The organism is Rubneribacter sp. (assembly GCF_965361815.1).
On sequence record NZ_CBDTNW010000101.1, the window covers coordinates 1 to 45,530 of the forward strand.

Sequence of the window (45,530 nt, forward strand, 5' to 3'; positions counted from 1 at the left end):
GAAAAACAAACGATACGCGGAGGGCGCCGCCGCTGCTAGGCCCCCGTTTTCACTGCCGCGTCAGCCCACACAAACACCCGAAGAGCCCATTTTTGTTTGAAAATGTCCTATGCAAAGGAGGGTCTAGATGCCTAAGTCCGAAATCAAGAAACCCATTAACGGTGAATGGATGAGGAGCGTTATCAATCGCCGCGGCTATTCCCTCTACTCTCTTGGCAGGCTGATCAATCAAGGCGGAATCGGAAAGGACATCAGGACTATTCGACGCGCTGTCTCCGAGAATAAGATCACTCCCCAGCTTCTTGACCTCATCGCCCGCGCAGTCAACGTCCATCCCGACTTCCTTGCCGGCAAGTACTGCTGGACGCTTGAGCTCCCCGTCATGGACTACGAGGGCGTTAGGGACTACTGGCTCGAGAACTACCTGAATCCTGATCACTTTCCCTATATCCTTGCCGAGCAGCAGAAGCTCGGGTCCTATCGACAGCTGCTCAACACGCTGCTCATGCACGGTGTGACCAAGGAAGACTTCCTTGAGAAAAGTCGACCCGATCGCGACAAGATGGCAGACCAGCTGGACCTCGCCGTCACTGGGGTTCTGAAGCAGTGGTTCCCCTCTTGCTACCGAGGCGACGCCGTCGACTACGCCGAAGCGATGGAGTGGCGTGACGAAAGGGATGTCTACGAGGCCATGCTGGAATACCTCGAAGAGAGGGGCATCGTGAAGGTCGATTACCCCGGCGAGAACTAGGCTCCCAACAGGTGCCCCAACCCAAGCGCGGCGTCACATCTCCGACGCCGCGCTTTTTTGTTACCCCGAGTCCCTACTGTGAACTCTTTTGTGAAGTGACGGAAGTCGACGCTTCTCAACATATCAGCAGCTAAACATGACCGTTTGTGACCACGGTCGACACTTCTCCCAGAAGGGCGGGGCGCTCCCGTCCAGGGAGGAGGCGCACATGGAGTCGGTTATCGCGGCGCTCGTGACGGGGGTGCTGACCCTCGCCGGGGTGCTCGTGTCCAACTCGCGCAGCCGCGCGGTCATGGAGGTCAAGATCGACAACCTGACGCGGCAGGTCGAGAAGCACAACCGCATGGTCGAGCGCACTTACGCCCTGGAGCAGGACGTCGCCGTCGTGAAGGCGGAGATCGAGAATCTGCGGAAGGGGCAATGATGGAGACATTCCTGACGTCCAACGAGTGGCCGTGGCGCCTGGCAAGGACCATCGTGCAGGGCGTGCTCGGCGTGGTCGTGGCCAACGTGGACATGCTGGTGGGCTGCGCGGTTCTGGAGCCCGAGTGGCGCGCGGTCGTGGTGGCGCTCGTGATGGCAGTGCTCACGCCCGTCATGGCGGAGCTCGGCGCGGCGCTGCCGTCGGGCGGTGGTTCCGATGAGTGAGTGCGAGTTCGCGAGCGAGGAGGAGCGCTGGGAGGCGCTGCGCGGCGAGGGCGTCGAGGCGGCCGCGCCGGACGGCTGGGAGCCCGACGAGGGCGAGGACGACGGCTTCGAGGAGGTGCCCGATGGCGTATAGCATCCTGTTCAAGCAGTGCGGAAGCGATCATATGACGCGCGGGCGCTCCCGCGCGATCGACCGCATCGTGGTCCACTATACGGGCACCACGGCGAGCGCGCGCAACAACGCGACGTACTTCTCGCGCAACGAGGGCCAGGGGGCGAGCGCCCATTATTTCGTGGATGGCATCTCCCCGGAGATCTATCAGAGCGTCGCCGAGGGTGACACCGCCTGGCACGCGGGCAACTGGGACATGAACTGCCGTGCGATCGGCATCGAGGTGGTCTCAGCCGGCGAGGACTACAGCGGGACGGAGATCACCAAGCTTGCCTGGCTGGTGCAGAAGCTCATGGCAAAGTACGGCATCGGCGCCTCCGGGGTCATCCGCCACTACGACGTGACGGGCAAGCTGTGCCCCGCGCCCTACGTGGCGTCGTCCAAGTGGGCGGCGCTCAGGGCGGCGATCACGGGCGGCTCGGCACCCGGCGGGACGGCGGGCGCCGCCCCCAGCGGGACCGTCTCCGAGCTCGCGCGACGCGTCATCGCCGGCGAGTTCGGCAACGGGGAGGCGCGTCGCGCGGCGCTGGGAAGCCGCTACTCGGAGGTGCAGGCGGAGGTTAACCGCATCCTGGCGGGAGGCTCGAGCGCACCCGCCACCCAGGCCCCTGCCGCCGACGACGTGGACGACCTCGCGCGCCGCGTGATCGCAGGCGAGTTCGGCAACGGCGAGGCGCGGAGGGCCGCGCTGGGCGACCGCTACGCCGAGGTCCAGGCGCGCGTGAACGAGATGCTGGGCGCCGGGTGCTCCGGCGGGACGTCCGGCGGCGCCGACGTCGAGGCGCTGGCGCGGGCCGTCATACGCGGCGAGTACGGAAACGGCGAGGAGCGCAGGCGCCGGCTGGGGTCGCTCTACGACGCCGTGCAGGCCCGCGTGAACGAGATCCTGTCGTGATCTCGCGGGAGGACGCCCGCTGGGGGCTCGCCGTGGCGCTCTCGGTCGTGCTCATCGTCGCCGTGCTGCCGCTCGTGCCGGTCATGTGGCTGGCGGGCAGGCTGGGCGACCGGATCGGGTGAGCCGGGCCCCGCGAGGGCCCCTTCGTCACGGGTTGCAGTTGCCGCAGGGGTCGTAGCCCTGGGCGATGACGTCGTCTCGCGTGTCGGTCACGGTCTGCTTGTTCTTCTCGCTCATGCGGTCCACGGAGCTGCACTCCGGGTAGTGGAACTTCCTCGTGTTGGTGTTGAGGACGTAGGTGCGCTCCTCCGACGGCTGGGCGGGTTCGGGGTCCTGCGGGAGGGCGCTCTCCTCGCGCCAGCTCTCCCCGGTGGCGTAGTCGATGCCGACGCCCGGCTGCACGTTGTAGCAGAAGACGTTGAAGGCGACGCCCATGCCGGCGTCGTCGAGCGAGCGCGCCTCCATGTGGACGCCCCGGCAGACGAGCTCGTCGCCGACGAAGACGGGCTCGACGCGGTAGAGGACGCGCCCTCCCGTGCGGTCCACGTAGTCGGCGACCTCGTTCTCGAAGGGGAGCATGCCCTCCGTGTTCATGTAGCGGGTGCCGGTGACGAGGTTCTCCTCGTTGGCGTTCTCGGCCGTGAGCTGCCAGCCGATGAGGTGGCAGCGGTTGTAGAGGTAGCGTCCGTCAACGAGGTCGTCGTAGCGCACGGTGTGCCAGCCCGTCGGCCTGACCATGCCGATGGACCCGCGCTCCTCGCCCTCGGCGGGCATGGTCGAGGGGCTCACGACGGCGATCGCGGCGCCGCAGCGGCCGAGGTGGTCGAGGGGCGCGTAGGACTCGCTGGCGGCGGGGAGGTCGTCCTCGCCGATGGTGGGGGCGTTGCCGTTGACCGTGGCGTAGGGGCTGCCGTCGTAGGCGGGGAGCTGTGAGGGGTCGAGGGCGGCGGGGGCGGGCTGGACGGTGGGTTCCTCGGGGGCGGGGTCTTCCTCCCCGGCCTGGGGCCCCTCTTCGTCAGCGGCGCCCTCGGGGGCGGCGGCCACGGCCTCCTGGCTCTCCTGCGCGGGCGCCTGGGGGCTCGGGGCGTCGTCGGAGCACGCGGGGAGCGCCGCGAGGGAAATCGCCACGAGGATGGCGAGCGCGAGGGCCCTGGCCCTGCCGATGGCGCTGCGGTCGGGTTTGGCGGCGTCTCTCATCCGGTGCTCCTCTCGTCGCGGCGTGACAAGATTATCCGCCAGATTGGGCCGCCTTGCGAGCGTTCGCGCATGTCGCGCGCTTCACAAAGGGGTACACAAGGGAGAGGCCCGCGCCCCTGAGCGGGGCGAGGGCCTCCCAGGGCTAGCTCCTGCGGCGCGGGCCGTCGGTGAGCGTCGGGAAGTCGCGGTGACGGGGCCCGTCCACGAGCACCTCGTACCACCACTCCCGGCTCCTCGGGCCGTCCGCCGCGAGGTCGTCGATCAAGCGGGTCTGGGTGACCTCGTCGAGCTCCGCGAACTCGTCCCGCATCGCGTTCTCGATGGCGGAGGAGCTCGCGATCATGTCGTGCAGGATCTGCTTCTTCTCCTCGAGGGTGAAGCTCTCGGGCGAGATGTCCATGAGCTCCGCCATGAAGTAGGCGTGGTCCTCGGCTTCCTCGAGTGCCTTCCAGTCGGTTGCCATAGGGGTTCTCCTCTCCCTCTGGAACCGTCTCTCCCGGGGTCTGGGTCGGTACGAATTCCGGTACGAATGAGCCTGATCGGAGCGTTTCGAAGCGTTCTGGAATGTCGCTCCTGATTTTGAAAACAGCTATATCTACCTGCGATAATGTTGTTTTCTGTTGTCAGGCGTTCTAAACCGTTTATACCCCCTCAGTCTCCCACTTGCAGATCGCCTACCTGGTGGCCGAGATGTCCATGCAGGGCGGCATTCACCAGACGGGCAGCCCTGTTTCCGCAACGCTGACGGTTGACAGCATCGGCTTGGGCAGCGATCTGGTGCCTTACGGATATCAGCAGGGCACGTCGATGGCGTCTCCCGCGGTGGCCGGCGCGGCGGCGGTGCTGGCCGGGAAGGGGTTGGCCGACGTTGCGGGCGACGAGGCGAAATCGGCCGAGAAGCTGGCGGCGCTGGTGAAGGGCGCGGCCGTGCGCGACGAGCGCTATGCGGGCCTGTGCTCCACGAGCGGATACGCCACGGTTGACGGCGCGGGCAACCGTGGTCCGGCCATCACGGCGGTGCGCGATGCGGATGGCGCCGTGGAGGTGGAGGGCTACTTCATGCCCGAGGGCGCTACGACGGTGCGCCTAGGCGACGTGGAGGCCGCCGTGATGAGCCGCGACGATATGGATGACGAAAAGGTGCGCCTGACGGTGCGGAAGCCCGAGGGCTTCGCGGGCGGCCAGACGGTCGTGCGCGTGGAGGCGAACGGCAAGCTGGCCAGCCACCGGGCCGACCTGGGCGCGCGTGCGGACGCGACCTATTACGACCAGACGAACCTGCCCGTCCCCGAGGAGCTTGCCGGCTGGGGGTCGTGGCAGCTCGTGGGCTTCAACGGCAGCATTTACTGCCTGCCACGCACGACCAATTTCAACGTGGAGCTTCATGCGTACGACTATATGCTGCGTTACCGCCCCGATGCACAGAAATGGGAGCGGGTGCCGCTGCCGACCGACTTGGCTAAGGAAGCGGGTTTGGAAGGGGACATCGTTGATGTATCGGGCGCGACGGTGGACGGCGCGCTGGTGCTGCAGCTAAGCGATGCTCCGGGTTCCACCACGTTCGTTCGGTATGCGGCAGATGAAACGTGGGAGCCTGCCGGCTACACGTTCTCGTTTGGGAGCGACGCGCCGGCGTACGGAACGCTGGCGAGCGACGGCGAGTTTGCATATGTGTTCGGGGGCTTGGGCCTTACGGACAGCGGGACGGTCGATAACGCCATCGTGTACCGCGTGGATTTCGAGGCGCAGGAGCTTGAGAAATGCGGCGAGCTTTCCATGGGACGCGTTCGACCCCAGGTGTCGTACGGCAACGGCTCGTTCGTGGTTTCGGGCGGCATATCGGTGAGCTACCAGGCGGGCGGCGTTTTGGGCGTCGAGTTGGTGACGCCGCAAAGCGGCGGCTGGGATCCGGTTGCAGAAGAGGAAATTCCTGCCGGGTGGCTTGCGGGCACGTCGGTGGACACGACGGCGCTTGTGACCGAGACGGGGCAGATGGCTTGGACGTCGGGCGCGCTTGCGGACGGCTTCGCGCTCGTGGGCCCCGAAAGCGACAACGGCGCGACCGACACCTACCTGCTGACGGGAGACGGCCTTTCCGCGCCGACGGCGTACGGCAAGCGCGCCTCGTGGCAGACGCTGCTCGCTCCGGCGGCCACGGCCTACCGCGGCCAGCTGTACGTGCTGGCAAGCGTGCAGAACGAGCCGTACCACGCGTTCAGCGCCACGGCGGTGGAGACGGCCGAGCAGCCGGGCGACTACGTGGCGCCCGATCCGGAGCCGGATCCCGATCCCGACCCCAAGCCCACGCCGCTGCCCGACCCTAACCCCGAGCCTACGCCCACGCCTGATGTCGAGCAGGCGAACGCCGACAGTTCGGGCAAGGCGTTGCGCGCGTTGGCGTCCACGGGCGACCCGCTGTTCTCTGCGGTGCCTATTCTGGCGGGCGCGGGTGCGTTGGCGCTTATCGGCATGGTGGTGGCTGCGGTGTGCCGCCGCCGTGCGGGCAGGCGGTAGGAGAGGGATATGCGTTGTGCAAGCGATAAAGCGGAGGTGCATTATGCGGAATGAGCGGCGCTCGCGAAGCCTGGGGCGGTGTACCGGATGCGCGGTTGTGTCGGTGGCGCTTGCGGCGGCGATGGCGGGCGTGCCGTCTGCAGCGCTTGCCGAGGAACCGGCAAGCGCGACACCACAGGTTGCCAGCACGATGGAAGGCGACGACGTGTTCGCTTGGGCATCGGGCGCATCGGCGGCAAACGCGCTTTCGGAGGACGTGCTGCCTACCCAGTTCGACCTGCGGAACAACAGCAAGTTCGGTAACGTGGTCACGCCGGTGAAGTTCCAGAACCCGTGGGGCTCTTGCTGGTCGTTCGGCATCGCCTCTGCCTCGGAGGCGAGCATCATCTCCGAGGCCGCGCAAAAGGGCATCCCCCTGAAAGAGGAGTTCAAGGACATCTCCGAGCGCCATCTGGCTTGGTTCACCTACACACCGCTTCCTGCCGATGACGATTCCGGTCAGGGCGGCGAGGGCGTAGTGAGCCTCAAAGAAGGAGACAACGGCCGTTTGGACAGCGGCGGGTGGATGGTGTACGGAACCTCTTTGTTCTCGTCGGGCATCGGCCCCGTTCCGGAGTCGGCTGCGCCGTACAAAAACGATGAAGGGCTGATCGACAGCGTGACGGACCCCGTCACGGGCAAGGAGTACAACTACCAGTACAGCAAAGATGGCACGTGGGCGGTGGACGAGGGGCTTCGCTTCTGGCAGATGGTGGAGTTCGAGCAGTCCGTGCAGCTCCCCTCTCCGGGCGAGTACAACGCCGCAGAGGATTACGAGGGTGCCAAGCGCGCCAACGACGCCATCAAGGAACAGCTCCACGAGGGCCGCGGTGTGGCCATCGCGTTCTACGCGGATCAGTCGAAGCCCAACCAGATCACCGAGATGGGTTACATGAACCCCGGCAACAATGAGGACGGCTCGTGGGCGCACTACACCTACGATGCTGTGGGAATCAGCCATGCCGTGACCATCGTCGGCTGGGATGACAATTACGCCAAGGAGAACTTCGGCAACCCCGACCCGGAGACAGGCGAGGTCGACCCCAACAAGCAGCCGCCCGCCAACGGTGCGTGGATCGTCAAGAACAGCTGGGGCGCGGGAGACAAGTTCCCCAACGGCTATCCCGGCGGCTGGGGCACCGACGAGGACGGCGACGGCAATGGGGACGGCTACTTCTACCTCTCGTACTGGGACAAGACCATCACCAAGCCCGAGTCGTTCGACTTCGCCGTGGAGTCCACGCAAAGCGAGGGTGACCGCTACTTCGTGCATCAGTACGACTACATGCCTGCGCAGGACGTTGTGAGCAATTCCTCCGCTCTTCCGATGAAGATGGCGAACATCTTCTCTGCCGACGATGCGGAGACGGTGCGTAAGCTCACCTGCGAAACGACGCGCCCCAACACGCAGGTGACTTTCGACGTGTACCTGCTTGAGGAGGGCGCGACCCTGCCCACCGAGGGCGTGAAGCTGGCCACGGTTCAGCAGACGTTCGAGTGGGGCGGCTTTCATGCGGTGGAGCTGGCCGCCGAGCAGGCGTTCACCTTGAATGCAGGCGAGCGCTTCTCGGTGGTGGTGACGCAGCAGTGCCTCGATGACAACGACTACTATGTCAGCTACGATGTCGGTTGGGATCGGGCGTCCCTCGACGCGTTCGAACAGCAGTACCACGAGCAGTATTACGAGACGTACTACCAGACGTATCTTGGGGTGGCCAAAGATGCCCTGTGGCAGGCGACGTACAACAGGCTGATCGAGGAAGGCGCGAGCGAAGAAGAGGCGACCGCCAAGGCGAACGAGTACGTGGAAACCGAGAAAGGCCAGCAGCAGATCGCCGATGCCGCGGCCAAGGCGGCCGAAGAGATGATCCAGCAGAGGGTTCCCTCCTACTACTACGAGGGCGTGGTGAACGAGGGCGAGAGTTTCGTCTACGCGTCCGACGAGAACGGGGAGAACCCCGCATGGCGGGACTTCCACGCGGATTCCGTGGCGAGCGAGGCGCGGGGCAATCAGATTGACAACCTGCCCATCAAAGCGTACGGCTACCCGATTGAAGAGGGCGCCGACAAGCCCGCCACCGAGGAGAGCGTGGCTCAGCTTGGGGTGTACTTGTCTTCCGCGAAAGCTATGCTTGAAAGTGCGGTGGAGAGCGTCGCGGGAGACGGCTCCGACGTTCCCGCCTCGCAGTACTGGGTGCCGAGCGACGTGCGTGCCGAGTTGGTGGCTGCTATCATGGAGGCCGAGGATCTGCTAGCAGGTGGGAATCCCACGCAGGGCGATGTGGATCGCATCAGCCTGGCTCTGAGCATGGCGACGAGGGCGTTCGACGAGGCCAAGCAACCCGGCACGTTGGCCGACGAGTACGCGAGCGCCGAGGCGGTGAAGCAGCTTGAGGACGCCATCAAGGACGCGCGCAACGATTTGGTGCAGACCGTCGTGAGCGCGGACGGCTCCGATGTGGCGAAGGGTACGCCGTGGGTGACGCAGGCCACCCATGACGCGTTCAAAGCGGCCATCGCCTCTGCGGAGGCAGTCTTGGGTGCAGAGCGTCCGCTTGCGAGCGACATTGAGCGCGCTGCTGCGGATCTTGCCGCCGCACAAAAGGCGTTCGACGCCGCGAAGGCCGACGGCTTGAAGGAGACGGGCGGCTCGGGCGGCGGCTCCGAGGAGAAGCCCGACGTTGGATCCGACGCGAAGGGCAACGGCGCCTTGGTGCGGACCGGTGATGACGCGTTGCTCGGCATCGCGGTCGCGTGCGTTGGCGGCCTGTCGGCGCTTGTCGCCGGTGCGTCGCTGGCGATGCGTCGGCGCATCGGCAAGGAGTAGCGCGCGGGCGCAAAGGTAGGTGCAGGTGGCGGCCGGAGGGATGCCTTCCGGCCGCCTGTTTCAGTTCGACGGATCCTTCCGCATTGCGGTGGAGGGAGTTGCGGAAGGAGGCCCGCCATGGGTTTGTTCGGCTCGGGAAAGTCCGACGAGGAGAAGCTGCAGGAACGCGTGGCGAAGGCGCTCGACGAGATGGGCATCACCGTTGAGTCGGCATCCGAGAAAGACGGCGCTTTGCATGTGGGCTGCTTCCAAGGGTCGTCGGGGCTGACCTCGTACAAGAACCTGTCGCTCACCATGGAGGGCGTCATCGGTTTCCTGCAGCAAAACGGGCGCGAGATCGTGGACGTGAAGGTGAACCCCTGCGGGTCGGGCGACACCGTCATGAGCCAGTTGGTGACGGTTCTGTACCGCTAAGGAGGCGTTGCGTCATGCGGCAGGAAGGGGCATCCATGGCGAAGCGGCTGTTCGCGCTGGCGCTCAGCGTGGCTTTAGCGTGCGGGCTTGTGCCTGCGGCGGCGTTCGCGCTGCCCGAGCAGGCGGCAGGTGCGCCGAATGAGGCGGCGGCCTTCGCCGATGGTTCGCTTGTGGAGGGCGGCTCGACGGATGCGGACGAGAGCGACTGGACGGTTGCCGATGTGCAGCCTGGCGCGTTCTCCGTGCCGAGTATCGCCGCCCTGTCGCGCTACAACTACCCGGATGCTGCGGCGGGCGTCCGCGCAGCCTCCGAGGACGAGGGCGACCTGCCCGCGAGTTTCGACCTGCGCGAGACGGGCGATTCCACGCCGGTGAAATACCAGAACCCGTGGGGTTCGTGCTGGGCGTTTGGCACCATGGCCTCGCTTGAGAGCAACGTGCTTGTGCAGGGCGGCCTCGCCGACGGCGCGACCCCCGATTTCTCCGAGCGCCAGCTGGCGTGGTTCGGCCGCACGGCGGTGGGGGCCGAAACGGACGCGGATCAGGCGGGGGAGGGTGCGTTCGCCAAGCGCACGGCGGGCGCGACCTCAACCGACACCCAGCTCACCTTCAACGCCGGCGGCGACTACGGCATTTCCACCGCCGTGCTGTCGGCGTGGTTCGGCGCGGCTGACGAGGCCGACATCCCGTACGCCGACGTGAACGGGGTTTGGGACGAGTACGACACCTCCGGCGACTGGTCGCTTTTCGAAAGCGACCGCACCGTTGCGTCCGTGCACGTGCAGGACGTGATCTCGCTTCCCAGCCCCGCCGTGTTCTCCGATCCGGAGAACCCTTTCACGGACAACTACACCTACGATCCTGACGCCACGGCGGCTATCAAGCGCGCGCTTGTGGACAACGGCGCGGTGTCTGTGAGCTACCATGCCGACCAGTCGCGCCCGATCACCGACCCGGACGATCCCGGCTACGGGGAGAGCGAGTACTTCAATTATCTGGCAAGCGCCCAGTACGTGAACGCCTACATCACCGAGGACGATCAGGCCACGCCCGACGTGGACGAGCGCACGACGGCCAACCACGCTGTCACCATCGTGGGCTGGGACGATACGTTTTCTCGGGATAATTTCACGAAGCAGCCGCCTGATGACGGCGCATGGATCGTCAAGAACAGCTGGAGTGCCGACTGGGGCTTGGACGGCTGCTTCTACCTGTCGTACTACGACATGAGCATATGCGAGCCCACGTCCTTCTTGGTCGATCTGCCCGATGCGGACGGCTCGTTCAGCTACGACTCGAACTACCAGTACGATTACCTGAGCGCTGCGAGCGTGGGCAAGATCGAGCCGGGCGCGTTCGGAAAGGCCGTTGCGGCGGCCAACGTGTTTGAGGCCGAGGGCGACGAGGTGCTAAAGGCCGTGTCCGCGACCACGGCGAACCCCGGCTCCACCGTGCAGGTGGAGGTGTACTTGCTCGACGGCGACGCGACCGGCCCCACCGACGGCACGCTGGCGACAATCCAGACGACAGAGGTGGAGTACGGCGGCTACCACACCATCGCGCTCGATAAGCCGGTGGCCCTGAGCGCGGGGCAGCGGTTCTCCGTAGTGGAGCGCATCGAGGGTTACGAGGGCGCGTACCTGCCGCTTGAGGTGGCAGCCTACGATGCCAACGACCCCGACGAGGCTCAGGGCGGCTACGTGAAGGCGCAGCGGGCCGTGGCGAACGCGGGTGAGAGCTTCTACAGCGTTGATGGGGGCGCCACGTGGGATGACGTGACGGAGCTTTCCGCTGCCGAGGTGCAGGATCGCATTTCGCCTTCGCGGTTCGGCGACTATCCTCAGGTGTACGCGGAAGAGGGCGTGGGCAACGTCATGATCAAGGCGTTCACGACGGATGCGGCAGAGCCGAAGCCCGAACCCGAACCCGGCCCCGACCCCGAGGAACCGGACGACCCGGCCTTGCGCTCGTCGTTCGACCCGCGCGAGGAGGGGCTTGTCACGCCGGTGCGCGATCAGGGCACCACCGACCTGTGCGGGCCGTTCGCCTCGATGGCGTCTTTGGAAACCTCGCTCGTCTACGACAGCGCGGCGTCGGATGAGTTGGTGGAAGCGGGACTCTCGCCCTTCCATGCCGTGTACTTCGCCACGATGGGCGATGAGGAGCGCGAAGCGGCCGGCCTGAATGCGTTTATGCCCGACAACCCCTACGACGGCGGCGTCACGCCGTTTTCGATTGCCGCTAGCCTGGCTGCCGGCAAGGGCGCGGTCGTTGCGCAGGAGGGCGTGACCGACTGGGCGAATCCGCAGATGGACGAGTCGTTGCGCTCTGCGAGCGATGCGCGTCTCACGGATGCCGCGTACCTGAGCGCCGGCGCCGGCGGCTATTGGGAGGCGCTCGAAGGCGACGACCTGCGCGCTGCCGTGAAGCGCACTGTCGTCGAAGAGGCGCCGGTGGTGGCCGAGTTCTGCGCCAACCAGGCGCTCGGCAACTTCTGTGCGGAAACGTCGAGCTACCATACGGCTGCGGGCGTGCCCGGAGCGGTTGCCGATCATTATGTGGCCATCGTGGGCTGGGACGACGCCTATGCGCGCGACAACTTCAACGAAGGGATGCGTCCTGAGCGCGACGGCGCGTGGCTGGTGAAGAACTCCTGGGGCGTCGGGCAAGGCGACGGCGGCTATTTTTGGGTGTCCTACGAGGACGCCACGCTGATCGCCCAGGCGGCGCTGATGGGCGAGGTGGCGCGCGAGGGCGAGCGGCTGTACCAGTACGATGCGGCGGGCTGGTCGGAATCCTTGTCGGTGGGCGGCGGCGTTGCGGGCTGGGCGGCCAACGTGTTTGGAAGCGCGCGCGACGAGACGCTCGACCGCGTGCAATTCTGCACGACGGGCGTCGGCACCGCGTACACCGTGGAGGTGTACCGCGGAGCGACCGACGCCGATCCGCGCGGCGGCGAGCTTGTCTCCAGCCGCTCGGGCGTGCGGGAGCTTCCCGGCTACGTTACCGTGGAGCTTGACGAGCCGGTGGCGCTTTTGGCGGGCGAGACGTTCTCGGTGGTGGTGCGGCTGGAAAACGAGCGCTACGCCTACCCGATTGCCGTGGAGGCGTTCACGCCCGATCCCGAAAGCGCGGCGGCGGGACTTGAGCCCTCGTTCATGGGGCGCGACGAAGACGGCAACCGCGAAGCGAGCTGGGTGTCGGCCGACGGCGTGAACTGGGAGGATCCTGCAGGGTATGGACGCGACCTCGCACAGGGCGAGGCGTCCGGCGGCGCGGCGGCGGGATCCGGCGCGTCCGGCGCGCGCTCGGCGGCGTCCGAGGGCGGTTCTTCGCGCTCGTACGTGACGAACGTGTGCGTGAAGGCGCTCACGATGCCGCGCGATGCGTCCGGCGACACGGACGGCGACGATGGCGCGACGCCTGCGGACAATGCCGCGCCGGCGGCCGATCCGAAGGCGCTTGCGCGCACGGGCGATCCGGCTGCGGCGGCAGGTGCGACGGCGCTTTGCGTGCTGGTCGCGGCAACGTGCGCGATGATCGCCGCCGTAGGCGCGCGCCGGCGCGCCGACGAGGCCGGGCGATAGGAAGGCGACGGCAGAGGAAAGGGCGAACAAGAGGTATGGCTCGAGATTTCAGCAATCCCAAAAAGTTGGGCTTCATGCGTTTTCTGCAGGTGATATTCGCCGTCAACATCCTGTTGACGTTGGTTTTGTCGGTGTTCCTCATAAAGGGGGACTACACGCTTGCCTTCTCCGACGTGCTTGACTACCTCAACCTTGTGTTCGAGGCCATGAGCTTTTGGCTCATCTGGCAGCGCAAGCGGGCGGCGCGCTCGCTCATCATGGCGTTCAGTTTGTTCAACATCGTCATCGGCACGGGCTACAACCTGGGGCAGGGTGCCTTTAGCGTAACCGACCAATTGCTCGATTCGTGGTTCGACATCATTTTGTTCGTGTACTTCCTCACCTCGCGCCGGGTGAAGGCGGTGCTCACCGAGCCGTTCTCGCCCGAGGCCAAGCGCGAGGAGCTTGAGCGCGAGATCAGCTACTTCAAGCCGCGCACCTGGGCGTTTTGGCGCAACCTCATCATGTACTTCTGCGTGTTCAGCGTGGTGGGGCACTGGATGGAGGCCGCGTACTGCACGCTCATCCGATTCGGCATCCTGCCGGGCATCTACGATCCGAACTCGCAGATCTGGTCGGACTGGCTCTACCCCTTTCCCGTGTACGGCGTGGGCGCGGTGGCGTGCGTGCTGCTGTTCTATCCCATCAAGAACTTCCTGGAGAAGCGCATCGGCAGCCGCGTGGTGCCGCTGATCATCAGCTTCGTCATCAACGCGTTCGTGTGCACGCTCATCGAGTTCGTCATGGGGCTTATGCTCAACATGGACTACTCGCTGTGGGATTATCGCAACATGTTCGGCAACTTCATGGGGCAGGTGTGCCTGCAAAACGCCATCGCGTTTGGCATGGTGGCTACGCTTATGACCTGGGTTATCTACCCAGCTTTGGAAGCGGGGTTGGGCAGGCTCTCCAAAGACGTGGTGAACACGGCGTTCGCCGGCGTGGTGGTGGGCTTTGCCATCCTTGTGTTTTTGTACTACATCAACGTGGTGGTGCCGGGGATCGACGTGTCCTCCGATGACGGTTCCGCCACCACCGTCGAGATTGGCGTCGGCGATGCGGAGGGCGATGCGGAGGGCGATGCGGAGGGCGAGCCGTCCGCATCCGAGTCGCCTCACGCGGTGCGGGCGTAGGCGGCCGCCATGCCCCTCATCACGCGCGAAGACGAACTGCACGGTTACGCGCCCGACGCGTTCGCGTTCTGGCGCAACCTCGCCGTGTACTTCTGCGTGTTCAGCGTGCTGGGGCACTGGATGGAGATAGCCTACTGCTCGTTTATGAACCTGTTCGGCATTGTGGACGCCGATTCACTCGTGTGGGACGACCCGATGTACCCCTTCCTCGTGTACGGCGTGGGCACGGTGGTGTGCGCCGTGGCGCTTGTGCCGCTGCGTGAGCGCTTGGTGGCCACACGCCGCACGCTGGCGGGAGCGGGCGTGCAGTTCTTCCTGATTGCCGTGGGGGTGTGCCTGGTCATGGAGCTGGGCATGGGCCTCATGCTCAACCGTCCGGACGCCGCTGGCGAATACCCTCTGTGGGACAACTCCGAACTGCCGCTCAACGTGCTGGGCCAGGCGTGGCTCGTAAACGACGTGGCCCTGGCCGCCGTTGCCATGCTCTACACCTGGGTGGTGTATCCGCTGTGCCAGAAGCTTCTGGCCAAGGTGCCGCTGCGCGTGATGAACGCGCTGGCTGCGGTGGTGGTCGTGGGCTTCGCGGCGCTCTGCGCGGTGAAGTTTTCGTAACGCGCCGCATTTGCGTGCCGCCAGCTTGGCAACCCTGCGGGGTTGACGGTTTGGCGGGCGGTTCGGCCAGCCTGATGGTCCAGCGAACCCGCAGGTTTGGCGGATTTGGCGATCTGGCAGTGGCGCGGCCCCCTGGCGCGCCAAGCGCCAAAGGGCCGCAACCAAAAGGCCTCTTTCCGCGTCTGATCAGAACGGATAGGCGCGGGGCGTGTGCTGGACGCTCGTCCAGTGGGTGCGCGTCATCTCCTCGAGGATCCAGCGCCCGTTGAAGCGCCCCAGGCCGGAGTTCTTCTCGCCGCCGAACGGCGTGTGCCGCTCGTCCGCCACGGTCATGTCGTTCACGTGCGTCATGCCCGCGTCTATCTTGCGGGCGAACGCCACGGCGCGCTCCACATCGCCGCCCACCACGGCCGACGACAGTCCGTAGTCCGTGCGGTTGGCCAGGCGCAGCGCCTCGTCCTCGTCGTGCGCCACGATGATGGGCGCAAGCGGGCCGAAACTCTCCTGCGTGGCGATGTCAAGCGCAGGATCGACGTTCGCGAACACGACGGGCGGCATCACCAGGCCGTCCGGCTCGCCGCCGAGCGCGAGCGTCGCGCCTTGGTCGCGGGCGCGCGCGACCTTCTGCAGAAGGTCCGAGAGCTGCGCCTCGTTGATGATGGGACCGATGTCGGTGGCCGGATCCATCTGGTCGCCGCACACGAGCTTCGCGGCGCGCGCGACGAAGCGTTCGGTGAACTCGTCGGCCAGCTTCGCATCCACGATAATGCGGTTCGTGCTCATGCAGATCTGCCCCTGATGGAGGAAGCGCCCGACAATGGCGATGTCCACGGCGCGCTCCACGTCGGCGTCGTCAAGAACGACGAGCGGCGCGTTGCCGCCCAGCTCCAAGGCGAGGCGCTTCATGCGCGATTTGCCGCCAAACGTTTTCGCGGCAATGCTTTTGCCCACGGCGGTGGAGCCGGTGAAGCTGACGAGGCGCGGGATGGGGCTTTCCACCAGCGCGTCGCCGATCTCGCTGCCGCGCCCCACCACCACCGAGAGCAGGCCGGCGGGCAGTCCCGCCTCCTCGTATATCTTCGCAAGCAGGATTCCGCCCGCCACGGGCGTGTCGGAGGCCGGCTTGAGCACCACGGCGTTGCCCACGGCAAGCGCCGGCGCCACCGATCGGTTCGACAGGTTCAGCGGGAAGTTCCACGGGCTGATCACCGACACCGTTCCAAGCGCGCGGCGGTACACGCGGTTCTCCTTGCCGGGAACGTCCGAGGGCAAAAGGTCGCCGTCCATGCGGTAGGGAAACGACGCCGCCTCCTCGGCTGCGGCGCGGGCGGCGCCCACCTCGAACTCGGCTTTGGCGCGGATGCCGCCCGTCTCGCGCTGCACCCATTCGATCAGCTCCTCGCGTCGCGCGTCGAAGATGCGCACGGTTTCAGCCAGGATGGCGGAGCGCTCGGCGGGCGGCGTCTGCTCCCAAGCGGCCTGCGCTCGCTCGGCGGCCTCAAAGGCCTCCTGCACGTCGCGCTTGTCGGCCAGCACGTGAACGGCCAAGGTGCTGTTGTCGTAGGGGTTTACGTCGCGGGCGCGCTCGCCGCTGGAGCCGTCGCGCCAGGTTCCGGCTATGAAGAGCTTGTCGAGTCCTGTGTAGGGCGTAGGGGAGACGGCTGCGGCTGCGGTGGTGGTGGGCATGGGGGCCTCCTTTGCTCGATGGTCAGGTTGCCCAGTATAGATGCGCGAAAACCTGCCGCCGACAGCGCATTCGCTTCGTCAGCGAATGGTTGCGCAACCCCCTCCGTCCCGTAGCGCGCCCCGTGCGGCCGCATGCCCCGAGCGGCGCGCCGGCCGTGGCCGCAAATGGCGCGCTGTGGCAATTGCGAGGCCCGCTGCGACCCTCGTTCGCATGCGGTGGTCAAGGAAGCACCGGGTCGCGGAAATCGTCTCCGCCTGCACGTTTGCCAATGAGGCTTGGATAGCGGACAATGGCGCGGTGGCGTGAAAACGGCGATTCGCGGAAGGAGCGGTTATGGAACTTGCGCAAAACGCGCTGGCGAGCACAGGAGACAACGCGCTGCCGTTCATCGTGGGCGGGATCGTGGTGGTGGCGGCCATCGTGCTGGTGGTGGCGTTTGTGCTGATGCGTCGCAAATAGCGGGCGGCTGCGAGCGAAGGGGCCGCGTCCGTTCCCTGCTAATGGGATTCGCGCGTTCGCCCACGGAGAACACGCGTCCGCTCCTTGCGGACGGGATCCACGCGTTTATCCATGGAGGGTCCGCGTCCCCCATGCGCCCGTCCACGGAGAACCCGCGCCCGCTCCTTGCGTGTTCATCCACGGTGGGGCCGCGCCCGTCCCCATGCGTTCGCCGACCCTGCAGCTTGTGCACGAGGCCCTCGTTTTTATTTGCTTGTGATATAGTATCATTTCGAAGGGAGAGGCGAAGGTGGGCACGTCGCCGCGTTCGCTTCCCACGTGTTCCGCTGTCGGGCGGCTTCGGAATCGCGAAGGTTCCGGGCAGCTGTCCGCTTGTTCGTGCAAAGGAAGATACGACGATCATGAGCGATACCCGCAATGACGCCGAAAACGGCGCCGCGCTTTTCAAGACCCTCGCCGATCCGAAGCGCATCTCCAGGTTCATGCAGGTGTTCCTGTCCGGGGTGCTGTTCGTCCTTGGAGGGATACTCTCGGTGCTTTTGCTGATGAACACCTGGTCGCTCATTCTTCTTGTTGTCGAGAAACATCAGACGGGCGGCAACGAGATCTTGGGCTCCATTGTGACATGGTTTTTGTACTTCGAGTTCCTGGCCCTCATAGCGAAGTACTACCAGTCGGGACTCCACTTTCCCCTCCGTTATTTCATCTACATTGGGATTACCGCCATCATCAGGCTCATTATCCTCTATCATGACGACCCCCTCCACACGCTCATCTTCTCCGTTTCGATTCTCGTGCTGCTTTTGGCTTTGTACCTGGCGAACACCAAGCTGCTCAAGCGCGAGTAGTTGCGGCTCTCGGCTGCGCTGCGGCCCCTGCGGCCCGTCCCCGGCATGCGCCGCGGCGCATGCCGCCCGTCCGTCCCGGGCGCGCCGCTCGCCGCTTCCGGCGGCCCCGGTGACGCCCGTCATCGAAAGCGACGTGCGCGTTTGCCAAGACACCTCCCATGCCTGACAATGGGACGGTACGAAAACGCCTCGAAGGGAGCACTATGGCCGGCAAGCTCGTCATCTGTCCCACGCCGCTCGGAAACTTAGGCGACATGACGGCTCGCGCGCTTGACGCCTTGCGCGCGGCCGATGCCGTGTGCGCGGAGGACACGCGCGTGACAGGGCGGCTTTTGGCCGCCTTCGACATCAAGAAGCGACTCGAGCGGCTGGACGAGGGCCTGATAGGGGAGCGTGCCGCAACCGTGGCAGCGCGCGTGCGGGCCGGCGAGACGATCGCCTACTGCTCGGACGCGGGCATGCCCGGTGTGTCCGACCCGGGGCTGCGCCTTGTGCGCGCATGCCGCGAGGCGGGCGCGCCCGTGGAGGTGCTGCCGGGCCCCACGGCCGCGGCCACGGCCTACGTGGCCAGCGGCTGCTGCAACCCGCGTTTCTACTTCGGCGGCTTCTTCCCGCGCAAAGACGCCGAGCGTCGCGCGCTCTTGGAGGGGCTGCGCGCGCTCGATGCCGCGCTCGTGTTCTACGAGAGTCCGAACCGCCTGGTCGGTGCGCTTGGCGCGCTGGCTGAGGCGTTCCCTCTGCGCGAGGCGGCCGTGTGCCGCGAGCTCACGAAGCTGCACGAGGAGGTGGCGCGCGACGCCCTGCCCGCGCTGCGGGACGCCTTCGCCGCGCGCGAGCGCGAGGGCGGCGTGAAGGGGGAGATCGTGCTCGTGGTGGACGGCCCGAACGCCTCCGAAAGTGCCGCGGCCGAGCAAAGCGCCGAGGAGGCGGCCCGCGCCCGCGCCGCCAAGCTCAAAGCAAACGGCATGCGCGGCAAGGATGTCGCCCGCGCGCTGGCCGACGAGTTCGGCATCGCGCGCAACACAGCCTACGACATCGCGCTTGGGTCGTAGCATGGCCGGGATCGTCGAATTGGAGGTGGACGGCCTGGTCGTTCGCCTTGCGCGCAAGCGCGTGAAGAACCTCAACCTGCGCGTCAGGCGTCCCGGCGGCGAGGTGGAGGTGTCCGCGCCCCTGCGCCTGCCCGAGCGCGAGGTCGTGCGGTTCGTGCGCGAGAAGCGCACGTGGATAGAGGCGAAGCGCGCCCAGGCGGCGGCCTCTCCCGCCGCGCTGGCCGCCGAGGCAACGCCTGGGCAGGTGGCCGAGTGGCGCGCCGTGGTGGAGACGTGCGTGCCCGTGCTCGTTGCGGCGTGGGAGCCTGTCATGGGGGTGAAGGCGGGCAGGCTGGCGTACCGAAACATGACGAGCCGCTGGGGCAGCTGCCAGCCGGCCACGGGCCGCATCTGCATCAACGTGCGCCTGGCGCTCTATCCGCCGGAATGCTTGGAGTACGTGGTGGTGCACGAGCTGTGCCATCTGCTGGAGCGCGGCCACGGTCCTCGCTTCAAGGCGCTCATGGACGCCTTCATGCCCGACTGGCGCGAGCGTCGCGCCAAGCTGCGGTAGCGTTCGGCGTCAGTCGGGCGCCGCGTCGAATCGGACGCTGCGCCGAGTTCGCACCGAACCCGCGCCGAATCTCGCCTGCCGTTTCCCCGTTCCCCGTCCGCCCGCGTTTCGCGAGGCGTCGCCGTGTTGTCGGGAGGGGCGAAGGCTGCCTGCGAAGACGCCTGCCTTCCTTCCGCCTTAGATCAGGTTCATCTGGCCCAGCGTGGCGTTGTACCAATGCTCCCAGTTCGGGGGGCAGTATTTCTTGGCGGCCTCCACGCTGATGGTGTAGCCGTAGCCGCTCGCCAGGCCTCGCACGTGGGCGTTGATGGCCTCCTCCCAGCTTCCCCAGCTCACGCTACCCCAGCCCCAGGCGTTGTGGGGGTAGCTGCAATACGCGCCCTTCGAGCTTTCGGTGTTGGCGATGGCGGGCGACCAGCGGGGGTCAATACCGTAGTTCCAGGCCGCTTCGGCAAAGGTTGATCCTTGACCTGCCAGGGGAGAGCCCGCCAGGTACGCGTCGATGCGCCCGCCCCATTCGGCCACGAACGATGCCTTGTCCGAACTCCAATCGGCGCCGTCCGAGGAGGGGGGCTGCACCTCGGCAGGCGGGTTCTGGCCGGCGCCGCCCTCGGGGGCCGCAGCCGCGCCCTCCTTCTGCTCCTCCTGCGCCTGCTCTTCTTGCTGGTTGCCCTCCTCGGCGGCCTTCGCGGCCTCCTCCTGGGATGCGCGCGCCTCTTCCTCGGCTTGGCGGGCGGCTTCCTCCTGCGCCCTCCGCTGCGCCTCTTCGCGCGCCCTTTGGGCCTCGGCCAGGGCGTTTTCGGCTGCGCGCTGCTCGGATGCGGCCGATTCGCGGGCTTGCTCGAGTTCGGATTGCGACGTCTCGAGGTCGGCCGTCATGGATTGGAGCCGCTCGATCTCGGCGACGTTGCTGCGTTGGATGTGGTCGATGTACTCGAAGGCGGTTAGGAAGTCCCCCAGGCTCTTCGCGTTGAGGATCACCTCGATGACCCCGGGCATCTCCTGCTGCAGCTTGTACAGGGCCCGCAGCGCCTCGGCGCCCCGTTCCCGCTGCTCGGGGAGGTCGGCTTGCAATTCCTTGATCTTCGCCTCGTTGTCGGCTATCTGGCGCTCCAACTCCTCCACGCGCGCGGTGGCCTCGTCGTAGGCCGCCGCCGTGCTCTCTATCTGCTGCTGCAGGGCGTCGGGCTGGGCATCGATCTCGGTCGTCTCGGCAAACGCCGGGGCGGCGCCTGCCAGTCCCGCCGTAGAGAGAGCGCAGGTCAAAAGCGCGCAGATGAGCGCTTTGGCCGTCAGGGTCCGGCGAAGGCGAGCGGGGGATTCGGCGCGCGGGAAGGCGGCGCCGAAGGTTGGCCCGTCGGCTGCGTCGTGCGTTTCGGGTGCGTTTCGCTGCATGGCTGCAAGTCCTTGCCAGGTCGGTTCGTACCGTCCCATTATACGAGGGCGGCCGTTCGCAGCGTGCTTCGGCCATGAAAAGCGCACAAGCGTGCGCATGCTGAGGGCGTGTGCGCAAGTCACCGCCACTGTCACTCATCAGCGTCACCTCGGCGCGCCGCCAAACTTCCACACCCCCGTCCACCAAGACGTCCAAGCGGCTCTCAAGTTGTCCTCTTAACCCCTTTCGGTCACACTTCGTACCAACGCACCTGCATGGCCATGAGCGCTTCGGCAAGATCAACAAGCTTAACCACATAGCCACAGGGAAACACCTCCGCAATCCGCAGGCGCAACTTTCCCACCCAGTGAAGCGGATGCTTTTTTATATAGTCTCTTACCTCCCGATAATCGACATCGTTTTCGGCGCGACGGCACAACTCGGAAAGCACGAGCAACTCTATTCCTATATGGTCCTCATACTGATGATTTGTGTTCGAGAGTTTGAGGCCATGCGAGCGCAAAAGATTTCTCATCTCAAACGTAGCGGCACCAAAACCGCAGGAACACCCTGTAATCCCATACATGGTTTCCCACGGAGCCGCTTGGGGCTTAGGCGGGCCGAAGAACAGCTTTGTATACTCGAACGCAACCTGCTCTACAGCCTGTTCATATTCGGGAAGTTCCTTGGCATACGTATACAAGCGGTGCACACACGCACCGACATCGGCATCCCCAAACGTAGGAAACGCCTTCCAAAACTCGGGGAAAAGCCCCACCTTGTCCACCTGATTGACAGGCTTGAGCAGAGAATTCCCTAGAAACGCATACGCATCGGCCAACTCGTGCGCAACAAGCGCACGCTCTCCAGCAACGCACCGATCGTCTTCTTGAACGCGCACGACCCTACCCCTACTCCGCCTGAGCGCCATCGCATTCCGAAACGACCGATGCAACATCGTTCGCCTCACCCTGCGTGCAACCAGATTGCCATTTCGGCAAAAGCGCTTTGCACAACACCATGAACGCCAAAACACCTAAGGCGGCCACGCCAATCACAATGATCACCTCAAACGGCGTCGGCGCGTAGCTTCCCAGCATCGACCACATGCCCTCGCCGCCCTGCTGGGCAGCTTTCGTGCCCAAGGTGATGCCATTGCCGCCATACACATTCGGATGAACAAAACTCGTGAACAGCAGCCACACACGCTTGCAGAACACCCCGCACACCACCAAAACAGATGCGCCAATCACAAGAGCGCGCCGCTTCCGATTCCGAGAAAACACAAGCATCATAAAAGGAAGTGCCAACCCTCCTACAATCTCAAACCAGAAAAACGGTGCCGTAGAGCCGGTTAGCATCTCGGCCAAAATGGCGTTACCTTCCTGAGTGCCAGGATACGCCATGGTCAGAAGCTCGCACCCTATAAGATATGCATCAACCGCTATACACACGCACAAAAGGCCAGCAAGCGAGGAAAAAAGTGCCGGAGAAGTCCGAAACACCTTTCCTTTTTCAAGCGACGCAAGGCCAATGAGCAGCAACGCCAAGCCTGAATCCATGGCGGACGCCACAAAAATGGGAGCCATAATGGCGCTGTGCCAACCCTCCCGAGCAATCTCCAAACCGAATATCCACGCCGTGACAGAATGGACAAGAATGGCCACAGGCAAGGCAACGCGGGAGAGGACCTCAACCTTGTGCTCTTCGCCTTTCACCATCCACACCATATCAAGCACATTGATAACCAGGTAGCACACAATAACACACATATCCCACGCCAGCGGACTGGCAAGGTTAAGGCTTACGAACATATTCCATACCCGAGAGATACCACCCAGGTCAATAAGGACAAAACATCCTGCAAGGCAGATGCACACCGTCGAGCAAATAACCGCCGGTAGAGCCACCGGCTTGAACCGCTCAATCTTAAACACGTGCGCCGAAGAAGCCACAATAAGACCACCGGCAGACAAGCCAACGCAAAACATAAAAGCTGCAATATAGAGCCCCCACGATGTCGCATTGCTCATGCCCGTAATGCCCAGGCCGCCAATCTGCTGATATACCCAACAGCCGAAAGCGGCCACAGCAAGCGCCGCACACACCAATGCGCCTGCAAGGAACTTCCCCGAAACCCCCGAAACAAACCCTTGTTTCTCACTCATATTCGTTTATCCCCCTCACTTCACGTAAAAAACCTGGGGCTTCGTGCCCATATCTTCCAGAAGCACAAACGCGCTTCCGGCGTTCTTCATTCGAGCAATTTCACTGTTCGGATCGTCAAGATCGCCAAATGTCCGGCATTTCATAGGGCAGCACGTCACGCACATAGGCTCTTGGCCCCGATCGGTGCGCTCCTTGCACAAGGTGCATTTCTCCATCATGCCTTTCTCGCGCAAGGGCACGTCCGCATCGCCGTAGTTGAAATCGGGTTTGCGCACCGGCTCGTTCCAATTGAACACACGCGCATTGTACGGACACGCCGCCATGCACATACGACACCCGATGCACTTGCCATAGTCAATTTCCACGCGACCTTTGTCATCCTTGTACGTAGCACCCGTGGGGCACACTTTCTGGCACGCAGGATTCTCGCAGTGCTGACACGCCAGCGGCAGATAGGTGCGCACAAGGTTGGGATACGTGCCTTCGGCTCCGTAGATGCCATCAGCATTTTCCACAACAATGCGGTTCCATAGCATCCCCATGGGTACGTTGTTGCTCATCTTGCATGCGTTCGCGCACGTATGACACCCCGAGCAGTGGTCGAGGTCTATAGCTATCGCAAGCCTGGTCATACTCACTCACCTGCTTTCTTGACTTCAACAAGTGTGTCGTTAAAAGGAATCATGGGTCCTTGCGCCAATGCGGAACCCCGCTCACTAAGCACGCTACTCGTCAGGCTCTGCAAAATCGTGCCGTCCATATAACGCGGCCACGGATTCTCAAACATTCTGGTGGTTCCTGGTCGTACCGCATTGTTTGCATGAACAATAGTGCTGATGTAGCCGCGGTCGTTAAACACCTCGACCTTATCTTTGTCGACAAGGCCTCTCTTTTCCATATCCGCCGGGTTCATCTCGATAAAGTTGTCGCAGTACTGCCTGATCCACTCAGCGTCACAGTACTCAGAATGAATATGAAAACGCGTGCGAGGTTGCGCGTTTGAGAGTGGATACTTCGCCCTCAATTCTTTATCGTCGATCTCGGTATTAGGCTCATAGACAGGAAGGGCATTCCCAAACTCAATCAGCTCTTCGTAGTACACTTCAAGCCGCCCTGTCGCGGTGGGAAACACGCCCCCTTCAAAATCGGTGAGGGGCACGCCGTCATCGGGAAATACTTCGTAAAAGCCCCCGTTTGCCTGCACGGCTTCCAACGTGATACCTTCCAACCCCTCCGCTCCGGCAAACTGAGCCTCCACAAGTTGAGCACCACTTTCCGGGCATGCATCTTCCACACCAAAGAGTTTCGCGAGTTCCCGCTCTATTTCTCTGTCGGTCTTGCTTTCAAACAGCGGATCGATCACCTTCTGTTTGAGCGTGAGATGATTCGCGGTCAACTGCGCCCCTCCCACATCCTCGGAGTCCTCGTAACGCGTGCACGCTGGCAAAATAAGGTCCGCGTATCCAGTACCCGGCGAGCAATACGGGTCGATCGCAACAAAAAAGTCAAGCTGATCAAGCCATGTTTTGAACCGGTTGAAGTCACCCACATAACTTATGATGTCACCGAAATAGATGATACCCTTCGTAACGTTTTCCGCATCGGGCTGGCTGGTGAGCAGGTAGTCATCCACCAGATTGCTTTGGGCAACAAGCTGCTCGGGCACCTCCCAACTTCCCAACGATGCTTGAACGCTAGACACAGAACTTGCGGTTTTTATCCCAACTCCTGATCCTGGCTTGCCAAAATTACCCGTGACTCCCGCAAGCACCACAGCAGCATGGCCAGCAATATCGCCTGTGGAGTATTTGTCGGCACCTCCGTAGGAACACTGGATGAACGAAGGACCTTTATTCGCAAACCGGTCGGCGATCTCTTTTATGGTGTCGGCGGAAATGCCCGTAACGTCAGCCGCCCATTCAGGCGTGTAGTCTTCAATTTGACGCAGAAGATGGGTATACACAGGCTCGCATATCGCTCCATTCACCTCGAAGCGCCCCTCAAGAGCGGGGTCTGCCGCTTCGCTGTAGGAAACGGCGGCTTGCAGACTATTGTCCCACACCAAAGGCTTCCCAAGAACACTTGCAGGATCAAACTCGTCAACTGCGGCAACCTCGGCAGCGGCCTCGGCGGCAGCGTCGATGTCTGCTTGGGTTACCTCAGCCCGCATGATCCTTTTTGTTTCGCTCTCTATCAGATACGGAAACGCCGTGTGCTCCTTCATGAACGTCTTATCTGTCCAATCGTTCTCTACAACAACATGTATCAGCGCCAGCAAAAACGCGTGATCGCATCCCGGGTTGATGGGCACCCATTGGTCTGATTTACCTGCCGTAGTGGACAAAAACGGATCGACCGTAATGAAGTAGCATCCTGCATCGCGCGCATCGTTGAGCACATGAGCAGAAATCAGCGCCGTTTCATACGCATTGTTTCCCAAATTGAGAAGCGTTCGCGTGTTAACAAGATCCCTTCCATCCCCCTCGATGAAACCCTGTCCTGTTGCCGGACCCACCCCGTTGGGATAGTTACCATCAATGGCGTAGGCGGTAATTCCTTGAAAACCCATGGCAACAGCGAGCGAATTGGTTGTCAATTGTTCCGACCCGCCACATAAAAGCACGCTCTCGGGTCCATATGTTTTTATGACCGCGCCAAGCTTTTCTTGTATCTCTGCAAGAGCTTCATCCCAACTGATGGCAACATACGCCCCATCACCTCGTTGCCCAATCCGTCTCATTGGAACCTGCACGCGTCCTTCTCCGTAAATGCGCTCAATATCGGCAAGCGCTTTCACGCAGATGGTCCGCTCCATACGGTTCGGCCATTCCTGCGGCTCAATCATACACAGACGTCCATCGCGCACCGTGCATTTGAGCGTGCACTTCCCTTCGCAATGGTTCATGTGAAATATGGTTGCTGTGCGCTCTTTCGTCTCTTCATTCGCTAACGCAGGAGCCAGCCACCCCGTTGTAGACGTCATACCACTCGCCCCCGCAAGCCCAAGCGCAGCTGCACCGAGCGCGGAACCTGCAACAAAGCCCCGGCGCGAGAGCTTCTGCGCAGCGTCGCACTCTCCTGCCTTACTCGTCCTTCTCATTGATCCTCCTCAAACACGTCCTGCCGCCTACGCGGCTATTGCGGCGGGTATACTAGGATCTGACGCAACGTAAGAGTCAAGCGCCGCTCATCCTTCTTGAAAGCGCGCCATCGCTCATCCGGCCAAGGAGGTCTTGTGAAAGAACAGAATGAAAGTTATCTGCTCTCTGCTGGAGAAGTTTCCCAAGTGCTGCAAATTAGCGAGCGAACCATACGCTACTACGATTCTTGCGGACTCGTGAAGCCAACGTGGAGAAACCCCGAAAACGGATACCGCTACTACAGCATCGACCGCATGTACAAGCTTCAGGCGCTGGTCATAGAGCGGGACCTTGACTTGCCCATCGCCGACCGCAACGACATCCTGATCAAGCAGAACGATGTTGAAAAGAACGATTACGAGCACATACTGCTCAACCTTTCCGCCGTGATAGAAAGCAAGCAACAGCAGATTCACACGCTCCTCGAACAGATAGCCGAACTTTCCCGCATGCAATCAGACATGTTGGCAATAGCGCTGCACACGCCGAACGGACCGGGCTTTCGTTACAACTTTCCCCGCGTCAACGTCATGTTTTACGAGGGCAACGCCTCGTTGACCCGAATAGAAGTCGAAACCGCTTGCGTCAAAGCCATGGTTTCCCTAGCCCCTTACGCCAAAAATAATTTCGGGCGCGTATGGAGTGCCCAAGCTGTTCTTAAAGGAAACATGGCAACCGGGTCTTTCATCATGGAAATGCGCGATGATCTGCGCATTTTTCCGCCGCACACCGATGCTGCGACACGTTTTTACGAACTTGCAGAAGGAGAACACACGGCATTTCTGGTGAGAGACGTTTACAATCCAGATTCCTGGGCTTTTGTACGCGAACACCTTGAGAGCCTTGAAGACGGAGACTCCTATTATGTGTTTACTCATGAATTAGGACTATACGAGTCATACGAAAACTTCCGTAACGTCATGCATCTCGTGCGTTTGATTCCTGAAAGCGGCCTGATTCCTTTGGATGATTAGCGCTAGGCATTGGGTAGGCGCAGGCACTCTAGTGTGCGTTCCGGTGCACATTCTGATGTGCATTTGCCCCCAAAGCGGATTGTCGCCCCCTAGTATGCGAATGCATGCGAGGGCGATAACCATCCCCGAATTTTGCTCTGGGCCTATAAGGCCAAGGGGTGCCGGCAGCGTCTAAAGGCGCTGCCTCTCACTTCGTTCAAGCCGTATCGCCCTTAAACACAAGCGAAGCCCGCGGGGGAGGCGGGCTTCGCTTGGACGAGTGAAACGAGGAGGACCGTCGGAGGCGGTCTTTCCACATGGCTTATACTAAAGTACGTATTATTCTTTGTAAAGAATAATTTTTAATATTTTTTTGCGCCCGGATTTTCACGCCGGATTTCCGCCCGCGCGGCGCGCGCACGCGGAGTCCGCCCGATTCCTGCTCGGAGTCGCCCGGCGCGCGTTCGGAGTCCTCCTGGCGCCCGCGAGTGCGCAGGGGGCTGCGGGCGAAAGGCGATCGGCCTCGCCCCGAAGCGGCCGGGTCTACGCGGCCTTCGGCAGGGCGTCCTTTCCGTTTCCGGCGGCCGTCGCGCGCTCCCTCATGTACGCGACCACGGCGTCCGCAGCCTCCTCCTGCTGCCGGTCGGCGCCGATGGCCTGCTCTCCGTCGCCGTCCTGCGGCCCGTAATCGCCGAATCCCGCGTGGTTGCCGCCCGCTATCTCCACCGTGAGCGAGCCTGCGGGAAGCAGCGCCTTTCCGGCCGCCAGCTTCTCCCGGTCAAGCACCAGGTCGTTCGATCCGTACACGGTCACCGCGCCCAGGTCGGCGCCCGACAGGTCGCTGGCGGAGTAGGCCGCCAGCAGCACCACGCCGGTCAGGTCCGGGTCGTCCGCATGATCGGCCGCGTACTGCGCGGCCATCGCCCCTCCCAGGGAATGGCCGCCCACCCACCACGATCCCACGTCGGGAAAGGCCGCCCTCGCGCGGTCGGCCGCCCCTACATTAAAGAACGCGAAGTTGAACGGCATCCGCACGATCACGGCGAAGCATCCGCGCTCCGACAGCTTGCGCGCAAGCGGCGCGTAGGCGCTGAACTCGACCTTCGCGCCGGGGTAGAGCACCACCCCGATGTCGGCCCGCTCGTCTCCGAAAGCCAGGTAGTCCTCGCCGTGCACGACGGGCGGTCCGTCGGGGGAGTCGATCTGCGCCTGCGCTATCTCGCCGGCCCGGTAGTACGACGAGGCGTATGCGAAAAAGGCGCCGCCTGCTAGCAGAATCGCCGCAAGGACGGCAACCAGGGCGACGGTCAGCTTGCGCGGCCTGCGCCGCGACGCGCGTTCGGGAGGTGTGACGGTCGAAAAGATCATGGCGAACATGGTAGCAAAACCGCGCCGCCAAGGCATCCTGGCCCGCGCGGCCGTTGGCGCGCCGTTGCCGGCGCCGCCTCCCGGGCGGGCGCGCCTCAGGCTCGCGAGAACCTCATGTCCTCGCCGTGCGCGGCCTGCATCCAGGCGATGTAGGTGTCGGGAAGGTGCGAGGCCAGGGCCGTCGCGGCGTCCGTTCCAAGGAACGCGTGGGCGGTTCCGGCAATCCCCGCAGGGCTTGCGAGCGCCTCCGCCGTGGGAACCGCCTGCGCGACCGCGTCCGCGAACGCGCCGAGGGCGGCAAGGCTGTCCCGGTTGCCTGCCCAGGCGACGCCCGTGTTCCGCTCGAACGCCTCCTCCATGCGCTCAAGCGCCCCCTTCCCGTCCACGTCCGGCGCGCCGGGCGCGGACGGAAGCGCGGCCGTCATCCCGTACCGCCCGTATCCCCAGGCGGCAAGCGGGAGCTGCGGAACGATGTCGGAGGTGTTCACAATGTTGAACACGTTGTCGTAGAGGCTGCTTCCACGCTCTTCGGAGCGCGTCGAGGCCGGCGCGGCGAACGTGTACGCGTAGACGTTTTCGGCGGGCACGATCTGCCCGGGCGTTCCGGAGAGGCCGTCGAGGCGCGCCGCGAGCAGGTTCGCCACCGCCCCGCCGCGGCTGTGCCCCGTGATCAGGATGCGCGTGCGCTCCGGGTTTGCCCCTCTGTCGCGCAGGTAGCGAGCGAGGGCGCGCTCCACCTCGGCCTCCGTCGCGGCGAAGCCTCCGTGATCCCCTCCCTCCGACCGGTTGCAGGCGAAGTTGAGGTTGCTGATCCATTCGATGCCGTAGCTGCCGCGTATGCCCACGAACACGATGGTGGAAGGTTCGCCGCCGTCCGGGTGCGGAACCGTCTTGCTGGCCAAGGTGTACGCCGCTATGTCGTGCGCGCCGGTCAGCAAAGCCCCCAGTTCGTCAAGGATGCTGCTGCGCAAAGCGTACGACTCCGTCCTCACGTCGGTGAACCCCAGCGACCAGAGCGCATGCTCGGCGTAGGGAACGGCCCCCTCCACGCCGCTGTAATAGTGCGACTCGGCGTTGCACACGGCCGAGAGCACGGCGCAGGCGGTGGCAAGGCCGTGGTTGTAAGAGGAGGGGTTTCGAAACAGCCATGCGTCCTCGAAGTCCAGCCGGGTGGACGTGCGCCCGGCGCTTGCCGGCGCGCTTGCGGCGGCGGCCTCGCTGCTGTATTCGACCATTGTGGAGAACGCGCTCGAAGCCGGAGCGAGGGACGGTGCCTGAAGCGCCGTTTCCGCGCGGGCGACGGGCAGCAGACCCGTCGTCATGCCCAGGTAGCGCAGGGGGATGACGAAGGCGCTCACCAGAAGGAAGCTGGCGCAGACGGTCGCGACCGTGCGGAAGGCGTGTCGGATGCGTGGCGCGCGCATGGGCCTCTCTTTCGCGTGGACGGTTCGGTCGGGCTCTTCTTGGCCGCCCAGTATAGCCTTCATGGCGGTTGGCGCCGCGCACGTCCTGCCGAATGCAAACCGTTCTCAAACAAGGCGTCAACATATCTTAAGGTTCGGCGACCGCCGCGTTACGCCGCCTGCCTCCTTGCGCTTTTCGCATATGGCAAGTATACTTGTCGAAACGTCAAGAAAACTTTGCACATCGGAAGGAGGAAGCGATGGACAAGGAGGAGGTTCTCGAAAAGAGCCGCTGCGAGAACAGGTTCGCAGACGAGCGGATGCGCGCCCTCGACCAACGTGCGGGGTACCTCATGGTGCGTGTGATGCTTGTGGTGTGGCTGGCGTTGTTCGTGTGGGATCTGGCGCACGGACAGGACGCGGGTGTCGGTGGGACCATCATGCTGTCGGGAACCGCCACCATGTGCTTCTTCCGTTTTCGTCAGACAGACGACCCTCGCATGCGGGCATGCGGGGTGCTTGCCGCGCTTGGCGCCGCCTGTTTCGCGGCACAGCACATCATGGCCACGATGTGAGGCCGCGCCATGGTCAGGATGCCCTCTTTCGGCGTTGACGACGTCCATGGCAACGATGGCGATCTGGAGCTTCGCAACCGGTTGAAGGTCGCCCGCGCGGAGGCGGGGCTTTCGCAGTCCGAGCTGGCGCAGCTTGTGGGCGTGTCGCGCCAAACCATCTCGTCCATCGAGACGGGCCAGTTCAATCCCACGGCCAAGCTGGCCCTCGTCCTCTGTATCGCCCTGGACAAGAAGTTCGAGGACCTGTTCTACTTCGACTAGCCCGCGCAACGTCGTCTGCGCGGGCGGGCATGCTACAATGATGTGCTGTTTTTGGAGTTGGAGGACGGCGCGTCCCGCAGCGCGCACCGCGTGCCGAAAAGCCGCCGCTTCTCCGCGAGCATCTGCCGCAGGTCTCATTTGCCCGCGCAGAAAGGAGTCACGCACCATGTCGAAGGGAACCTACTCGTTCACCACGCCCATCTACTACGTGAACGCCGCGCCGCACCTCGGCACGGCCTACACCACCATCGCCGCCGACACCGTGGCGCGCTACCAGCGCATGAACGGCTACGACGTGGCGTTCGTCACGGGCATGGACGAGCACGGCCAGAAGGTGGCCGACACCGCCGCCGCCAAGGGCATGGCTCCGCAGGACTGGTGCGACTCCATGGAGCCGGCGTTTCGCGACGCGTGGGAGATGCTCGGCATCACCTACACCGACTTCGTGCGCACCACCGAGCCGCGCCATGCGAAGAGCGTGCGGAAGTTCTGGCAGGACCTCTACGACAAAGGCTGGTGCTACAAGGGCAGCTACGAGGGCTGGTACTGCGTCCACGAGGAGACGTACTACGCCGAGAGCGACCTTGAGAAGAACGAGGACGGCGAGCTTGTCTGCCCCGACTGCAAGCGCCCCGTGCAAAAGGCCGGCGGCGAGGAGAACTGGTTTTTCAAGCTCTCCGAGTTCCAGGAGCCGCTGCTTAAGTTCTACGAGGAGCATCCCGATTTCATCCGTCCCGAAACGCGCAAGAACGAGATCGTCACGTTCGTCAAAAGCGGTCTGAAGGACCTGTCCATCAGCCGTTCCACCTTCGACTGGGGCGTGCCGCTGCCCTTTGACGAGGGGCATGTGGCCTACGTGTGGGCCGATGCGCTCTTGGCCTACCTCACCGGCATCGGCTACGGCGACGAAGGCGAGCGCGCCGGCGAGTTCGAAGCCCGCTGGCCCATGCAGTACCACTTCGTGGGCAAGGACATCACGCGCTTCCACTGCGTCATCTGGCCGGCCATGCTCATGGCGGCCGGGCTGCCCGTCACGCACACGGTGTTCGGCCACGGTTTTCTGCTCACCAAGGGCGAGAAGATGTCGAAGTCGAAGGGCAACGCACTCAAACCCGCCGACCTCGTGCGCATCTTCGGCGTGGACGCGTACCGCTACTACTTCATGAGCGACGTGCAGTTCGGCCACGACGGCAACATCTCCATGGAGCGCATGGTGCAGGTGTACAACGCCGATCTGGCGAACACCTGGGGCAACCTTTGCAGCCGCGTGTTCAACATGACGAAGAAGTACTTCGACGGCCGTGTGCCCGAGGTGCCGGCGGGCGTGCTTGCGAAGGAGAACCCGCTGCGCGCCATAGCCGACGGGCTGTATGCCGAATACGACGCGGCCCTTGGCGCCGTTGACTTCACCGCCGCGGCCGCCGCGGTGCAGAAGCTGGCGAGCCGCGTGAACCTCTACGTGGAGGAGAGCGCGCCGTGGAACCTTGCGAAGAGCGAGGAAACCGCCGGCGAGCTGGCCGAGGTCATCTACAACGCGCTTGAGGCCATCCGCATAGTCGCGCTCTTCATGGCGCCGTTCATGCCGAACACGTCCGCCGAGGTGTTCAAGCGCCTGTCGCTTGGCGAGGTGACGGACGTGACCGACATCGAGGCAGCGGCGGCGTGGGGCCAGCTTCCCGCCGGCAGCGCGGTGGAGGTGGGAGATCCCCTGTTCCCGCGCCTTGACATGGACGCCATCGATTTCGTTGATTGATGCGAGCCTGTGAGCTAGGAAGGACGCACCTTTATGCCCGATGAACAGCAGGGACATCCTGAGTCCCTGTTCCGCGACGCGTTGTTTCGCCAGAAGCGCAAGCATGGGAAGTTTCGCGAGGTGGAGGCCCCCGTGCTCGAAGCGCCCGTGGCTGACACGCACGCGCACCTGCAGCTGCTGCCCGACCCGGCGCTTTCGCTCGCGCGCTGCGCGGCGCACGGGGTGGGGTTCGTTTGCACCATCGTGGACGCGCGCGAGGACGGCCCGGCCACGTTCGAGCGCTTGGACGCCTGGCGCGCGGAGGCGGCCGCGCTCGCGCCCGGGCTTGAAGGCGCGCCGCGCAAGGCTGACGAGCGCGCGGTGCCGCATGCGCGCATTGCCACGGGCTGTCATCCTCACAACGCCAAGCACTACGACGTTGCCCTCGAGGCCCGTCTGCGCGAGCGCCTGGCCGATCCGCGCGTGTGCGCGCTCGGCGAGGTGGGACTTGACTACCACTACGATTTCTCGCCGCGCGAGGCGCAGCGCGATGCGTTCCGCTTGCAAATCCGCCTGGCGAAGGAGACGGGGCTGCCGCTCATCCTGCACGTGCGCGAGGCGCACGACGACGCGCTTGCCCTTTTGCGCGAGGAGGGTTTTCCGGCGGCGGGCACGCTCCTGCACTGCTACAACCTTGATTGGGAAACTTTGGAGCCGTGGCTTTCAGAGGGATGCCACGCGGCGTTCGGCGGCCCGCTCACGTTCAAGAACGCCGACGAGGTGCGCGACGCCGCCGCGCGCATGCCGGCAGATCGGCTGCTCACCGAGACGGACGCGCCCTACATGACGCCCGAGCCCATGCGCGGCATGACGTGCGGCCCAGAGCACGTGGTGTTCACGGCTGCCCGCTTGGCCGAGGTGCGCGAATGCGCGCCGGGGCCCGCGCGCAGGGCGCTGCTCGAGCAGCTCATGCAAAACGCCCGGGCGTTGCTCGACCGCCCGCCCACGGCGTGGCAGCGCGAGCGGGCGCAGGCGTCCGGGCAGGAGCAAGCGCAGGCTCAGGAGTTGTCATCGGAGCAGGTGGCGGCGCAAGAACCAGCAGCCGGGCAAGCGCGAACGCAGGCATCGGCAACCGGGCAAACGTCGGCAATCGGACAGGCATCGGCAACCGGGCAGGCATCGGCGCAGACGGCGGCGCGGGTGCCGGCAGCCGGGCAGGCATCGGCGCAAGCGTCAGCGCACCCGCCTGCAAGCAAGCAGGTGCCCGCCGCCGGGGAAGGGGAGTGACATCCATGGCAAACCGCCTGATCATCTGTGGATCTCCGCGCTCGCGCGGCCGGAGCGCGGGGCTGGCCGAGGCCGTGCGATTCGCCTGGGAGGACGCCTTCCCGAATGACCGTGTGGAGCTTGTGCGCCTCTCCGACGTGCGCGTGGCCCCCTGCACCGGCTGCGAGGCGTGCGCTTCCAACGTCGGCCGCGACGAGCTGTACTGCATCATCGCCGACGACATGGCGCGCATCCGCCGCCTGCTGAACGCGTGCGACGAGCTTGCACTCGTGTCCCCTGTCTACTTCGCGGGCGCGCCGGCCCAGCTCAAATCGTTCCTTGACCGGCTGCAACCTTACTTCTACGCGAACTGGCGCGCGAAGCCCAAACGCCCGGCGCATCTGTACGCGGTGGGCGAGGGCGGCGACCCGCACGGCTTCGGCCCGCTGGTGGGCGAGGCGCGCTCGGCGCTCGCGGTGGCGGGGTTCGCGCTTGAAACCGTGCATGACTGGGTGGGGCTTGTGTCGGCCGACGGCGCGCTGCCCGCAGGCGCCGACCCGCTGACCGGCGGACGCGTGCATCCCGCCTCCGCGTACACGTGCGCAGGTCCCGACGGCACGCATCCGCGCGCTGCTTCGGCGCACTCGCGCGCCGCTGCGCACGCACCGGGAGCGGATGCCTGATGGAGCAGCTTTCCCCGCTGGCCAGCGTGTCGGCAACGCGCGCCGTCCTTGAAGCGCACGGACTGTCCACCAAATACTCGCTCGGCCAGAACTTCCTCATCAACGACGCCATCCTGCACAAGATCGTGGAGTTGGCCGACCTGTCGCCTGCCGACGACGTGCTGGAGGTGGGCCCCGGTATCGGCACGCTCACCGTGGCGCTCTTGAAGCGCGCCGGCCGCGTGGCATCGGTGGAGTGCGACGCTGATTTGCCCCCCGTGCTGACCCAGACGCTGGCCCCCTGGGCCGACCGTTTCACCCTTGTGGAAAAAGACGCCCTCGACCTGCGTCCCGCCGACCTGCCGTTTGCGCCAACGAAGCTCGTGGCGAACCTGCCTTACGCCGTGGCCGCCACCGTGGTGCTCGACTACTTCGAACGCTTTCCCGGCATGGAAAGCGCCACGGTGATGGTGCAGAAGGAGGTGGCCGACCGCATGGCCGCCGAGCCGGGTTCGAAGAACTACGGCGCCTACACGGTGAAGCTGCGCCTGCACGCGCGCCCCGCCGACCGCTTTCCCGTGGGTCCCGGCAACTTCTTTCCGCCGCCGCGCGTGGAAAGCGCCGTGCTGCGCTTGGACCGCCGCCCCGTCTGCGACGACGCGGGCGCGCCGCTCGATGCCGCCGCGCTTGAAGCTGCGCGCGTCATGGCGGATGCCGCCTTCGCCACGCGCCGCAAAACGCTTGCAAACTCCTGCAAAACCTACTTCGCGGGACGTGGGCCGCAGGGCGCGCGCATCGCCGCCGCGCTCCCGCGCATCTTCGAGCGCGCCGCCATCGACCCCAAGCGCCGCGGCGAGACGCTTTCCCTGGCTGAGTTCGTCCGCCTCGGCCAGGCCCTGCGCGCCGAGGGCGGAGTTGAGGCCGATCTCGGGGCGGTCTCAGCACGCTGATGGGCGTGCCGTGTTGTGGTGCGCATAAGAAGGGCGAATGCGCCGTTGCCTCACAAGGGGATAGTCAGCACCCGCAGGAGCGTAGATGGGATGTAGGGAGGTTACTGTGCCTTGGTCTGGTACGTCTCTCCCCCAATCCCACATGGCATCCATGATGGGTCTTAAGCTTTGACCGAGTTCGGTAAGGGAGTACTCCACGCGGGGAGGAACCTCCGCGTAAACCCTCCTTACAACAAGCCCCGCGTCCTCCATGCCGCGTAGGTTGGTGGCGAGAACCTTCTGGGAAACGTTTCCTATGCTGCGTTGAAGGGTCTTGAACCGCATCGAGCCGTTCAGGAGAAGGTCCCGCATGATGAGCAGCCTCCATTTGCTGCCGATCAACGATACGCAGGTCTCTACCGGGCAGAAGCCTAGCATCAGCATCAATGTGCTTTACCGCATCGCAAAGGCCCTTGGCGTCAAGGCTTGCGGCCTTATAGATTTCTAGGGAAGAACCGAGAAGCAAATCTGAGTTGTACGGCAGCGGTGATTGACATTCGATGATTCCGCTGTACTATGTATGTAGCAAAGCGCCCGAACGGTGAGTTATCACCTACCTCCGGCGCTTTCTTCTTTTAGGGTCGCGACTCCGCACGGCGCGCGAAGCGCGACGGGCAAGAAACCACTCGCTATGCGGGTGCGCATCGAAGGCTTTAACATGGACGCTTTCGCAGGTTGGTCACAAACGGTGCCCTGTGGCACGCGCGGAGCCGCCTCTCCATCCTCAGCGCCCTCCGGATCCGGAGAAACCCCAGTTCGCGAGAATCGCGCGATCCGCCAAAGCGCCGAATCGGCTGCCCGGAGTGCCATAGGGCGCCGTTTGTGACCAACCTGCGGCTGGCCCATGCCAACGCTGGTTTGACAGAGCGCCGCGGCGAGACGCTTTCCCTCGCCGAGTTCGTCCGCCTCGGCCAGGCCCTGCGCGCCGAATCCGGCGTCGAATCCGGCGCGCAGGCCGACGGCGAGGCACAGGCCTGCGCCGAAATCGGCGGCGATGCGCAGGGCCTGGCGCGCTGATCGGCGCCTTTCCGCGCGAAGGCGTTAGCGCGGGTTGGACTTCAGCGTGCAGAAGAACGCCAGGACCAGCGTGACGCCCAGGTAGGCCGCGATGACCATGCCCGATGCGGTGGAGTCGAGCAAAAGCAGGCAGATAGAGGGAGCCAGCGCCCCGCCGAAGATGCCCGCCGCCTGGAAGCTCACGCTCGTGGCGGTGTAGCGGACCTCCACGGGAAACAGCGCCGGCAGGTGCGCCGCGAGCGGCGCCCACGCCATCGACAGCAAGAACAGCGCCACGAAAGCCCCGGCAAGAATGACGGGCGTGCTCGTGGTGTCGAGCAGCCAGAAGTACGCGAACCCGTACGCCAGGTTCGCTACGGCGCCCGCGAGCAGCACCTTCTTGGTCCCCCATTTGTCGCAGCAGTAGCCGAACACAGGCGTGCCAACTATCTGGCCGAGCGCGGCGAACACGCCCACCATCGAGGCAACCTCCTCGGCCACGCCCAAACGGGGCAGGTAGACCAGGGGGAAGAGGGTGAACACGTAGAACGCGGTGTCGCTTCCCACGCGCGTGCCAATGCCGAGCAGGACGGGCTTCAAGTGGTGCTTGAACACCTCGACGATGGGGGCCGCCTGCTGCGAGCGGTCCTGCTCAAGGAAGGCGGGGGACTCGTCGACGCCTCGGCGGACGTACAGCCCGGTCAGCACGAGCAGGGCGCTGGCCAGAAACGGGATGCGCCATCCCCCGGCAAGCAGGAAGTCCGGGGGCGTGAAGTCGGTGAGCAGCGCGAACGAGGCGCTCGCCAGCAAAAGCCCCACCGGCGACGCCACCTGCACAACGCTTCCCAGCAAGCCCTTCGCCTTGCTGTCGCGGGCGTACTCGTTCACGATCAGCGCCGCCCCGCCCCATTCGCCGCCAAGCGCGATGCCCTGGAACAGCCGCAGGAAGCACAGCGCCGTGGCGCCGAAGGACCCGGCGATGGCGTAGCTTGGCAAGCAGCCGATGAGAAACGTGGACACGCCCATCATCAGCAGGGCCGCTATGAGCACGTTCTTGCGCCCGTACCGGTCGCCGAAGTGCCCGAACACGACGGCGCCGAGCGGCCTGGCCACGAAGGCGACGCTGTAGGTCACCAGCGACAGGAGCAGGGCGAGCGACGGCGACATCTGCACAAAGAACACGTGCGGGAAGACGAGCGCCGCCGCCGACCCGTAGATGAAGTGGTCGTAGAACTCCAGAGTGGTTCCGAAGACGCCGGCAAGGGTCACCCGCAGCATCTTGCGCTTGGTCGGTTGTGCATGCTCCATGGTTCGTTTCGCTCCCTTCGGTTGTTCGACGGGCATCGGGGGGGGGTGCTATTGGACGGTGAGGGGCGCCAAGAAGGGCTTGACAAGGTCGTGGCCGTTTGCGACAAGCTGCTCCACGTACTGGGTGATGACCCCCGTCCGGTTCTTCGGCCGCGCAAGGGACATGGGCGAGGGCTGCCGGAACACCCCGGTGGCCTGCAGCTCCACCAGCGTTCCGCAGCGTATCCGCTCCGTCACAAGCGACCGGGGGAGAAACCCGAAGCCCAAGCCCTCCTCGAAGCACTTCATCTTGGTCTTCAGGTCGGGCACGATGAACTCGTCCTGCCCGTTCAGGCGCCACGACGGGCGCCCCTGCGTGTGGGTGGAGGTGTCCTCCACGTTGACGGTGGGGTAGATCCGCAGCGCCTCCTCGGTCGATCCGCCCGCTTCGGCCGCCGCGCTCAGGCAGGGGTGGCCCGGCGCGCAGACGAGCGCCCAGTCGATCAGCCCGAGCGGGGTGGTCACGAAGTCCTCGTGTATGGAATGGAACGACGGGGCCCCGATGGCGATGGAGCCGCGGTCGTAGATAAGGTAGTCCCACACGCCCATGAACACCGATTGGCGCACCGAGAAGGTGGTGGTGCGGAACCGGTCGCGCAAATGCTCGAGGAGCCGCGCCGCCGCTGCGGCGTCGTAGAGCAGGTTGTTGAACACGATGGTGTAGGAGGATTCCACGCCCAGCTTGATGGATTCGAACTCGTCGAAAAGGCTCTGGTGGAGGTCGAGCATGTACTGGGCCTTCGCCATGAGGCGCTTGCCCGCTTCGGTGGGCGCGGTCGAATGGGTGGTCCGTTCGAGAAGCTGGATGCCCAGCGCGTCCTCAAGCGATTTGATGCGGTGGCTGATCGCCGACGGCGTTTTGTACAGGACGGCCGCCGCTGCGGAGAAACTGCCTTGTTCGACCACCGTCACGAACGTGAACACGGCTTCCATGTCGAGATGCTGCTTGGGTTGAATCGGCACGGCATCCACCTCAATCATCCTCTGCTCGCCCAGACGGCGCGGACGTGAAATCCATCGCGTTCAGTATAGGAAACGGAATGCGCGCCCACCCTCGGACGGTCGATACATTTATTCACAACAGCTTGAGAAAAGGCGCCGGGTCTTCGCTTTCCTCCGCCTCGTATACTGGCGGCAAGGTGGCCGCCTTGCCCGGTAGAACGTCGGAATTGGAGGAGGCAGAGTGAAGTTTTTGAACGTCGTGCGCAAAAACGCGTACTTCGACTCGGTTACGTTGATGGGCGTGTCGAAGCGCCTGTTGGACCTCCCGGGCGTGGAGGCCGTGTCCGTCAGCATGGGCACCGAGATGAACAAGCAGCTTCTCGCCGAAGGGGGCTTCGACGCCGAAACGGTGAAGGACGCGGGTCCGAACGACCTCATGATCTTGTGCGCGTTCGACGACTCCTGCGAAGAGGACGAGATGCTTGCCCAGGTGGAGCGGTCCATGGAGCGCACCGACGAGGCGCACGACGCCGCCGACTTTCGCCCCCGCACCCTGGCCGAGGGCAAGCGCAGGGTCGATGCGAACATCGCCGTCGTGTCCCTGCCGGGCGAGTACGCCGCAGGCGAGGCCAGAAAGGCGCTGGATGGCGGGATGCACGTCATGCTGTTCAGCGACAACGTGTCTGTGGAAGACGAGGCGGCGCTGAAGGAGCTCGCCCACGCCAAGGGCCTGTTCGTGATGGGTCCCGACTGCGGCACGTCGATCATCGACGGCGTGGCCCTGTGTTTCGCCAACAAGGTGAGGCGGGGGCCTGTGGGCATCGTGGCCGCCTCGGGGACGGGGGCCCAAGAGGTGTCGGTGCTTCTGGACGGCGCGGGCCTGGGGACAAGCCAGCTCATCGGCACTGGCGGACGGGACCTAAGCGCCGAAGTGGGGGGTCGCATGTTCCTCGACGCGCTTGACGCGCTCGAGGCCGACGAGGGCACCGAGTATCTGCTGCTCGTGTCCAAGCCGCCGCACCCGAGCGTGATGCCCGTCGTCGCCGAGCGTCTGGCGCGCCTTTCCAAGCCCGCGGTCGCCTGCTTCCTCGGCGCGACCGAGCTTGTGGGCGCGGGGTCGGTCGTGCTCGCGTCCGGCCTTGAGGACGCCGTGGCGAAGACGGCGGCGCTGGCCGGCGAAAGCTTCGAGGTCTTGCCCGCTTTGGCGGTGCCCGACCGTCCGAGCGGCACGTACCTGAGGGGCCTGTTCTGCGGCGGCACCCTCATGGAGGAGGCGAAGCAGGTGGCCGTGGCCGCCCTCGGCGAGGGGGTCGTCCGCTCCAACGCCGCGAAGTCCGGCTCGGTCGCCCTCGCGGATGCGAGGAAGAGCGAGGGGCACACGCTGCTCGACATGGGCGACGACGTGTTCACGCGCGGAAAGCCCCATCCGATGATCGATCCCAGCGTCCGCAACGCCCGCATCGTCGAGGAGGCGCGCGACCCGGAGACCGCGGTCATCCTGCTCGACTTCGTCTTGGGCTACGGCGCCCACGAGGATCCTGCCGGCGCTGCCGTCCCCGCCATCCGAGAGGCCCGCGCGATCGCGCAGCGGGAGGGGCGCACGGTGGCGTTTGTGGCCTATGTGCTGGGAACCGATGAGGATCCCCAGGGCAAAGCCGCCCAGCGCGCCCTCCTTGAGGGCGAGGGCGTCCATGTGTGCCAAACCAATGCCCAGGCAGCCCGCCTGGCCGTGTCCATGGTAAAGGAGTGACCTATGCCGAATGCAACGTCCCTGCTCAAGGGAGGGCTGCGCGCCGTCAACCTGGGTGCTGAGCGCTTCTGCGACGATCTGAGGAGCCAGGGGGCGCCCTGCGTCCACGTTGACTGGGCCCCGCCCGCCAAAGGCTCGCCCGAGCTCATACGCGCCCTCGCCTCCTTGGATTCCGCGGAGGTCGACGCGGCGAACGAGGCGGCGCTCGCCCGCTTCTACGAGGCTTCCCCGCACCTTGTCGACTTCGCCTTGGCGAAAGACGTCATCCCCGGCATGAGGAAGAACCTCGTTTTGCACGCCGGTCCGCCCATCGCCTGGGAGGACATGTGCGGGCCTATGCGCGGCGCCATCATGGGCGTGCTCATCCTCGAGGGGTTCGCCTCCACGCCCGAGGAGGCGGCCGAGGTGGCCGCGTCGGGCGCGATCGACTTCGAGCCGTGCCACCACCACGACACGGTGGGCCCGATGGCGGGCGTCATCTCGTCGAGCATGGTGGTGCAGGTGTTCGAGAACAAGACCCACGGCAACCGCGCCTATTGCCCGGTTCCCGAGGGCATGGGCGGCAAGCTTTTGCGCTACGGCGCCTACGATCCCGAGTGCATCGACAACCTGCGTTGGATGGCTTCTGAGTTTCGCGAGGTGATGCACGCGGCGCTGTCGACGTCCGACGGCATCGACGTGCGCTCGCTGCAGTTCCAAGCGCTCCATATGGGAGACGAGGGGCACAACCGCAACAAGGCGGGCACCAGCATGCTCTTGCGCGCCCTGTTCCCGCTGCTGCTGAAGTCGGGCATGCCGCTTGACAAGGTGGAGCGCTGCGTCGATTTCATCAACGGCAACGACGGCTACTTCCTGAGCATCAGCATGCCCTCGTCGAAGGTGTGCTTGGACGTCGCCCGCGACGTGGAGGGCAGCTCCATGGTCACCGCCATGTGCCGCAACGGCGTGGAGTTCGGCATCAGGGTGTCGGGGCTGGGCGACGAGTGGTTCACCGGGCCGGCCCAGTGGGTGGACGGCCTGTACTTCCCCGGTTTCGGCGACGACGACGCCAACCTTGACATGGGTGACTCCTGCATCACCGAGACGGCCGGCATCGGCGGCTTCGCGCTGAGCGGCGCGCCTGCCATCGTGCAGCTCGTCGGGGGCACGGCGGCCGAGGGCGTGGAGATATCCAAGCGGATGTACGAGATAACGATAGGGGAGAACACGAACTACTCCCAGCCCGTCCTCAACTTCCGCGGCTCCCCGACGGGCATCGACATCCGCAAGGTGGTGGAGACGGGCATCATGCCGGTGATCACGACCGGCAGCGTCCATAAGAAGGCCGGCGTGGGGCAGATCGGAGCGGGTCTGACCAAGCCCCCCATGGAGTGCTTCGAGAAGGCGTTGAAGGCCTTCGCCCGGCGCTACGGCCGCGAGTAAAGAGAAAAGGAGGAATGCAGCATGGACGAGATCATCAACAACCCCCTGCTTTGGGTCATCTGCGCGATCACGGTCGCCATCATCGCCTTCCAGGCGGTGGCGTACTTCCGGTTGACCTCGAAGCAGGCGAAGGCCGTCGGCGTTTCGAAGGAGATGTGCCGCAAGTCGTTCCGCGTGGGCATCATGACCTCCATCGGGCCTGCGTTGGGCATCGTGGTGGTCATGGTGGGTCTCATGGCGGTGCTCGGGCATCCTTTGACGTGGATGCGCCTGTCCATGATCGTGTCGGCTGCAAACGAGCTGGCGGCCGCCCAGATAGGCGCCGAGGCCACGGGGACCGTGCTGGGCGGCGCCGACTTCACGCCCGAGGCCTTGATGGTGTCGTGGTTCGGCATGTGGCTCAACGGCGTGGGGTCTCTGGTGGCGGTGGTGCTGTTCGCCAAGCATCTGCGCAAGACCCAGGACAAGATCACCAGCAAAAACCCCCGTATCCTGGCCATCGTCAGCGGCGCGGCCATGTGCGCGATCTACGGCAACCTGTCGGCTGGATCGCTCATCAGCGGCGGCGACTTCGTGGGCGCCTGGATCACGGGCGGCGTGGCCACCTTCGTGTTCTACAAGATAGCCCAGAAGCACGAGAAGCTCAAAGAGTACAGCCTGGGCCTGGCAATGGTGTGCGGCACCATCGCCGGCGCCGTGATCCACGCGTTCATGTAGAAGGGGGTTGCAATGGATAATCAGGATTACGAGAACAACTGGGTGAAGCCTGTCCACCGCATCGGCAGGATCACGCTTTTGGGAGTGTGCCTTTCGTCCTTCCTTCCGGTGGCCTACCTGTACTTCGCCTACGGCGTGGTGCCGCCTGTGGACTGGATCGTCAAAGACATCCTGCTCATCACCGCGTCGTTCGGGTTCATCTGGCTGATCGAGCCCATCACGTTCTTCCCGGCGCTCGGGCTCATCGGCAGCTACGAGGCGTTTCTGACCGGCAACATCGGCACGAGCAAGCTGCCCTCGGCGGCGGTGGCGCAAGATATCGCGCGGGTGGAGCCCGGTTCGAAGAAGGCCGAGGTGGTCGCGTCCATGGCCATCCTGGGCTCCATCGTCTGCACCGTGGCGTTCGTCTGCCTGGGGGCGGTCGCGGGCAGCGCGCTGCTCGGCGCCCTGCCGACCGATGTGGTGGACGCCATCAAGTCCTACGTAACTCCCGCGGTGTTCGGCGCGCTCATGGTGACGTTCACAATCAAGTTCCCCAAGGTCATCCCCGTCGCCATCGGCGTTCCGCTGCTGCTGAGGCTGTTCGCCGGCTCCATCATCCCCAGCTACCTGTACATCGTGTTCACCATCGTCGCCACCATCGCGGCCGCGGTGATCATCTACAAGAAGCGCATCTCGGGCGAGGAGGCGGAAGGCTGATCGCTTTGGCGCATCAAACGCGAAGGGCTGCCTGCGGCAACGGGGCGGCCCTTTTCGCGCGCATGGAGGGGTGCGAAAAGGATGCGGGCGAGCGACGGCCTGCCGCCCATGCGGCCCTTCGCGCGCACGCGGGGGAGGGCGGCTCCCTCGCATGCGGCGTGGTTGCGGTGGAGCAAAGCTGGGAGGCCGCATGGCGCGACGGGGCCGAGCTGGTCGTGACGGGCGCGTCGCGCCACGCGTGCAACGTGGCGCTTGCGGGCCGCCTTTCCGGCCGGGGCGCGGACCTGCCGTGCACCTACCATCCGGCGGCCGAGGCGACGTACCTTTGGATAGGCGCGCGGTCGTGCGGATTCGGGCCGGGGGGCCTCGTGCTCGACCGGGACTGCCTGCCAAAGGAGCTTGCCCGGGCGGATCGGCTGGTGCTGAGGATGGCGTGCGGGAGAGGAGTCTCGTTCTCTGTGGGCGCGGGCTGCGATGCCGTCGAGATGCGGGTGGGCGCCGATGCCGCGAGGTTCTCCGCGAGCCTTCGCATGCGCCCGCCGGTTCGGGCGGGCGCGCTCGCCACGCAGAAGGCCGCGCGGCGAGCCGAGGGGGCCATACGGCGGCAGGGCAGCGCCGATTCACCTTTTCATCCGGCTTTTCGTCCCGTGAGCGGCGCCGATGCCCGCATACGCGCGGCGCTGGTCGGAAGGGGGAGCGAGCTGTGCGACCGGCTGCTGCGCGGACCGTCGGACGGCGAGGGCGCACCCCGCGCGCTGCAGGCGCTTTTGGGCCTGGGGCCGGGGTCCACTCCCTCGGGAGACGATTTCGCCGTGGGCGCGCTCGCCGCGTTCCTCGCGGTTTCGGGGAAGCCGGGCGCCGGGTGCCCGCAGGCCGTTTCCGCCGCCTTGCAAGGCGCGTGCGGAAAGACGACGTTCGCGTCGCGGCCCTATCTTCTTGCGGCGTCTCGCGGGCGGTTCTCCAACGACGTGGTCTTCGGGGTGTCGGCCTTGCTCACGGGGGAGGGGCGTGGCGAAGGGGGCGCTTGCTCGAGCATCGCGCGCCTTCTGTCCCACGGGGCGACGTCGGGGACGGACCTTCTTGCCGGGGCGGCCGCGATGCTGCGCGCGTTCGGGGAGGCGGAAGCGGCCCCGAAGCGATGAGGCCGTCTGGCGAGGCCGGCAGACCTGCGGGCCGATCGATGAGGCACCCGACGGGCCGGCGGGGTTGGCGGACCTGCGGGCCGATGGAGCCGGCGGGTTGATGAGGCCGATAGCCCGGCGGGCCGGCGAGGCCGGCGGGTCGATCTCATAGCCAATTGCGGGGGATTCGTGCAGATTCGGACGTGCCTTGACCGAGGTGGTACAATTCCAGGCCGTTATCTCTGCACGTAGCATACGCGAGAAAGAGTGAGCATGGATTTAGCGAAGCAGGCGAAAATCGTCGACTCCATACATGATACGTTGCACGACTTCGTCGGTCAACGCCTGAAAGTGCGCGCCAACATGGGACGCTCGAAGATCGTCGAGAACGAGGGCGTGCTCACGCAGGTGCATCCCCAGCTGTTCATCATGGAAGTCGACCGCAAGCGCGGCCGCACGGCCCGCCAGTCCTACCAGTACGTCGACGTCCTCACCGGTATGGTGGAGCTGTCCCAGGACGGCGAGCCCCTGTTCGAGCCCTTCATCCCCGAAGCCGAGGAGGAGGCGGCCTCCGAGGCTGAGAAGGTGCTGTCGTAAGGCGGCTGCCTTTGACGCCATCTTGTAGCGGTTGTGACGGGGGCGGGTGCGGCGGTGTCGCACCCGCCCCCGCTTATGCGCCGCCCCGCCCATGCGCAAGATCCCGGGCCGCTCCGCCGGCCCCAATCCAACCGGCACGGCCGCCCCGCCCGCCGGTTCCAATCCAATCGGCACGGCCGCCCCGCCCGCCGGTTCCAATCCAACCGGCCGGGACGGTGCGTTTTGGTCGCAAAACGCACCCTATGGCACGCCCGAACCCCTTCCTGCGGCTTCCCTCGGCCGCATCCTCCAGAAAAGCCCTGGTCGCGATTTTCGAAACCCGCTGTCGCGGCGCAAAACAGCCCCTTTTTGTGCCATAGGGCGCGGTTTGTGACCACAATCGCATCAGGTCTCCGTTAAATCGGGATGGACACGAACTCATGCTTGTCTGATATTCAAGCCGAGCCCCCTCTGATCGGGTGCCTCGGAGGGGCCGGCCCTGCGCGCCCGGCGGGCCGGGCCGGCCCGCGCCGCCGGCGGTTCAAAGAAAAGAGAAAGAGTCATGGACAAAACAGGCCCCGGTCCACATGGCCTCGGCCAAAATCGGCCCGATTCGGGGCCTTCGCGAGGGGACGCGCGG

The 45,530-nt window shown here is 64.8% G+C and carries 44 protein-coding genes; 31 read left to right on the forward strand and 13 right to left on the reverse strand.

Annotated elements, in window-relative coordinates:
* The first annotated feature begins 127 nt into the window (after positions 1–127).
* The 6 genes from ACWKY3_RS07380 to ACWKY3_RS07405 all read left to right on the forward strand — a co-directional run bounded on the left by ACWKY3_RS07380 (position 128) and on the right by ACWKY3_RS07405 (position 2,588).
* Positions 128–751 carry a hypothetical protein gene (locus tag ACWKY3_RS07380; RefSeq protein WP_449315782.1) on the forward strand — a complete coding sequence of 208 codons (624 nt, stop codon included), beginning with the start codon at positions 128–130 and terminating at the stop codon, positions 749–751.
* A 208-nt stretch (positions 752–959) separates the two neighbouring features.
* A complete protein-coding gene (locus ACWKY3_RS07385) occupies positions 960–1,175 on the forward strand; it encodes a hypothetical protein (RefSeq protein ID WP_087316683.1) in 216 nt (71 codons plus the stop codon).
* A complete protein-coding gene (locus ACWKY3_RS07390; RefSeq protein ID WP_449315783.1) occupies positions 1,175–1,399 on the forward strand; it encodes a hypothetical protein in 225 nt (74 codons plus the stop codon). The genes ACWKY3_RS07385 and ACWKY3_RS07390 overlap by 1 nt, the downstream gene beginning before the upstream one ends.
* Positions 1,392–1,532, forward strand: a complete 141-nt coding sequence (locus ACWKY3_RS07395) for a hypothetical protein (RefSeq protein ID WP_449315784.1) — start codon at positions 1,392–1,394, stop codon at positions 1,530–1,532. The genes ACWKY3_RS07390 and ACWKY3_RS07395 overlap by 8 nt, the downstream gene beginning before the upstream one ends.
* On the forward strand, positions 1,522–2,466 hold the full coding sequence (locus ACWKY3_RS07400) for an N-acetylmuramoyl-L-alanine amidase (RefSeq protein ID WP_449315785.1): 945 nt from the start codon (positions 1,522–1,524) through the stop codon (positions 2,464–2,466). Before ACWKY3_RS07395 ends, ACWKY3_RS07400 begins: the two co-directional genes overlap by 11 nt.
* Positions 2,463–2,588, forward strand: coding sequence for a hypothetical protein (locus tag ACWKY3_RS07405; protein WP_449315786.1), 126 nt, complete (start codon positions 2,463–2,465; stop codon positions 2,586–2,588). The genes ACWKY3_RS07400 and ACWKY3_RS07405 overlap by 4 nt, the downstream gene beginning before the upstream one ends.
* A 25-nt stretch (positions 2,589–2,613) precedes the next feature.
* On the opposite strand, the gene ACWKY3_RS07410 is transcribed toward ACWKY3_RS07405, so the two are convergent.
* On the reverse strand, positions 2,614–3,663 hold the full coding sequence (locus ACWKY3_RS07410; RefSeq protein ID WP_449315787.1) for a DNA/RNA non-specific endonuclease: 1,050 nt from the start codon (positions 3,661–3,663) through the stop codon (positions 2,614–2,616).
* Positions 3,664–3,805: 142 nt separating this feature from the next.
* On the reverse strand, positions 3,806–4,126 hold the full coding sequence (locus ACWKY3_RS07415; protein WP_449315788.1) for a hypothetical protein: 321 nt from the start codon (positions 4,124–4,126) through the stop codon (positions 3,806–3,808).
* 200 nt (positions 4,127–4,326) lie between these two features.
* Between ACWKY3_RS07415 and ACWKY3_RS07420 the strand changes: the two genes are divergently transcribed.
* From ACWKY3_RS07420 to ACWKY3_RS07445, 6 genes are all read left to right on the forward strand, one after another.
* Positions 4,327–6,177: a hypothetical protein gene (locus ACWKY3_RS07420; protein ID WP_449315789.1), complete on the forward strand. Its 1,851-nt coding sequence runs from the start codon at positions 4,327–4,329 to the stop codon at positions 6,175–6,177.
* A gap of 43 nt (positions 6,178–6,220) precedes the next feature.
* Positions 6,221–9,043 carry a lectin like domain-containing protein gene (locus ACWKY3_RS07425; protein ID WP_449315790.1) on the forward strand — a complete coding sequence of 941 codons (2,823 nt, stop codon included), beginning with the start codon at positions 6,221–6,223 and terminating at the stop codon, positions 9,041–9,043.
* 117 nt (positions 9,044–9,160) lie between these two features.
* A complete protein-coding gene (locus ACWKY3_RS07430) occupies positions 9,161–9,457 on the forward strand; it encodes a hypothetical protein (RefSeq protein WP_449315791.1) in 297 nt (98 codons plus the stop codon).
* 35 nt (positions 9,458–9,492) lie between these two features.
* Positions 9,493–13,044 (forward strand): lectin like domain-containing protein, encoded by a 3,552-nt coding sequence (locus ACWKY3_RS07435; RefSeq protein WP_449315792.1) that lies wholly within the window; start codon positions 9,493–9,495, stop codon positions 13,042–13,044.
* Between the two features lie 35 nt (positions 13,045–13,079).
* Positions 13,080–14,216 (forward strand): putative ABC transporter permease, encoded by a 1,137-nt coding sequence (locus tag ACWKY3_RS07440; RefSeq protein ID WP_449315793.1) that lies wholly within the window; start codon positions 13,080–13,082, stop codon positions 14,214–14,216.
* A 9-nt stretch (positions 14,217–14,225) separates the two neighbouring features.
* Positions 14,226–14,828, forward strand: a complete 603-nt coding sequence (locus ACWKY3_RS07445; protein ID WP_449315794.1) for a putative ABC transporter permease — start codon at positions 14,226–14,228, stop codon at positions 14,826–14,828.
* A 186-nt stretch (positions 14,829–15,014) separates the two neighbouring features.
* On the opposite strand, the gene ACWKY3_RS07450 is transcribed toward ACWKY3_RS07445, so the two are convergent.
* On the reverse strand, positions 15,015–16,514 hold the full coding sequence (locus ACWKY3_RS07450; RefSeq protein WP_449315795.1) for an aldehyde dehydrogenase family protein: 1,500 nt from the start codon (positions 16,512–16,514) through the stop codon (positions 15,015–15,017).
* Positions 16,515–16,848: 334 nt separating this feature from the next.
* On the opposite strand from ACWKY3_RS07450, the gene ACWKY3_RS07455 reads away from it, so the two are divergent.
* From ACWKY3_RS07455 to ACWKY3_RS07470, 4 genes are all read left to right on the forward strand, one after another.
* On the forward strand, positions 16,849–16,974 hold the full coding sequence (locus ACWKY3_RS07455; protein WP_449315796.1) for an LPXTG cell wall anchor domain-containing protein: 126 nt from the start codon (positions 16,849–16,851) through the stop codon (positions 16,972–16,974).
* Positions 16,975–17,375: 401 nt separating this feature from the next.
* Positions 17,376–17,822: a phosphate-starvation-inducible protein PsiE gene (locus ACWKY3_RS07460; RefSeq protein ID WP_449315797.1), complete on the forward strand. Its 447-nt coding sequence runs from the start codon at positions 17,376–17,378 to the stop codon at positions 17,820–17,822.
* Between the two features lie 203 nt (positions 17,823–18,025).
* On the forward strand, positions 18,026–18,874 hold the full coding sequence (gene rsmI / locus ACWKY3_RS07465) for a 16S rRNA (cytidine(1402)-2'-O)-methyltransferase (RefSeq protein ID WP_449315798.1): 849 nt from the start codon (positions 18,026–18,028) through the stop codon (positions 18,872–18,874).
* A gap of 1 nt (position 18,875) precedes the next feature.
* The gene (locus ACWKY3_RS07470; protein WP_449315799.1) at positions 18,876–19,427 is read left to right on the forward strand and encodes a M48 family metallopeptidase; all 552 of its coding nucleotides are present in this window, start codon (positions 18,876–18,878) and stop codon (positions 19,425–19,427) included.
* A 177-nt stretch (positions 19,428–19,604) separates the two neighbouring features.
* Here ACWKY3_RS07470 and ACWKY3_RS07475 read toward each other — a convergent pair whose 3' ends face one another.
* The 5 genes from ACWKY3_RS07475 to ACWKY3_RS07495 form a co-directional block, all read right to left on the reverse strand.
* On the reverse strand, positions 19,605–20,822 hold the full coding sequence (locus ACWKY3_RS07475) for a coiled-coil domain-containing protein (protein WP_449315800.1): 1,218 nt from the start codon (positions 20,820–20,822) through the stop codon (positions 19,605–19,607).
* 230 nt (positions 20,823–21,052) lie between these two features.
* Entirely contained in the window at positions 21,053–21,703 is a 651-nt protein-coding gene (locus ACWKY3_RS07480; protein WP_449315801.1) for a TorD/DmsD family molecular chaperone, read from the reverse strand.
* A 10-nt stretch (positions 21,704–21,713) separates the two neighbouring features.
* Positions 21,714–22,970 (reverse strand): NrfD/PsrC family molybdoenzyme membrane anchor subunit, encoded by a 1,257-nt coding sequence (nrfD, locus tag ACWKY3_RS07485; RefSeq protein ID WP_449315802.1) that lies wholly within the window; start codon positions 22,968–22,970, stop codon positions 21,714–21,716.
* A gap of 15 nt (positions 22,971–22,985) precedes the next feature.
* Positions 22,986–23,603, reverse strand: a complete 618-nt coding sequence (locus tag ACWKY3_RS07490) for a 4Fe-4S dicluster domain-containing protein (RefSeq protein WP_449315803.1) — start codon at positions 23,601–23,603, stop codon at positions 22,986–22,988.
* Positions 23,604–23,605: 2 nt separating this feature from the next.
* A complete protein-coding gene (locus ACWKY3_RS07495; RefSeq protein ID WP_449315804.1) occupies positions 23,606–26,071 on the reverse strand; it encodes a molybdopterin-dependent oxidoreductase in 2,466 nt (821 codons plus the stop codon).
* A 135-nt stretch (positions 26,072–26,206) separates the two neighbouring features.
* On the opposite strand from ACWKY3_RS07495, the gene ACWKY3_RS07500 reads away from it, so the two are divergent.
* Positions 26,207–27,085 carry a MerR family DNA-binding transcriptional regulator gene (locus tag ACWKY3_RS07500; RefSeq protein WP_449315805.1) on the forward strand — a complete coding sequence of 293 codons (879 nt, stop codon included), beginning with the start codon at positions 26,207–26,209 and terminating at the stop codon, positions 27,083–27,085.
* A 522-nt stretch (positions 27,086–27,607) separates the two neighbouring features.
* Here ACWKY3_RS07500 and ACWKY3_RS07505 read toward each other — a convergent pair.
* Both ACWKY3_RS07505 and ACWKY3_RS07510 read right to left on the reverse strand, forming a co-directional pair.
* Complete coding sequence (locus tag ACWKY3_RS07505) at positions 27,608–28,441, reverse strand: alpha/beta hydrolase (RefSeq protein ID WP_449315806.1); 834 nt, start codon at positions 28,439–28,441, stop codon at positions 27,608–27,610.
* A gap of 86 nt (positions 28,442–28,527) precedes the next feature.
* Positions 28,528–29,856 carry a lipase family protein gene (locus ACWKY3_RS07510; protein WP_449315807.1) on the reverse strand — a complete coding sequence of 443 codons (1,329 nt, stop codon included), beginning with the start codon at positions 29,854–29,856 and terminating at the stop codon, positions 28,528–28,530.
* A gap of 239 nt (positions 29,857–30,095) precedes the next feature.
* Here ACWKY3_RS07510 and ACWKY3_RS07515 point away from each other — a divergent pair, with 239 nt between their 5' ends.
* The 6 genes from ACWKY3_RS07515 (at position 30,096) to rsmA (ending at position 35,281) form a co-directional block, all read left to right on the forward strand.
* The gene (locus ACWKY3_RS07515) at positions 30,096–30,410 is read left to right on the forward strand and encodes a DUF6442 family protein (protein ID WP_449315808.1); all 315 of its coding nucleotides are present in this window, start codon (positions 30,096–30,098) and stop codon (positions 30,408–30,410) included.
* 9 nt (positions 30,411–30,419) lie between these two features.
* On the forward strand, positions 30,420–30,671 hold the full coding sequence (locus ACWKY3_RS07520) for a helix-turn-helix transcriptional regulator (protein ID WP_449315809.1): 252 nt from the start codon (positions 30,420–30,422) through the stop codon (positions 30,669–30,671).
* Between the two features lie 166 nt (positions 30,672–30,837).
* Complete coding sequence (gene metG / locus ACWKY3_RS07525) at positions 30,838–32,424, forward strand: methionine--tRNA ligase (protein ID WP_449315810.1); 1,587 nt, start codon at positions 30,838–30,840, stop codon at positions 32,422–32,424.
* A 33-nt stretch (positions 32,425–32,457) separates the two neighbouring features.
* Complete coding sequence (locus ACWKY3_RS07530) at positions 32,458–33,690, forward strand: TatD family hydrolase (protein ID WP_449315811.1); 1,233 nt, start codon at positions 32,458–32,460, stop codon at positions 33,688–33,690.
* Positions 33,691–33,695: 5 nt separating this feature from the next.
* Entirely contained in the window at positions 33,696–34,352 is a 657-nt protein-coding gene (locus tag ACWKY3_RS07535; protein ID WP_449315812.1) for a flavodoxin family protein, read from the forward strand.
* Entirely contained in the window at positions 34,352–35,281 is a 930-nt protein-coding gene (gene rsmA, locus ACWKY3_RS07540) for a 16S rRNA (adenine(1518)-N(6)/adenine(1519)-N(6))-dimethyltransferase RsmA (protein ID WP_449315813.1), read from the forward strand. Before ACWKY3_RS07535 ends, rsmA begins: the two co-directional genes overlap by 1 nt.
* Here rsmA and ACWKY3_RS07545 read toward each other — a convergent pair.
* Positions 35,270–35,632 carry a winged helix-turn-helix transcriptional regulator gene (locus ACWKY3_RS07545; protein WP_449315823.1) on the reverse strand — a complete coding sequence of 121 codons (363 nt, stop codon included), beginning with the start codon at positions 35,630–35,632 and terminating at the stop codon, positions 35,270–35,272. The genes rsmA and ACWKY3_RS07545 overlap by 12 nt on opposite strands.
* On the opposite strand from ACWKY3_RS07545, the gene ACWKY3_RS07550 reads away from it, so the two are divergent.
* Positions 35,631–35,768: a hypothetical protein gene (locus ACWKY3_RS07550; protein ID WP_449315824.1), complete on the forward strand. Its 138-nt coding sequence runs from the start codon at positions 35,631–35,633 to the stop codon at positions 35,766–35,768. The genes ACWKY3_RS07545 and ACWKY3_RS07550 overlap by 2 nt on opposite strands.
* Positions 35,769–36,142: 374 nt before the next feature.
* Positions 36,143–36,337 (forward strand): hypothetical protein, encoded by a 195-nt coding sequence (locus ACWKY3_RS07555; RefSeq protein ID WP_449315814.1) that lies wholly within the window; start codon positions 36,143–36,145, stop codon positions 36,335–36,337.
* Between the two features lie 24 nt (positions 36,338–36,361).
* Here the strand turns inward: ACWKY3_RS07555 and ACWKY3_RS07560 are convergent, their stop codons facing one another.
* Positions 36,362–37,624, reverse strand: coding sequence for an MFS transporter (locus tag ACWKY3_RS07560; RefSeq protein ID WP_449315815.1), 1,263 nt, complete (start codon positions 37,622–37,624; stop codon positions 36,362–36,364).
* A 48-nt stretch (positions 37,625–37,672) separates the two neighbouring features.
* Positions 37,673–38,635, reverse strand: a complete 963-nt coding sequence (locus ACWKY3_RS07565; RefSeq protein WP_449315816.1) for a LysR family transcriptional regulator — start codon at positions 38,633–38,635, stop codon at positions 37,673–37,675.
* A gap of 211 nt (positions 38,636–38,846) precedes the next feature.
* Between ACWKY3_RS07565 and fdrA the strand changes: the two genes are divergently transcribed.
* The 6 genes from fdrA to ACWKY3_RS07595 all read left to right on the forward strand — a co-directional run bounded on the left by fdrA (position 38,847) and on the right by ACWKY3_RS07595 (position 44,911).
* Positions 38,847–40,355, forward strand: a complete 1,509-nt coding sequence (fdrA, locus tag ACWKY3_RS07570) for an acyl-CoA synthetase FdrA (protein WP_449315817.1) — start codon at positions 38,847–38,849, stop codon at positions 40,353–40,355.
* A gap of 3 nt (positions 40,356–40,358) precedes the next feature.
* Complete coding sequence (locus ACWKY3_RS07575) at positions 40,359–41,777, forward strand: oxamate carbamoyltransferase subunit AllG family protein (RefSeq protein ID WP_449315818.1); 1,419 nt, start codon at positions 40,359–40,361, stop codon at positions 41,775–41,777.
* Positions 41,778–41,798: 21 nt separating this feature from the next.
* On the forward strand, positions 41,799–42,494 hold the full coding sequence (locus ACWKY3_RS07580; protein WP_449315819.1) for a DUF5058 family protein: 696 nt from the start codon (positions 41,799–41,801) through the stop codon (positions 42,492–42,494).
* A gap of 12 nt (positions 42,495–42,506) precedes the next feature.
* On the forward strand, positions 42,507–43,193 hold the full coding sequence (locus ACWKY3_RS07585) for a hypothetical protein (RefSeq protein ID WP_449315820.1): 687 nt from the start codon (positions 42,507–42,509) through the stop codon (positions 43,191–43,193).
* Positions 43,194–43,198: 5 nt separating this feature from the next.
* A complete protein-coding gene (locus ACWKY3_RS07590) occupies positions 43,199–44,335 on the forward strand; it encodes an oxamate carbamoyltransferase subunit AllH family protein (RefSeq protein WP_449315821.1) in 1,137 nt (378 codons plus the stop codon).
* Positions 44,336–44,587: 252 nt separating this feature from the next.
* Complete coding sequence (locus ACWKY3_RS07595; protein ID WP_449315822.1) at positions 44,588–44,911, forward strand: Veg family protein; 324 nt, start codon at positions 44,588–44,590, stop codon at positions 44,909–44,911.
* Positions 44,912–45,530 lie beyond the last annotated feature (619 nt).

What these genes read in the sequence shown, in the direction of transcription:
- ACWKY3_RS07470 (WP_449315799.1), top strand. Translation starts at nt 18,876, where the DNA reads ATGGCCGGGATCGTCGAATTGGAGGTGGACGGCCTGGTCGTTCGCCTT.
- ACWKY3_RS07425 (WP_449315790.1), top strand. Translation starts at nt 6,221, where the DNA reads ATGCGGAATGAGCGGCGCTCGCGAAGCCTGGGGCGGTGTACCGGATGC.
- ACWKY3_RS07440 (WP_449315793.1), top strand. Translation starts at nt 13,080, where the DNA reads ATGGCTCGAGATTTCAGCAATCCCAAAAAGTTGGGCTTCATGCGTTTT.
- ACWKY3_RS07380 (WP_449315782.1), top strand. Translation starts at nt 128, where the DNA reads ATGCCTAAGTCCGAAATCAAGAAACCCATTAACGGTGAATGGATGAGG.
- ACWKY3_RS07495 (WP_449315804.1), bottom strand. Translation starts at nt 26,071, where the DNA reads ATGAGAAGGACGAGTAAGGCAGGAGAGTGCGACGCTGCGCAGAAGCTC.
- ACWKY3_RS07585 (WP_449315820.1), top strand. Translation starts at nt 42,507, where the DNA reads ATGGATAATCAGGATTACGAGAACAACTGGGTGAAGCCTGTCCACCGC.
- ACWKY3_RS07435 (WP_449315792.1), top strand. Translation starts at nt 9,493, where the DNA reads ATGGCGAAGCGGCTGTTCGCGCTGGCGCTCAGCGTGGCTTTAGCGTGC.
- ACWKY3_RS07430 (WP_449315791.1), top strand. Translation starts at nt 9,161, where the DNA reads ATGGGTTTGTTCGGCTCGGGAAAGTCCGACGAGGAGAAGCTGCAGGAA.
- ACWKY3_RS07550 (WP_449315824.1), top strand. Translation starts at nt 35,631, where the DNA reads ATGATGAGCAGCCTCCATTTGCTGCCGATCAACGATACGCAGGTCTCT.
- ACWKY3_RS07520 (WP_449315809.1), top strand. Translation starts at nt 30,420, where the DNA reads ATGGTCAGGATGCCCTCTTTCGGCGTTGACGACGTCCATGGCAACGAT.
- ACWKY3_RS07395 (WP_449315784.1), top strand. Translation starts at nt 1,392, where the DNA reads ATGAGTGAGTGCGAGTTCGCGAGCGAGGAGGAGCGCTGGGAGGCGCTG.
- rsmA (WP_449315813.1), top strand. Translation starts at nt 34,352, where the DNA reads ATGGAGCAGCTTTCCCCGCTGGCCAGCGTGTCGGCAACGCGCGCCGTC.
- ACWKY3_RS07515 (WP_449315808.1), top strand. Translation starts at nt 30,096, where the DNA reads ATGGACAAGGAGGAGGTTCTCGAAAAGAGCCGCTGCGAGAACAGGTTC.
- ACWKY3_RS07475 (WP_449315800.1), bottom strand. Translation starts at nt 20,822, where the DNA reads ATGCAGCGAAACGCACCCGAAACGCACGACGCAGCCGACGGGCCAACC.
- ACWKY3_RS07390 (WP_449315783.1), top strand. Translation starts at nt 1,175, where the DNA reads ATGGAGACATTCCTGACGTCCAACGAGTGGCCGTGGCGCCTGGCAAGG.
- ACWKY3_RS07510 (WP_449315807.1), bottom strand. Translation starts at nt 29,856, where the DNA reads ATGCGCGCGCCACGCATCCGACACGCCTTCCGCACGGTCGCGACCGTC.
- ACWKY3_RS07385 (WP_087316683.1), top strand. Translation starts at nt 960, where the DNA reads ATGGAGTCGGTTATCGCGGCGCTCGTGACGGGGGTGCTGACCCTCGCC.
- ACWKY3_RS07535 (WP_449315812.1), top strand. Translation starts at nt 33,696, where the DNA reads ATGGCAAACCGCCTGATCATCTGTGGATCTCCGCGCTCGCGCGGCCGG.
- rsmI (WP_449315798.1), top strand. Translation starts at nt 18,026, where the DNA reads ATGGCCGGCAAGCTCGTCATCTGTCCCACGCCGCTCGGAAACTTAGGC.
- nrfD (WP_449315802.1), bottom strand. Translation starts at nt 22,970, where the DNA reads ATGAGTGAGAAACAAGGGTTTGTTTCGGGGGTTTCGGGGAAGTTCCTT.
- ACWKY3_RS07460 (WP_449315797.1), top strand. Translation starts at nt 17,376, where the DNA reads ATGAGCGATACCCGCAATGACGCCGAAAACGGCGCCGCGCTTTTCAAG.
- ACWKY3_RS07505 (WP_449315806.1), bottom strand. Translation starts at nt 28,441, where the DNA reads ATGTTCGCCATGATCTTTTCGACCGTCACACCTCCCGAACGCGCGTCG.
- ACWKY3_RS07580 (WP_449315819.1), top strand. Translation starts at nt 41,799, where the DNA reads ATGGACGAGATCATCAACAACCCCCTGCTTTGGGTCATCTGCGCGATC.
- ACWKY3_RS07415 (WP_449315788.1), bottom strand. Translation starts at nt 4,126, where the DNA reads ATGGCAACCGACTGGAAGGCACTCGAGGAAGCCGAGGACCACGCCTAC.
- ACWKY3_RS07575 (WP_449315818.1), top strand. Translation starts at nt 40,359, where the DNA reads ATGCCGAATGCAACGTCCCTGCTCAAGGGAGGGCTGCGCGCCGTCAAC.
- ACWKY3_RS07545 (WP_449315823.1), bottom strand. Translation starts at nt 35,632, where the DNA reads ATGCGGGACCTTCTCCTGAACGGCTCGATGCGGTTCAAGACCCTTCAA.
- ACWKY3_RS07530 (WP_449315811.1), top strand. Translation starts at nt 32,458, where the DNA reads ATGCCCGATGAACAGCAGGGACATCCTGAGTCCCTGTTCCGCGACGCG.
- ACWKY3_RS07410 (WP_449315787.1), bottom strand. Translation starts at nt 3,663, where the DNA reads ATGAGAGACGCCGCCAAACCCGACCGCAGCGCCATCGGCAGGGCCAGG.
- ACWKY3_RS07490 (WP_449315803.1), bottom strand. Translation starts at nt 23,603, where the DNA reads ATGACCAGGCTTGCGATAGCTATAGACCTCGACCACTGCTCGGGGTGT.
- ACWKY3_RS07560 (WP_449315815.1), bottom strand. Translation starts at nt 37,624, where the DNA reads ATGGAGCATGCACAACCGACCAAGCGCAAGATGCTGCGGGTGACCCTT.
- ACWKY3_RS07400 (WP_449315785.1), top strand. Translation starts at nt 1,522, where the DNA reads ATGGCGTATAGCATCCTGTTCAAGCAGTGCGGAAGCGATCATATGACG.
- metG (WP_449315810.1), top strand. Translation starts at nt 30,838, where the DNA reads ATGTCGAAGGGAACCTACTCGTTCACCACGCCCATCTACTACGTGAAC.
- ACWKY3_RS07450 (WP_449315795.1), bottom strand. Translation starts at nt 16,514, where the DNA reads ATGCCCACCACCACCGCAGCCGCAGCCGTCTCCCCTACGCCCTACACA.
- ACWKY3_RS07445 (WP_449315794.1), top strand. Translation starts at nt 14,226, where the DNA reads ATGCCCCTCATCACGCGCGAAGACGAACTGCACGGTTACGCGCCCGAC.
- ACWKY3_RS07455 (WP_449315796.1), top strand. Translation starts at nt 16,849, where the DNA reads ATGGAACTTGCGCAAAACGCGCTGGCGAGCACAGGAGACAACGCGCTG.
- ACWKY3_RS07595 (WP_449315822.1), top strand. Translation starts at nt 44,588, where the DNA reads ATGGATTTAGCGAAGCAGGCGAAAATCGTCGACTCCATACATGATACG.